The sequence below is a fragment of the Gammaproteobacteria bacterium genome, from assembly GCA_019748175.1.
Taxonomy (GTDB): domain Bacteria; phylum Pseudomonadota; class Gammaproteobacteria; order JAIEPX01; family JAIEPX01; genus JAIEPX01.
Genome location: JAIEPX010000003.1, coordinates 173,015 through 216,798, shown reverse-complemented (window position 1 = coordinate 216,798; position 43,784 = coordinate 173,015). Strand labels below are relative to the sequence as shown.

The window sequence follows — 43,784 nt, the reverse complement described above, 5'->3', positions numbered from 1 at the left end:
CTCTCCCCTAAAACCCCTCATCGTGAAAGGAAGCTCTTCTAAGGCCCTGAATGCAAATGATTTGCCTTGGCGGAACCGCTGATGTGAGCACAGCATCTCCCGTTTATATATTTTGGGTGTTTTGGTCACTTAATGCCTGTATTCATAACTGTTGATTATAAAACCGGGAGATGCTTCCTTTTTTATATTTAGGGGGGAGAATCACGATTCTCTCCCCTAAAACCCCTCATCGTGAAAGGAAGCTCTTCTAAGGCCCTGAATGCAAATGATTTGCCTTGGCGGAACCACTGATGTGAGCAATATCCTAGGAATAAAATACCCTGTCAATAAAATTTCATACACTCTATGCTGAATCCTTATTCAATAGGGAATGTATGAAATTATGCACCTTAAAGACCTGGACAAAAATATTTATTTCTACATTTTGAGCTTTCTTACCATTCAAGAGTTAGGTCGACTTGCGCAAACTGATAAATTTAATAGAACTCAAAGTCAACATGATAACGTGTGGCGCCCTCTATTTATTCGCGATTACCATACCATGACATTTTACGATGGAAATCGATTCACAAAAATATGTTCCCATTTCAAGAATGCTTATCATGATAAATTACCACTTTTACCACTAATACAAGCTCAACATCTTTCTGAATTGGCAAGACAAATGGTGCTGCTTTCACATTTATTTCCGAAGCCGCAACTTGAACATAAAAAACAGGTTAAACATGTTTGGTATGGTTCTTGCGATTTTGGAGAATCAATTACTCGGGCCAACGGAGTTAGACATACTTATTTGAGAATCAAATCAGACTGTAGAAGTGATCGAGAGTCCGATCAAAGAAAAGCAAAAAAAGCACGGGCGGTGCTCAATACTTCTAAAGAACATACTCCAACCCTCGAACATGAAGACAATGAACCATTTAGATTCATTTACAAAAAATAAGAAGCTATTCGAACCATCCGGTTTGACACAGATTTCGAATTTTGTCATAGTAAATGCTGTGTTTACAAGGATGTGTGTGCGATGAAAGAAGGTGTATACGAATTACACGAGCAAAATTTGCCTGATTTAGATTTGTGTATTAAGTTTGCAGGCTTATTAATTGATATGGTGAAGCGTGTAAAAGCTAATCGATTAGATCCAAGAAAAAAAGAACTACAACCAAGTCACGGACCTAGTGAATATTTCATACATACAAATGATCTGAAACAATTCTTTAAACATTGTCATGAACCCATTACCATTTATGTGCCTTTAAGCGTAGGACAACCGTACCATGAAGGTGCCTCTGCAGCTTCACAAGTCGCTTGCTTACAAAATTTACGGGATGGCTATGAATATTGGATTCAAGAACAATTATCTAAAGAAGCAATATCACCTAAAAAAATTACGTTGAAATGGGATGCTGTATTGATTGATGCTGAAGTTACTCAAGCATTAAATAAAATTGATTCGGTCGAAATTGATCTTAATATGTCCAACGGACAATGTAATTTACTTTTACAAGATGAAAGATTAACGACCCATGAGAGTGAATTCATCGAAAAAGGTCGTGAACTGGAAAGAACATATTATCAATTATTCAGCAAGAATGAAAAATTCGAACAAAAAGACGTTGATATCTTACTCCGAATGAGAAGGTCTGCTACCGTTCGTTGGGCCACTTTGAAACATCATTATAAAGACCCTACGGTGATGCAAATTGTTAACAAACTAGAGCAAGCTTTTAAATTAGGGGCCCGAGCTATTAACAATCGAAAACCTGGCGATAAAAAATTTCCGACTGAAATTGAAAAATTATACGAAAGTGGAACTTTTAAAAATTGGTCATTAGATGTTAAAGTCAATGACCTTGCCTACGTTCTTATTGAAGACGTAATGATCCATTGTAAAATATTACCCAAAACAGTCCCTGGCGAAACAAAAACCGTTGCTATGATGTATCCTGGTCCTCTCAGCATGCTATTAGACACAGGTAAAAACATACTCTCTTGTGTATGTAGAGAACTCGACATTAAAGATTCTGTATCTAACGTCTCATGCGTTTATTTACAAGCAGAAAAAGTTAATCCAAGAGAGGCACAACAAGATAAATCAGCTGCATTATTTTCCGGAAAATTAACCGGTGATAACTCTCGACTTCTACCGCTTCAGGATACATCAATTGCACGAATGAAATTTATTAACTCAGCGGTACCAAAAGATAGAGGTGATAAATTTGTCATTGAAGCTATGAAAGCCACTTTGAATGATGAAAAAAAGCGCGACGCAGAAAAGCAATCTACTTTTGAGTTAGGACCCTATGCCAATTTTTTAAATAATTTCATGGATGAATACAAACATTATGATGAACTGATATTACAATTATGTTTGGATGCAAAACTTTCATGGGATCCCATAAGTCCAATCTTTACAATTCATAGATTTTTTACTGGTTTTTTTAATAAACAATCATCTAATCGGTCTACATCTCAACAAACAATGTCTATAAGTGGTTCCTTTTTTGAGCATAATAGTCATCATGATGATTCATTAATTCTTAAATTAGAGACACTAGCACACAGATATCAAGACACCGCCACTAAAGAAAAACGAAAACTATATCTAATTAAAACAGCCTGTAGACTCATCTGTTCTGCCGTGGAATTTCAGAATGAAGAGGGCGAAGAAGAAGCGCAGTCTCAAACGAGAAAAAGGTCTAAATCAGTGTCTTTAAGTTTTTTTCCTATGAACAGTCCGGCCGTTGGTGACGAAGAAGAGGGGCAAGAATTTATGGTCCCCGTAGTACGGCCCGCTAGCCAGCAACTCCCTCTACTCGGATGTTTTTTTTATATTCAAAAAATTATTGAGCTACTCGATAATGACATCACTTTACTCAATAATTTCAGATATTATCCGCACCCAATACCTGTAGCTGATTATCACTCTACGGCAAGTTCTCAATATAGTGGTTCTGTTCCCCTATCTCAAAGTAAATAGGTATTTTTTACGGTATCTTTCCCTATTCGTTTTCCTATATAGTCATCTCATCCAATGGTGATCCTAACCATTGAGGGAGGGGTGAACGCGTTGTATGTTAGCTAGCAAGTGCACTTAAGTCTCGGCATGTGTGTGGTTAATGAGGATAAGGGGGCATTTATGCCCCCTGACCTCTGTATGACGGCGTAGCGTCTTGAGTTGTGAGAGGTTTCCTTCAATTCCTTCTTTTTCAAAATGAAAGCCGACCTTATAATATCCAAATTTCATTATTGTGCTTTATGGGTATTTTTAGAATTTTACAAAAACGACTAAGTGCTAGATCTGATTGAAATTCAACAACATTTGATTTAACTCAATTTCCAAAACTGCGTAACCTCTCTCAACTCAAGACGCGACGCCTATTTAGTGAAGTTGTAAAACCTGCCTGAGACCAGACAGGTTATACTTATTTATACATCTAAAACAATCACAACAAATTATACACCACCTTTTGCCATTGCAGCTTTGGAAGCGGCAAGTTCTTCAATAAATGGGGTGAATCTCTCAGCTGTTTTTGAGTTAGTGTTCTTAGTTTTAAATTTATCAATTAGACTTGCAACACTGTTATTATATTGAACTGCCTTTGTATCAGCCTCCCCACTTAATTGCGCTTTAAGCTGAGTAGCCAATTGTTTGTTCTGATCAGTCTTTTGATTTTGAGGAACATCAACTTTATAGTGTGCTATCAATGGTGTCACAATAGCGGCAATAACATCTACTGCAATTATAGCGATCGATGCTGGCGTAAAGTCCTTTTGAGTACCTAGTTGTACTGCAAGTGCTGAAATTCCAAGTCCTAGTGCAGATAAAAGAGCCGGTACTTTTTTATTACTGGAATTCTCTGCAGCTTTGTCCAACACATCTAAAAGTCCATCGATATTACCTTGTAAAGATTTCAATTGATCATTAGAGAAAACATCTTTACCATAATTTTTCAGTAACACATCTGATAGATCTTTAAGTGCAGAAAACATATCGGTACTCTTTGCTTTCTCAACATCTTTTGAATCAGCTGTTGATTTCACTGTTTGTAACAAATTGTTTAAATAATTTAACTTTTGATCATCCGTTGGGGTGACCGGTGCAGGAATTTGATTCACTGATGTGACCATTGCAGCAATCAGATTGGAAGCTGAAATATTTGGTAGGTCACCCAGTTTTACATTCATTTTGCCCACAGTGTTTAAAGCTATTTCAGCACGAGAACGTAATAACTTTAGATGATCATCATCCATTGAACCAGGTTTATTAATTGCTGCTGTAACTTTCGCTGCGAGCTCATTTGAGGCTAGCACTGCTGCATCTCTAGCTTGAACCCCTGTTGCCGCTGGTTGCTGTTCAAGTAGATTTTTTGCTGCATCTAATGCCAAATCTGGAATAATCTCTGTTGTATCAATGCTGATAGGACCAGCAATGGTTTTGATTTCTGCTTTGACAACATACCCTTGCAATGAATTTTTAATTACTTCTGATGCTGCCAAATTGACCATATTTAATTGATTGAATACAAATTCAGCAATTGCATCAGCAATTTCGTCTGCACGCGGGGAAAATACAGCATTTGCCGCATTCGCATTATCAGGTGGAACTGATAGAGCAGCATTCAAACTAGGAGCTCTGGTGTAGGTCCTTAGGATATTCTTTGAAGTAGCCAAAGTTCCAGCGGGTGTGTTAATCAATAAATCGATTACTGCTGGATCATCAAATGCCAGCAAATAATGATCTTTAGCTCGATCAGCAGCCAAAGCAAATACGCGAGCTTTCTCCAAATTAATAGAATCTTGAAAATTAACCCCCATTTTCGCACTTATAAATTCTTTAGCGGCAGGTAAGATTTTTTCAGCATAATTACTATTAAGTATCCCTTTGACTAAATTATGAATAATCGATCCTTGATCGTTTATTTTGACTCGATTACTGTTAGGACCATTACCTAATTCGATTTCTGCTTTTTTTGTTGTCGCAGCATAATTTTCTTGCGGACCGCCTGCGGCAGGAGGTACTGCTACATAACCCAAACCTTGTATTACTGGGTCAATTGGATTCACTCTTAAAACATTTATCACATTTCCTTGATTCATTCGCTTAGTTAATGCTTCGATTAACGCTATACGACTTGCCTGATAATTTTCATAACTCACATAAACCTTACCATCACTACCTTTAATACTACCGTCAACGTTCCTAGCAAATTCATCTGCTCCGGCAGGAGAACCATCAGCTTTTACAACATTTCCCGCTGCACTTAATTTATTTCCTAGTGTAATACTCTTCTTATTTTGTTCTGGATCAACAACAGCTTTCGTTACCAATTTACCAAAATAATGTGTCGCTTCAATTAAAGCTTTCTCTTGAGTAACGGACATTTCAGGATAATTTTTCATATTACAATTCCTCATAATTAGTTAATTTATGCACACATAGCAGTATGTATTTTATGTCTCGAACTTATAGACACATTTTTTGTCTTATATATTCGTGACACAACTAAAAATTAAAGGATGAAGCAAAATATGAAAATCCGTAAAATTACTCACGAACTGGATGACCGCACCATTTTTATTCTTTTTTTAAGAAACATTTCCCCATAATCTCTAATCGAGATATTATATGATCTCTATTTATTAATTTTATGATATTCTGCTTTAAAACTTCACAACATTATTCAGTTAATAAGCTTTGTAATCATTACAACTATAAAATCATGTATAAAAAAATTCCCAACCAAATGTTACTTTGGTGCATTTAGTTAGATTAAAAGACGGAAGACACAGTCCAACTCTACGTTAGCATACAGACTCTATTATCTACCACTCCGTTTCACTATTATTTGTTTCTTCTTTTCCTAGCAAACGCAAATCCAAATTAACAGCAAAAAGAATGCGAAATAAGGTTTCAATCCTAGTCCCTTCAGGATGAGTCTCAAAGTGTGAAATTGTTTGCTGCTTCAATCCCACTAGATCTGCAACTTCTGCTTGGCTTAATTTTAATTTTATACGGCGATCAATCACACAGATCGCTAATACTTTTGGCGATATAATAAGCTTCTTTCGTTTCTCCATCATTTTGACTTACCCGCCACAGGGGGTAAAATATAATTTACCCCCTGTGGCGGGTAAGTCTCAATAAAATAATAAACTGGATATTGTGGGAACATATACTATAATTAAATTAGGTGCCGCTTCTTTATATTAGCACTGAGCACAATCAATCACAGATGCATATTGCCACATGGCGTTTCTTAAGGAGGATGTAAATGAATTTCTGGACTAGTGCTAATGATAAATTGCCCAAGGAGGGTGAACGCGTTCTTGCATGCTCTGTTCCTGGAGATGTATTTTTTGCTCAATATGTTGATGCGAGTAAGTCATGGTACCGTGAGCCAAGAGATAGCACTCTGATAGCTCAATATGTATCATATTGGGCATCAATACCACCAATACCAGAAAAATCGATCTGACCACACTTATCTCTTGATCACTTCATCGTGTACACCCTATGGTGTTAGCCATCACAATTTATCAGACTATATGTCCTAAATATATTGTCTTTGAGAATAAATATGACTAATTAAGGACGCTCCATTCATTTTTATCACGTGCGTGACAATTTTGTCGAAAACCGACTCTTATATCTCTATTTTTTATCGTACGTGATAAAGATCGTGATTTTATGACAGCTCTATTTCTTAGCTTCGCCCTTATCAACCAACCATTTTTCCCAACCTAATTGTTCTATATGAATCATTCCACTAACACTATACTCATATGGCACATCGCAACCGTGATTTTTTTCAACTTCAATATCGACACTACGTACAACATTTTCAGGCGAAATCGAATATAGTCCCTTTATCTTCGGTGAATAGCACTCAAACAATCTTATAGGGCTTATTTTTCGAAAGTAAAGTTTATCTCCTAATTGATAAGATGATTTCTCTAGGCACCTATCCATTTTTGAAATTTTAAGCCATTCACCGGGACAAGGATACTTCCATTCTTTTAGTGATTCACGTTCCAATAGATCAGGGAAAAATCTTTCTGCTATCTTAAATGCTGTTGTCTTTACAGACTCAGCATCAAGAAACTCACCATTAATTTGATTAAACGGTTCTGGACAATCTGATGGATTAATTTCATTTCAAAATAGCGGAATAATTCTATTACGCACACCAGCAGAGGTCACTTTTTGAAGTACAAGTTTTAACTCACCTAGTTGACCATTAGAGGATACACTGTGATTTGAGATAATAAAAATCCAACAACTTATTTCTTGGATCTTATCTTCTATTTCGTTCCAAATTTCAGAGCCTATTGTTTTGTCTAAGGAATAGACCCAAGCATTGATTCCCCGTAATTTTAGTTCAGATCGAAAATTTTCTACAAGCTCTTGATCTGGACCTGCGTAACTAATAAAAATTTGGTGTTGCATCCATTAAATCCCTTTGTATAGAACTAACTTTGCTAATTGAACTCTGAATCAAAAGTATAGTGTAAATTTAGAATATTGGCTTAGCAGTTGAATTTCGTCATAATTTGATTTAACTAAACCACCAAAATAGTGAACCCTCTAACAACTCATGGCACAACCCCGCTTCCATTTTTGCCTAAGAGGTTAGAGCATGCCCAACCCCGAAAATCTATGCTGCAGGTTACTTGGAATTATTTTAGGGGGGGTCAATAGTAAAAGTAAGCCAATTTTCAACTATGCCAGACCCCGAAGATCTACTCTTCGGGGTACTTCGGGGTTATTTTCGAGGTTCAGATTAATATGGACTGATTGGAGACTTAATAAACAATTTTATCTTCTTTTGAAAACCACTCTGCTAAAACAGCTTTAGCTTCAGATTGCATTATTTGTTCTTCGGAGATCTTTCGATCGCCTAAAGGTTTATTCAATTGTTCATAAAAAAAGCGATCGTCGAAACCGATTTCTGCTGCATCATGTTGATTCGCCCCAAAAAATATTTTTTCAATTCGGGCCCAGTAAATAGCGGTCAAACACATCGGGCATGGTTCGCAGCTAGTATAAATTGTACAACCTTCCAAATTAAAGGTATCTAAGTGTCGGCACGCATCACGAATAGCGGTGACTTCAGCGTGAGCTGTAGGATCATTTGTGGAGGGTACGCAATTGTGGCCACGCCCAATTATTTCACCGTCTTTTACAACAACAGCTCCAAAGGGCCCCCCTTCGTTATTTTCAATTCCTAATTTAGCCTGGGCAATGGCTTCCTGCATAAAATTTTTTTCCACGGATTTTTCTCCAAAATAGTGTGTAAGGAAAATATTGAATGATGAAATTAGGCTTATTAAACGTCGAGGTTGACGACATCCAGCGCTTTGCTTTCAATAAACAGGCGTCGTGGCTCTACTTGATCACCCATCAATGTTGTGAAATATTCATCGGCCGCCACTGCATCTTCAATGCGTACTTGCAACATACGACGAGTTTCAGGATCCATTGTGGTTTCCCAAAGCTGATCAGGATTCATTTCACCAAGACCTTTATAACGTTGAACTGCAATGCCTTTACGCGCATCTTGCATCAACCAATCGATCGCATCAGCAAAGGTTTTGATGCCTTGACGTTTTTCACCACGTTGAATAAACGCACTTTCTTCCAGCAGATCTCGCGTTTTTTCAGCAAAGGAACTGAATAGTTGATAATCATGGGATGCAAAAAACTCTTGTCGTAAAGGAAATTGCTGATCAATTCCGTGCGCCGTTATTGTGATTGTTGGATAGTATTGCCCTAATTCGCCTGATTCCTGAACATGAATTTTGTATTGAGCAGTGTTATCGTTATTGTGTGACTTACTCTGCAATAATTCAGATAATTTCTCAGACCATATTTCAACACGATTTTTATCACTTAGCTCTTCAACGTTCAAAGGTAACATCGCAAGCAATTGTTGCAAAATAACTTCAGGATAACGACGATTTAAATATTTTATTTTTCGTTGAATCGAGCGATATTCATTTCCCAATGTTTCCAACGCAGTTCCCGAAATTGGTGGGGAAGTTGCATTGACATACAAACCAGCATCTTCCAATGCAATTTGTTGTAAATATTCAGCCAACGCATCATCGTCTTTTATGTACTGTTCTTGCTTGCCTTTTTTCACTTTATACAGAGGCGGTTGTGCAATATAAATATAACCACGTTGAATAACTTCTACCATTTGTCGATAGAAAAAAGTAAGTAATAACGTACGAATATGAGAACCATCAACATCCGCGTCAGTCATAATAATGATGCGATGATACCGTAATTTATCAGGATTATATTCTTCGCGTCCAATTCCACAACCTAGCGCAGTAATTAGTGTTCCTACTTCTACAGACGAAATCATTTTGTCAAATCGCGCCTTTTCAACATTCAGAATCTTTCCTTTAAGCGGTAAAATCGCTTGATTTTTACGATTTCGCGCCTGTTTTGCAGAGCCGCCAGCAGAATCACCCTCAACAATAAATATCTCTGATAATGCTGGATCTTTTTCTTGGCAATCAGCTAATTTTCCTGGAAGACCTGCGATATCAAGTGCACTTTTTCTACGCGTTAATTCACGTGCTTTTCGTGCAGCTTCGCGTGCACGTGCAGCATCAATAGTTTTATTGATTATATTTTTTGCTTCCATCGGATGTTCAAGCAAATAATGCGTTAAATATTCCGAAAGCAAAGATTCAATAATGGGTTTAATTTCAGATGAAACTAATTTATCTTTTGTTTGAGATGAAAATTTTGGATCGGGTACCTTTACTGAAATTACTGCGGTCAGTCCTTCACGAATATCCTCACCCGTTAAAGCAACTTTTGCACCCTTCATTGATTCAGTAATATAATTATTGATAGATCGTGTAAGACCTGATCTAAATCCCGCTAAATGAGTACCACCGTCTCTTTGTGGAATATTGTTTGTATAACAATAGACCGTTTCTTGATAACTATCGTTCCATTGCATTGCAACTTCGGCTGTAATTCCGTCTTGCTCTTTTTTAAAATAAAGAATGTCGTTATTAACTGCTGTTTTATTTTTGTTCAGCATCTTGATGAATTCTTTCAATCCACCATCATAAAGAAAAATATCACCTTTTCCAGTGCGTTCATCATATAATGAAATTCGTAATCCAGAATTTAATACGGCTAATTCGCGTAATCTTCGCGCAAGAATATCATAATTATATTCAAGAACATTGTTGAAAATTTTGTCACTGGGTTTAAAAGTAATTTCTGTTCCAGTTAAATCTGTATCACCTATAGCTTTTAAAGACTCTTCAGGAACCCCTAAGTGATAAGTCTGTACATGAACTTTTCCAAGTTGACGAATTTTGAGTTTTAAATATTCAGAAAGTGCATTAACAACAGAGACACCAACGCCATGCAAACCGCCCGACACTTTATACGAATCGCTATCGAATTTACCACCCGCATGGAGTATGGTCATAACAACTTCAGCTGATGATCGTTTCTCTTCCTCGTGAATACCTACAGGAATGCCTCGTCCATTATCTTTAACAGTGATTGAGTTATCGGAGTGAATAATAACATCGACTTCGGTGCAATACCCCGCAAGGGCCTCATCAACGGAGTTATCGACAACTTCGTACACCATATGATGTAAACCGGTACCATCATCCGTGTCACCGATGTACATTCCAGGACGCTTACGTACCGCATCTAAACCTTTCAAAACCTTGATTCTAGACTGATCGTAAGTCGCATCGATTTCGTTAATAGACATGCCCAATTTCTCTCAATCAAAAGGACGTATTGTATCAGATTTAGAAAAAAATGACATCCTAGATATTGCATCAGAGCTAGGTTTACACATAATTTTTGAAAATTTGTTTTCTATGATCTGGAGATCGAAGTGTAACGATCACGTCCTTTTTCAGAAGCCACAACATACAAAATAATAGCTATTAACGGCTTTTTTAAACTTAAAAGTAGCATTACTTTAATCAGGCCGCTCGCTATCTTGATCTGAATCTAAAATCCGAAAATATTGTGATTATCGGCATTATTATGTTGAACTAGTTCGTTTAGCGCTTCTAATTGCTCAGTAGTAAGCTTATCCAACAATATATTCAACTTAGTGGCAGATGGCAGTGGTTGTGTCGACCCATCTCTCAGCGGGGTATTTTCCTGCTCAACCATTAATCGTCTATACACTACTTTTGCAGCTTCTGGCAAGACGCCAAGAATTAGTTTAACTTGTTCACCTTCAGTTAACTTAAGCAGCGATACTATCAACTCATCCTTTAATGTTTCATCTATGCTGATATCAAATCTCTCTACAAACTGATTTTGAGCGCCACTATCGTCAATCAGAACCGTATCAGATATCGTCATTGAAGGGTCTGTATCTCCTTTTGCCACTAATTTATTCGACGTGAACCTCAATCTCCCAGCTTTAACATTACGTAAATGATATTCATCGACATCTCTTTCATCTGAGATCAATGAGCTCCCATTCTCTGGTTCCGTTCTCTTCATAACACGCTCCATATACTATTAAAACAATATCAGCAGTAATCACCGAATTTTCGATTCACTTCGACTATTATCCTAGATTCTGCAGTTGGAATCTACTAAGAAGCCCTAATGCACTGAATCTAAAAACTTTCTGAAGCATTTTTTAGTTCACCGTACGTGAGCATAAGCCATTAATCAAACACACCTCAAAAAGTCTTTATCTTGAGCACCTAAAGGACCTCTCGTTACGATTCCAACTGCAGAATCTAGGATTATAGCCATATTAATTAAGATGCTGCACGTGAACATCTAAAATCATTGCCATCATAACTCCTTGTAACAGTGTAATAATCGAATTATTTTTGATACTGGTATCCCAGTAAATATATCGAATTGCTTACAATACTAAACAGCTTCAAATGAGAAAAAAGCGTACACACCATATAATCACCCTAATTATTATACCGTGATTCGCTATACTACACCCAAACCTAGAAGAAGCTCTCTTAGGCGCTGGTCTAAAACAATATGTTCCACGTGAAACATCTAAATGATTGAAAGACAGGTTTCTACTCAATGATAGTTCCACGTTTCACGTGAAACATTTTGGGATTGTGTTGGCCTGATAATAATGATTCAAAAAGTCTAAAATCTGTACCCGTAATATAGACTTGCGCTGAGATGTTATTCAATAAATCACCGACTATCTTAAGCTTAGCTTGATCAAGCTCTGCAGGCAGGTCATCTATCAAATAGATTGCAGATTTTTGTGTTTGTTGATGTAGTAAACATCCTTGCGCTAAACGCAAAGCATAAATGAGAGATTTGTGTTGTCCTTGTGAAAGAGTGTCTTTGACCGGCATTTCATTTGAAGTTAAGAGTATCTCAGCCCGGTGAGGGCCTTGTTGCGTATAGCCTAGTTCAAGATCGCGATGAATGTTACGTTTCAGTACTTCTTCTAGTATAGAGTCGTGTGACCAACCCCTATAGTAATCCAATGTAACGGGTACCTCTGGTAACAATGAAGAAGCTAAGGAATTGAAAATGGGAGTTAATTGTTTAATGTACTGAGCTCGCGATAGATCAAGATGTTCAGCAACGACACAGAGTTCATTATTCCAAATTGCGACTTGATCTGAATGCAATCGCTGTCTTAACACCACATTACGTTGTTTAATTGCTCGTTGAGCACGTTGCCAATGACTAAAGAATAGATGTTCCACGTGAAACAATCCCCAGTCAATAAACTGTCGGCGTAATTTGGGGCCTTCGTTAATTAAGCTATGGCCATCAGGGTAGAGCAATTGTATTGGCAATAATTCAGCTATCTCTATAATGCTACTAACTGAATTACCCGCAATTTTAATTGTCGTTTGTCCATTGCGCTGCTTAGAAAGCCCAACGGGTGTTTCACCGGAAGACATTGAGATTTTAGCGTGAAGTTGAAACTGTGACTGTTCATGCTCTATTAAACGAGAGGTAAGACGCGTGCGAAAAGAGCGCCCGAGGGCCAATAAATGAATCGCTTCTAAAAAGCTGGTTTTGCCACTGCCATTAGGCCCACAGAAGAGATTGATCTTAGGCCCAGGGGCTATGTCTACTGACGCAAGATTACGCAGATTCTGTATAGTAATGTGCGACAGGCTGGTCATAATATTCAGGCTAACTAGAGACGAAGCGGCATGATCACAAACGCACTATACGCTCTGTCAGTTTGCTCCTGAACCAAGACACCCGTTTCATTGTCAGTAAAACTCAGAACTACGTTATCATTGCTGATGGTATTAAGCACATCGATAATATAATCCACATTAAAACCTAGCTCACAGGTCGGAGATTGGTAATCAATGGTCATCTCTTCTTCAGCTTCTTCTTGTTCAGGATTATTGGCCTGTATTTGAAGCACATCATTCTCTAAATGAAAACGAACACCGCGAAATTTTTCATTGGTCAAGACTGAAGCTCGTTGTAAGGTTTGTTTCAGGGAATGTCGATCTAAAATAACATGTTTATCGCTGTTCTTAGGAACCACGCGCTCATAGCTCGGGAAGCTTCCATCAATTAATTTCGAAATAAACGTAAAGTTAGGGCTTTCTACCCGGATATGATTTGCACTAACACCTACGGTAACATCGCCTGCATTACCTGAAATCAATCGTAAAAGTTCATGAACGCCTTTGTAGGGCAACAGCGCTTGCGCCGTTGCAGCCGAATCAGAATACGTTAAAGAATTTAACGCTAATCGATGTCCGTCGGTTGCAACCGTACGAATATTGCCACCTTTAACTTCCAACAACATTCCATTCAAGTAGTAGCGTACGTCCTGTTGTGCCATCGCAAAATGGGTACGTTGAATTAAATAATGTAAATCAGAATGCGGTAGTTTGATTTCAACCGTACTAGGATCTGCCTGAATAAACGGAAATTCTTCAGCCGGCAGAGTAGAAAGTGAAAAACGACTTCTTCCTGATTTAATCAATAATCGATCTTTTTCAAACTCTAGCGTTATCGTCGCTTCATCTGGCAAGGTTTTGCAGATATCTAAAAGTTTACGACCTGGAACTGTAATTTCTTTATTACCAGGTTGTTTGGATTGCAGGGTAGTGCGCCCAATCAGTTCGACCTCTAAATCAGTACCTGTAACGGACAGCTGATCATCACTGAAACGCAATAAGACGTTCGCCAAAATAGGTAATGTTTGACGACGCTCAACTACACCGATGGCGAGTTGAAGTGGAGTAAGCAGCTCTTCGCGTTGCAATGTAAATTTCATGATCCTTATCCTTCCATTAAGTTATGTTGACAAAATACGTAAAAGATTCAAATAGTCCTCTTTAATATCTACTTCAGTTGCAATTAATTCTTTGATCTTGCGTGTCGCGTGTAAAACGGTGGTATGATCACGCCCCCCAAAAGCATCACCAATCTCCGGTAAACTGTGGGTTGTTAATTCCTTTGCAAGCGTCATCGCAATTTGTCGGGCACGCGCCAAAAAGCGATTGCGGCGTTTAGACAGCAACTCATTGACTTTAATTTTATAATAAGTGGCTACTATTTTCTGAATATTTTCTATTGAAATTAATTTAGCCTGTACTGCCAATAGATCTTTCAACGCTTCTCTAGTAAAATCTAGCGTAATGGGTTGGCCAGTAAAATGGGCATTCGCGATCACGCGTTTCAAAGCACCTTCCAATTCACGCACATTTGACTGCACACGTTTGGCAATAAAAAATGCCACTTCATTCGGCAGCAGAACACGCGATTGCTCAGCTTTAGACATTAAAATGGCCACACGCGTTTCCAATTCTGGCGGTTCAATGGCAACAGTCAGCCCCCAACCAAAACGGGATTTAAGTCTTTCTTCTAACCCATTGATTTCTTTGGGATATTTGTCGCAGGTTAAAATAACTTGTTGTCTGCCTTCAACTAATGCATTGAAAGTATGGAAAAATTCTTCTTGAGAACGGTCTTTCCCGGCAAAAAATTGAATATCATCGATCAAAAGAGCATCAGCATTGCGATACCAACGTTTGAAATCGTTCATTAAATTACGTTGCAACGCTTTCACCATATCGGCAACAAAACGCTCAGAATGTAAATAAATTATTTTGGCATCTTTCTTCCGACTTCTAATAAGGTTTCCCACGCAGTGCATTAAGTGGGTTTTTCCAAGCCCTACATCTCCGTAAATTAAGAGCGGATTGTAGGCCGTACCAGGATTCTCCGCTATTTGTACGGCAGCAGCCCGAGCGAGTTGATTCGATTTTCCTTCAACGAAATTATCGAACGTAAAGGCCTCATTGAGCGTACTTTGTGTACTCGCAAACGGGTTGTTGGAATCATTATCTAATACACTAGCATGATGTTGCGGCATGCGCTGGGCTAATTGTGGACTCTCACTAGTCGGCGTACGTACTACTTTCCGGGTACCAATCCCCAAGCAAAGAGACGGCGTCTCTTCAGGACACAATTCTACAATAAGTTCTTTCAATCTATTGTAATAGTTGTCTTTCAGCCATCCTAATACAAATTGATTGGGCGCCAGCACAGACAGCTCGTTGGGCGTTTGTTCTACCTGTAAGGGCTGAATCCATCGTGTAAATTCGATGGGCTTAAGCTCGTTTTCTAATTGAGCCAAACATTGTTGCCACAATTGTGACGACACGGCGCTGTCCTTTTTTGTTGCTGTAAAAACAGCTATTTTATCCCGATTGAAAAAAGTTATCCACAGTTTACTTTGTCAACATCTCCCGGTTAAGTATTTTTGGATGTGTTAGTTACTCAGCGCCCTCTATACAGGGCTGTTGATTTTAACACCGGGAGATGCATCCCCTAAAACCCCTCATCGCGAAAGGAAAACCTTAGCTCTGTAGCTTCGCGTTGAAAACAGTGTCCTAAATGAAATTTGGTTCTAGAGCCCGGCAGCCAACGCATTTCCTTGTGCTTCACTCTCTTAAACTAGTATTATAGGGTATCCAATTTAACGCAGAGAGAATCCAAATATGAACGCAACCGAGATTTTTTCAGAACACGATTTAGCAGCCGTAGAATTACACAATCAAATTCACCCGCGCATTAAAGTACGGCCGGTGTATTACGAGTTAGGTTATAGTCCCAGCCCTAAAATTTACGGACGACAAATTGTTTTAACGCGCGTGCTTGAGATGCTCGAAGAGTTGCCATCACAATATGGGATCTTAATTTATGATGTGTATCGTCCACGTGCTGTTCAAGGTGTTTTATTTGAAGTAATACGCAATGAAGTTCGAAAATTAATGCCACATTTAACAGAAGACGAAAATTTTATTGAAACAAGAAAATATGTATCTTTACCATCTATTGTTGGTAATCCGTATTGCGCACCTCATTTATCGGGTGGTGCCATCGATTTAACTTTAATAAATAGTGCAACTTTTCAAGAATGTAATATGGGCGGTCCATTCGATGATCCCTCAGAAATATCGAATCGTAATTTCTATGAAAAAAAATCTTCTTTAACACAAGAAGAAAAAGAAATTAAAACGCGCCGTGATTTATTGCAAGAATTAATGGAATCCGTTGGATTTACTTCTCATGAGTTTGAATGGTGGCATTACGATTTAGGGGATATTCTCTGGAGTAAAGCAACAGGACAGCCTGAAGCATTTGGACCATTATTCGGTGATAGTGAGTGGCCTGAATAAGTGCAGCAAACTAAAGGTGTCGCGTCTTTAGTTGTGATAGGTTTTTCAATGTTGACCTTGTATTTTAATGATATTGAGCTGGGATTGAGAAGATAAAATTCTGTTGAAACCCCTAGTTTGTAATGCTACTTTGATATGATTTTTATCGATTACGCAAAGTCATTCTTTCAAGGAGCCAAAAAATGCCAATCCAACCCGCGACATTTTTCGATCCAGCCAAAACGTTTGATGATAATGTAGACAATGGTCCGTATTTATCTAATCAATCACAAAGTGCACCTGCAATCGAAAAGGGCCCCGGATATAAATTTCTAGGCCTACAAATTAATTCTCCTTTCGGAATTCCTTCCGGACCTTTGCCCACCAGCCGACATATCATAGGAGCCTTTAAAAGTGGCTTTGACGTGGTTTGCTACAAAACCCAGCGTAGCGTCGCCTTTCCCTGCAATCCCTTTCCTAATGTGGTCTACATTGACGTAGAGGGTGATCTTACACTAGAGAAGGCCACGCACCCTCAAACAGGGCATTTGCACTCAAGTGCTCCCCTCGAAAAACTAACGATAACCAATTCTTTTGGCAACCCCTGTCGCGGCCCTGATTTTTGGGTGGATGACCTTCGAAAAGCCGTCCAAGCTCAAGGCAAAGGGCAGCTGTGTATTGGCAGCGTCGTCGGAACAATTCAAGAAGGCTTTAACGATCATGATTATTTTAAAGATTTTGCAGCCACAGCTTTATTAGCCAAATGCGCAGGTGTTCAAGCTATTGAGCTTAATCTTTCGTGCCCTAATGTCGCGAGCGAAGGTGTCTTGTGTTACACCTACGAAGCAGTTTACCAGGTCTGTAAGCTCACTAAAGAGGCTGTGGGTGATGTACCTTTAATAGCCAAAATGGGCTATTTCACACCTGATCAACAGCCCTTACTAGAAAAAATAGTCCTTGGGACGAGCCCTTATCTTGGAGCGTATTCGGTCATCAACACCCTTCAGGCCGCCATAGTTGACGAGCAAGGCAATCAATTCCTGCCCGGCCCTGGCCGCCTAAAAGCCGGCTGCTGTGGCGCCAGTATCAAGTGGGCAGGCCTTGATATGGTTAAACGCCTCGCTGCGTTGCGTGAAAAACACCGCTTAAATTTTGATATCATGGGCGTCGGGGGTGTTATGACTCCGGAACATTTTCTCGAATACAGAAACGCCGGCGCTGATGTCGTCCAATCCGCCACTGCAGTAATGTGGAACGATAGGCTTGCACAGCAAATCAAAACCACTTTATAAATTACAAATTCTTTTTCGAAAAATGATGTTAGAAAAAACCGATATTTATTTCACAATAAAACATATTAATTTGATTTAGAATTAGAATGCATTTGATTTTCAAGCGTATCATCAGTACTGACTGGTGAATTCTCTTCAGCCTTCGCTCGCTTCGGAGAGCTTTCACCTGATGATGTAGCGCAGATAGGGTTATCACCCCTCGCCTTCTCTTTAATAGCAGCATTTGCAGCTGCTTTTTGATCCGCGAGATCGTAATATTTCTCATCAACATGCCAATTACTACGAATATTCAGAAAGGTTTGACGTGAGTTCGCGATTAGTATTTCAGCATCATTATTATTAAGAGAAGTCCACCCAATTGATAAACGCTCGATATCAGATAGCGCCAATGCCATTGCCATCTCTGGACTACCACCCACATTTGTGCTGTTCAACACGAGAGATTTGATGTGCTTTAAGCCTTTAGCTAACAGGATTGCACCTTGGTTTCCAATATTATTTCCCTCAAGATTCAACCGTGTAACGTAAGGGTTCGTATTTAATAATTCGATTAATACGGGTAAATCTGAATCAAGCAAACCGGAGTCCCCAATACTATTTTTATCAGGAGAGGCTTTCGCAATAAGCTCTGCGACATTATCTGATATTCGAGTTCCTCGATAACCAATTTTTTTCATCACTTCCCCCTTCTATAAATTTAATAGTATTCTATCAAATTTTTAATGTTTTTTGAAGCCCCCAGACCTCTCATCACCTGGGTTCATATTCTTAGGTTCATCACCTTTTGGTTCCTCCTTATGGCGTTTAGTCCAGCTAGGAGTCACCATAGGTTCTGATTTAGGACTTGGAGGAGATTTTTCGTCTGGCTGAGCACTCAATAATAAACTCAAAAAATCACTAGCATCCTGTTTATCGTCCTTAATTGCATTGTTCTGAAATTTTTCTAACAGTGCATCAATTATCTTAAAATCAAAGATCAAATTTTGTTCTTGAAATACTTCTTGAAAATTTTTAGCTATCATTTTTACATTGTTTAAAATATCTACACTTTCTGATGAAGAAAATCTTTCAAATCGATCCGGCTCCGATTGTAGTAAAGCAATAAAGTTTACTGCTGTCTGAAGAGCATGATGTATCATCTCCACTTCACCCGTACGATAATTTAATTGACTGATATTCTGCGGTGCGAGTATCTTCAATCGTTCAAGTAACGATTTAGATGTAGCCAATTCACACACTGTATTAAATCGAGCCTTATCAGATCCTTTAAGTACTTGCGTACAATTTAAAAGTTGATATTGTCTGTAAAAAGACTCTACTAAAGGATTAGTTGAAACCCACTGAGCTACATTAATATCTTTAAATGATAGCCCGGATTCAACTAATCTGCGACAAAATTGGTTCTGTAATTCAACTGGTTGTATACTGTTCGTCAAAGCTAATTTTTCTAGAAAATACAGGTGATCATCAAGTCTAAGTACGCCAAAAAATCGAATTTCTTGTTTTATTTGTTCTATTAATTTTAAGAATGATGTACTAATATCAGTTTTATCGAGCCTTATGCCCTTTAGCCATTCTTTAGTGTTTTTTAAAGGTTGCGCCAACATCAAACCATGATGTCGCAATGGAAACACCTGCACTGGAGTTTCATTACAACGCAATTGATAATAAGTCGATCTACCTTGAGGGTTTGAACTTTCCAGTGCTTTTCTAATGACCTCCGTTCCAGTGCGTTCAAGCGTGAGATCTTTCCAATAATGGCTGCTATATGCGGTCATGATCATATCGTCAATACGACCTAACTCTCTTAATCGATAGTTATCAGCCGTCATATCCATGATCTTCTTCATAAGTGGATTATATTTTGTACAAATAAATGAATCATTGCCAGGTATGGGCTGAACATGACCGGCTTCTCCTTGTATCACATCAAACATTTCAAAAATTTCAAACGCTTCTGGTATTGGATTAACTCTCTGTGTCATATGGTCCAAATACAATATGTGCTCTTTAGGTGGTTCATTAAAAAATGGGCAACGTCCAAGAGAATCTTTTCCAGGAGATACGTCTGCATCAAAATACCCACTCCCGTGATTATATAGAATTCGATATCGTAGTTGATCGCTTGATGCACCATAATTGGGTTGTACCATATCAATTTCAAAACGAATGGCCTCATTAACCATTCCATGTTGAGTTATATCTCGAATGAGAACTGGAGCAACTCCTTGAGGTTTATAATCAGGGGGCAATTCATTGAAAAATACAAATGGGGGATTGTGACCACCAAGTTCTTTAAAAAGCATTCTATATTGAGTAACAATATACTCTAACTTTGTCAGATCAACTTCTTTTCTTTCTTCATTCCACGCATCTACCCAGAGCAATATTTTGAAGTATGAATTATTACGAGCCCAATTAATAGTATTCTGCAACTTAAATGTAGGCATTAATTCATCACCACCCGCCCAAACGAAATGGACCACTTTTTCAATCTGCTCCGGTGGTTTAACCTCTTGTTCTTCAAGTCGTATTCGTTTCATAAATACCCTTTTCCAGATTTGCCTATTAGTGAAATTATAGCAGATTCCTGGGGACAATACCTCTTCCCTAAAAACAAGCTATACTTATAGCTGAATAGGTACTGAAGTCGAGGAAGGTATGTCACCCGAGGAAAGATCGGCAAAAATAACAGCATTAAATCAACTTTTGGAGTATCTTAAAAACCCGAAAAGTAAAGACCTGTTTGACATATTTTGTGAAGCTGTTCCTGAATTAAGAGATCTAAATTTACCGAAAATCAACGCTAAATTGCTCGCTAAAGTCCACGATGATGTATTACATTATATTCAGCGGATTAATCCAGAGCACGAAAGAAGCCAAAGCACTAAAGAAATAAATGGGGACACTTATGGCAAATTATGTGATATTGCAAAAAAAACAAAACATGCACTATCATCTCAAGATGTACTACCTTATCAACCTCGTAAAGATCAATTAGAAAAACTTAATTATTTTTTGAAGCGAATTCGAGAAGATACTTTTACGGTAGGTGACTATGAAGATTTATTCACTAATGAAAATCTATTAAAGGCACTGCTTTCACCTGAGGAAAGATCGGATTTCGTACAATATATTGATAATATTAATATTAAAAAATTATTACTAAGGGGTACACCAGCTCAACCCAATCCAGTTCAAACAAAAGACGAGCAAGGCGGGCGAGAAATTGACGACAAAGGCTCTTCAAGGCTGCTCACTCCAGTAGAACTTTCTGAAGTTCGCTCTAAATTCAAAGATGAGACGACTCCACACAAAACGATTCAACCTGATCAAGTAGTCAGAAAACAACGGATTGACTTAGAAAACACTATGGACCAAACTTTTACAACTATCAGTGGTCTTTTGATAAAGGTTCTCAGTAATCAGCCCACTACAAATTCAGCGCCATCATTAAAATCTGAGTATGATATTCTTTTGCATAAATTCAATGAGATTTTATCAGACAAAAATAAAGCAAGAATTATCACTGAATTAAAAACAAAACATTATTTTCAGCCTAAGGATTTACGACTAACAGTCATGGTAGAAAATCGCATTCGATTTTCATTGCAACATCTGAATATCGACCTTAAAGATCTAGAGCGCCGCATCAAGGAAACATCCTTAACCAAAGTCACTTCAGATAAGCCACAACGTGGCTAAGTTAAATACTTTGATGAAATATATTTTGACAATAACTCCGGAGTAAATTATGAGTATGGATCAATGTCCAAGGTGTGGAGAACTAGAAATTATTGATGTTGGGGGAGGGTATCAATGCAATAGTTGTGCTTCAGCATTTTATACTTTTAACTGCCAACAGTGCCAAAAAGAATTTATTATTTATGAGCGTCCGATTGATGGAAAGTTACGCTGTGAAGACTGCCGTATTATCAACGCTGAAAATTTAAGAAATCGTATTCAAAAAAATGGGCCTGACTATAATATATGTAAAAATTCAAGCTATTTTACTAATGGGATAACAGATGAATATCCTATTTCATACCGTCTCGTATTGCTAAATATCATATTTATTTTCTTCCAGAAATCAGATATATCAGAATTCAATACTCTTAAACAAGATATGAGTGATTTACTTGAGGCCATTGAAAACAAAACAGAATTTCAAATCAATTATCCTAGTTATTTTCAAATTTACACATTTAAAAATATTCGTTCTGAAGACCCTAAGGACATATATGCGTTATTAATCGACAAAACAAGAGGCACAACCCCTTTATTTTTCTATTGTAATAGTAGTACTACGGAGAAAAAAAGATACCGAGTAGAAGCCTTTCATTCATCTTTAAAAGAAATAATTAGTAAATTTGACACATTAATAGAAATTTTCACAAACAATGAAATATTTTTTAGAGAAAACACCACAAATAACCTACTAGATAATCCTAATTTTAAAAATCATCTTTGCTTTATATTAGAGCAACTCGCGAACGAAGAAGATTAAGCTAACATTATTAGCAAAATTACTTTGTTCTTCTTAATCGATATCACCAAATAATTCTTTAATGCCTTGTTGCCATGGTAGCACCAATACATGATCGAATTTTTTAGCATATTTATCTTGACTTAATACAACTGCTTCACAATTAGGTATTTCCAAAGTAATCTGTTTGAAGCTCGAAATATCCTCTGGAAAAACATTCGTACTACTCTTTATTTCGATACAAAGTAATGCTTTTCCTGGGCGTTCTACAATCAGGTCAACCTCAACATCACTCGGCGTCCGCAAATAACTAAAGCGAAAATCTTTACGGTGGTAGTCACTAAGCTTTATGCACTCCAATATTATGAAGTGTTCAAAAGCGTTACCATATGCATTTGTCTGTGGGATGATATCTACACTGGTTTGTCTCGATAATGCTCGCACTACACCAGGGTCAAAATAATAAAATTTTGGTTTCTGACTGAGTCTTTTTCTAAACGACCCAGTATATGAATCTAACATAAAACCAATCAAGGTATCTTCTAGAATACCATAATAGGCTTTTATGGTTTTATCATCTGCACCGACATCTCGGGCAATATTACTATAGTTAATAATTTTACCGTTGCATTGTGCCGCAACTTCAAGAAATTTGCGAAAAGGATCTAGATTACGTACAGCTTGTTCATTGATAATTTCTTCTTTGAGATAGGTATGAGCGTATGCATTTAAAAATTCCTGACGTTCCAAATCAGTATCACACTGACTAATTTCAGGTAATGTACCCCATTTCAGTGCATGATTAAGATTAAAGTCATCACCAAGTTCGAACGCACTTAAAGGATAGAGATGATAAACAAAAGCCCTTCCTGCTAGCAGGTTTGCCCCACCATGTTTTAGTTTTCGAGCACTTGATCCAGTCATAACAAAAGTTTTGCTTGTTTTACCCATCAACATTTGAACGATATCAAGTAACTTAGGATTTTTTTGGATTTCGTCAATAATCACATGTTGAATATTGCTTGGTAAAGCTTCTACTTCAGAAGATAAAATGTTTGGATTCTGACGATATCGATCTTCATCCTCACTATTGAGTAAATCGATATAACGGCTAGACTGATGGTCATATAGCTTCTTGATAAGTGTGCTTTTGCCTGTGTTGCGAGCGCCAAATAAGAAAAAATGCTTTTTCTTTGGCAATTGTAGTATCCGTTGATACATGGCTAACTCCGAAAATATCAGACATTTTCGGAGTATAGTCCGAAATTTCCAGACGGTCAAGCAATGACCTGATAATTTCGGAACATGGTCCGAAATTGTCTGATATTTTCGGAGTACGTTCTCTTTGAATTTCAGGCTTTCAATGCTAGCCTAATGTTTACTGAACGACTGTAGGATTGGATCTGACCATGAAATTTGAATTATTGACCCCGACTAAGTCGACCTGGACCGAAGCGGTGATGGCTGATTTTGATACATTTTTACTGGATCATGCGGCGTGCGAACGCAAAGCGTCAAGTATGGCCATGTCGATGTTGCTGCATTATCCTGATCAACCGAACCTCGTAAAAGAAATGACAAAGTTGGCGATAGAAGAATTACTGCATTTTAAAGCGGTGATGGCACATATTCATGAGAGAGGTCTTGTTTTAACGGGTGATGAAAAAGATCCTTACGTGAATGAATTACGCCAAGCTCAACGGCGTGGCTCTCAAGAATATTTGATGGATCGTCTTATAACCGCCAGTATTATTGAAAAACGCGGGGCAGAACGATTCGGGCTCATTGCAGAAGCATTGATGGATGAAAAATTAAAAAACTTTTACACAAAAATTACAGAATCAGAACAAAGACATTATTTGCTTTTTTTAAACTTAGCAAAAGAATACTTTAACACTGAAATTATAGAGCCAAGATTAAATGAATTGTTAATTATCGAAGCGAAAATCGTAGATAACCTTCCCATAAAATCGGCACTGCATTGATGTTGAAAAACAACAGCGGGTTTTATTTTTTGAAAATATACCCATGAGAATATCTCAGAACATAAAGAAATATCTAGAAAAATACGCCGAAAAAGAGGTTTCGTCATTTGACAATTTCGATTATAGATTTTCAAATGTCGTTACAATTCCTGCATTTGACGAAAATTTTGAGAATATAAAAGTAACCTTGGATTCGATTCATGAAAAAAACGCTCTCATTATTTTGATCGTTAATTCGCAAGAAAACTCTTCAAATAAAGCCAAAAATGCAAACATTGCATTAATCGGTAATGTAAAAAATAACCTCAAAGAAATTTGGAAAGCAAAAGATTTTAAAAATATTTCTCTGCACGAAAACGAATCACACACTGTTCTTCTTATAGACAGAACCACAAATAACCTGCAGTTACCGAACAAAACAGGCGTTGGGTTAGCAAGAAAAATCGGCGCCGATATTGCTACAAAATTAATTTATGACAGAAAAATTACTTCGAACTGGATTCATTGTACGGATGCCGATGTTATTTTGCCAAAAGATTATTTTAACGCGACCAAGGATTTACAGGGCTGTTCAGCAACAATTTATCCGTACATTCATAGCATAAAAACAAACGACGGTCTCCACAAAAAAGCCATGGCGCTTTACGAATTATCTCTGAGGCACTATGTGATTGGATTAAAATTCGCAAATTCTAATTTTGCTTTTCACACTATCGGGAGCACAATAGCAATTGATTGTGAAGCGTACGCAAAAGTACGCGGATTTCCAATTAGAGAATCCGGGGAGGATTTTTATATATTAAATAAGCTTGTAAAAATAGGAAAAATTCATCGCGCAAATACAGACCCAATCATTCTTGACGGGAGATTTTCTGATAGAGTTCCGTATGGAACTGGAAAATCAGTTGAAAAAATTACCGCGCTTAAACATATCGAGGACGAATTTCTTTTTTACAATTCAACAATTTTCGAGAAGCTAAAATTGTTTCTTCAAAATATAAATGACATTGAAATTATTTCAAAAATAAAAAATTCAAGCCTTGATTTTAAAAAAACAATTGATGATGACAGGGTGTTAATAACACTCGATAAAATTGGTGCGTTTGCTGCGATAGATACCGCATTAAAAAGCTCAAAAACCCCAGCTATATGCCAAGGACACCTGCATACCTGGTTTGATAACTTCAGAACCCTCAAATTCATACATCATATGAGGGATGAATATTATCCGTCACTTCCGATAAAAGAAATTATCCAACAGCCGCTCTACGCCTCTTATAATTTTTCAGCTTATCACTCTCTGGAAGAGCTCATTCAGGAATTCAAAAAAATAAGTAGGTAAGTCTACTTACCCACAATTCTCTTAACAAACAAATATAATTATTGTAAACTACCTCAATTAAATCGGCACCCAGGATTAGCGCAATGAACAATATATTCAAAATTCTTACCATCAGTACCACATTAATCGTCAGCACTGGTGCATGGGCTCAATTCACAATGCCAACTCCAAAAGTTAGCACTGTAACAACTCAATATTCCACATGGGAGCCGCATGTGGTAGCGAATGGCACGCTACAAGCAGTCCACGGGATTGTCGTAAAAACAGAAATTCCAGGAAGAGTACGTAAAATCCTTTTTAATTCGGGTGATTCCGTTAAAGCGGGAACACCATTACTTGAACTCAACAACGACATGATGAAAGCGGATCTCGATCTAAACACTGCAAACCTCACTCTCAGCCAAGTCGACTATGAACGTAAAAAAGCGCTATATCCAAAACATGCTATTGCAAAATCCGAGCTTGACGCAGCACTCGCTAACTTAAAAGTTAACCAAGCCCGCGTTGCAGCAAGTAAGGCGCAATTCGCTCAATCGGTTATTGTAGCTCCTTTTTCGGGCAAATTGGGGTTGCGGCAGGTCAGCATCGGTGACCAAGTAACGCCAGCGACACCTATTGTAAATCTCCAAGCCATCGATCCCATCAATATCGATTTTACGATCCCAGAATCCGACATTCTGAAAGTTGCGGTGGGTCGTCAAGTCATCGTCGAAGACGACGCCTACCCCGATACTAAGTTTGTAGGGACAGTTAAAGCGATTGAATCTGTTATTAACACTAATGCACAAAGTCTAACGGTCCGCGCTGAAATTCCAAACAGCAAAGGTATTTTATTACCAGGTACTTTTATGCGAGTCACTTTGTCAACAGGACAACCCGAACAAGTCATTAGTATCCCGCAAACAGCAGTTATGCACTCAGTTGATGGAAACTATGTTTATCGTGTTTTGAATAAAAAAGTTTCAAAAACAAAAGTGAAAACAGGTTTGCAGCATGGCCAACAAATTAATATAACTGAGGGTCTTAAACCTGGCGAACAAGTTGTTACCGCTGGGCAAATGAAATTAAATGATGGGGCTGCCGTGGAAATCTTAAATAAATAAAAAATAAATTTTTTTATTGATATCTTTTGGGAAGATAGCCTCTTAAATTACCACGTAGATTTCTATCAAAGAACGAACTACTCACTGCAGTGTAAAGGAAGGAATACATGAAAAGTTTCACCGATATTTTTATCGAACGCCCCGTTTTTTCTTGGGTATTAAGTTTACTCCTCTTATTATTTGGATTGATGTCCTATAATCAACTGACGTTGCGCCAATTTCCGGAGATTAGCACGACGACCATCAGCGTCACAACGGCGTATCCAGGAGCAAGCGCTGAATTAATGGAAGGTTTCGTGACGGGACCCTTAGAAAGCGCTATTGCGGGCGTCAATGGAATCGAATACATCACTGCGAATAATTCCACTGGCGCCTCTGTAATCACAATTAATTTTAAAATCGGCACCAATATCGATATCGCAGCAAGCGAAGTCAGTGATCGAGTTAGTTCAGTCCGCTATCGTTTACCTAAAGAAGTCTTCAACTCTATCATTGAAAAACAAAATCCTAATACTACTCCAACAATGTATTTATCCTTCGCAAGCAATTCTTTATCGCCCGCAGAAATCACTGATTATTTAAAGCGTGTCGTGAAACCCCGCCTCGAGGGACTTCCTGGTGTAGGCGAAGCGAAAATTTTCGGGCCCCGCGATTATGCAATGCGTATATGGTTAAATCCCGAATTAATGGCTTCTCACAACGTCACTGCAACCGACGTGATCAATGCGTTGCGTGCAAACAATTTCCAATCACCCTCTGGTCAAATTTCCAGTGAATTTCAACAATACGATGTCACAGCGAATACCGATTTAAATTCAGCTCATCAATTTAATCGAATGATTGTGGGCAACGATACTGGCCATTTAACGCGTATAGAAGATATTGGAAAAGCAGAGCTTGGTACTTACAACCCTAAAGCGTCTGTGACGATGAACGGTGTCCAATCTATCGTGATCGGCATTATCACTCGTGGCGATGCAAATCCACTTGAGGTATCTGAACAAGTTAAACATTCACTCCCGAAAATGGAAAAAAATATGCCGGGGGATCTTAAACCCGAGGTTATTTGGGATAGCTCAAAATTTATTGCTGCTTCAATTTGGGAAGTGAAAAAAACCATCATTGAGGCGACACTTTTTGTTGTTCTTGTCATGTTTTTATTTTTAGGTTCTGTTCGCACACTGACCATTCCTCTCGTGACAATTCCACTGTCATTGATTGGAATTTGCTCTTTGATGCTCCTAATGGGATACAGTTTGAACACCATCACCTTTCTGGCAATGGTACTGGCGATTGGTCTGGTTGTTGATGACGCCATTGTGGTTGCAGAAAATATTCATCGTCATGTTGAGAATGGGGAAACGCCTTATAAAGCCGCGGTTGTTGGGACGCGCGAAATTAAATTTGCCATTATAGCGATGACGATTACATTGGCGGCTGTTTTTGCACCCATAGGATTTCGTGGTGGATTAACAGGCTCTTTATTCAAAGAATTTGCTTTTACTTTAGCCGGAACTGTGATTGTTTCGGGCTTTATCGCGTTAACGCTTTCTCCTATGATGTGCTCTAAAATCATGACACCAAAATCCCAAGAAAGCGATTTTGCAAAACGCATTAATAATTATTTTTCTCGCCTTGAAGAACGCTATCGAAAACGCTTGACCAAAACCATCGCAAATCGTCGAATTTTTTTGATGATCGTGTTGCCGATAACATTAACTATAAGCACTTTATTGGGTGCTCAATTATTTTCAAATCAAATATTAGCTCCACAGGAAGATAGTGGCGCAATACTCACTATTGTTCAAGGCCCCACAGGTGCCACACTTCCGTTTATGGAAAAACAAACACAAGAGCTTGCTAAAATACTTAATGCCGTCCCTGAAAAAGATGCTATAGGCATTATCAATGGATTTATGGGTGTTAATAGTGCTATTTCTTTCTTGATTTTAAAACCTTGGAATGTGCGCTCCCGATCTCTGGGCGAGATTATAGGCAGTCTATTCCCTCAATTTACGAACATTACGGGCGCGAATGCATTCCCTATCAACCCCTATAGTCTTCCGGGTGCACAAAGTTTACAACCGGTTGGTTTTGTGTTGCAAACAACGGGGAGCTACAACGAACTCTACACAACTAGTCTAAAATTAATGGAAGCAATTTCAAAATACCCTGGACTTGTTAACGTCAGCTGCGATCTTAAAATTGATAAACCTGAAATTCACATCGATGTTAATCGTGATTTAGCAGGAAATTTAGGCATTCCTATGCTTCAGGTCGCTGACGCAATTAATTTTGCCTTCAATGAAACCGCGGTTAGTCAATTCAGTATGAATGGATTAAGTTATGATGTTGTGCCACAAGTTTTGCCACAATATCGCCAAAATTCTCAAAATATCTACGGGTTATATGTTCGTACTGCTGAACAAAATTTAGTTCCTCTTGCAAATATTGTGAATATTACTGAGCGTACAACACCTCAAAATCTCAACCATTTTCAACAAATGCGTGCTGCAACAATTAGTGCTTCAATCGCACCGGGGTACACACAATCACAAGTGATTAAATATCTCGAAAAAGAAGCCAATCATATTCTCAAAGAAAATATGCGCTATGATTTCTCTGGAGAAAGTCGCCAATTTATTAATGAAAGCCACGGCTTTATCGTTATTTTATGCTTCGCCATATTATTTATTTTATTAATATTAGCTGCGCAATTTGAAAGCTTTATTGATCCATTAATTGTAATGGTTGCAGTTCCACTCTCAATTATGGGCGCATTTTTATTATTAATTCCTTTTGGCGGCGAAGTAAGTTTTATCGGGAAGTGTTTCATGGCATTCTTCACCATGAAAACCAGTGGATTCAGCGCAGGAATCGGCATCTTCAAACAATTTAGTGGTACGCTGAATATTTATACTTGGATCGGAATATTAACGTTGATCGGTTTAGTATCCAAACACGGAATTTTAATCGTCGAATTCGCCAACAAACTTCGTGCGCAAGGAAAAGGCATAACAGAAGCCGTCATAGAAGCCGCCTGCATTCGTTTACGCCCCATTCTCATGACCACTGCTGCCATCGTCCTCGGGGCCACTCCGCTCGTTTTTGCCGGCGGCGCAGGTGCCATCAGCCGTAAAGAAATCGGCCTCGTCATTATAGGCGGAATGCTATTCGGAACATTGATGTCGCTTTTCATTGTGCCTATTTTTTATACACTATTGGCGCCCTTTAAAAAGGCGCCACGTCTTGATTAGTCTTCTTTCAATCGGACAGCTAATACGTCGCAAGCAGCTCCGTGAAGCACAGCATTGGCAGTAGAACCTAAGAGCAATCGAATCCCATGGCGACCATGACTACCGACTACAACTAAATCAGCACCAATACGGTCAGCTTCTTCAAGAATGATTGTTCGCGCGGGACCTACTTTGATCACTTGACGATCATCTGCTAATGCCAACTCACTAGCCAGTTTCTTCATAGAGTCAGACGCATTTTCAAGGAGCATTTCTTCGATATCAGCACCAGCAGCAACTCCGTACGCAGCGCCGTAACTACTCATATGCTCAATAGCGTGAACTAAATATAACTCTGCACCAAATTCATCAGCCAAAGCCTTGGCTTTTTTTGTGGTGAGCGTGTCGCAGCTAGGATCAAGCTCAACTGCTAATAAAATTTTCTGATATACCTTCATGATTCAATCTCCTAGTAAGTTACTGGCAACGAACAGCTAAAATATCGCAGGGCGCATCACTGATTAATGTTGCTTGTTGATGATCATTATTCACAACAATTAAATCAACATTTTTAGAAAGCGCAGCCTCTAAAATAATATCATGGCTATTGCCGAATAGAACAGATTCGTCTGCATCACCGAGTTCATGCTCATTTGCCGCTGCCGACAATCGACTTTTTGCAGTTTCGATAATGCGAGATTCAATTTCATTAAGTGAAGGTAATAAATAGTCCATTCCCTTTGCCTCCAAATGCGGTAGTGTGTAAAGCAAACTCACTCTAGCACCTTCGCTGGTTGCAAATTCTCTGGTAACGTCCATGGTCTCTTCTGAATGGGTGATCGTATCGATCGCCATTAAAATATGCTTGTACAGGTTCATAAACTCTTCCTTGAGTTAAGGTAACCTTTCGATTACAATTAATTAATAAGCACGACAGGGAAAATGTAAGCGGGAATGATTGACTGGAAAAAGCGCCAGCCAACTAAACCAACGCCCACGATCATCTTCCCTGTTCGTGCCATAAAAATCCCCATCCTTGGGGAACTACTTGTAAGTTGCGTCACTGCATCAAACAAGTAGACGATCAAATTGTACAAAATTTCTTGGTCAAAAAGATACCAGCCAACGCCCTTAAGTCTTGTGAGACATTAGCCCTATTTACCAAATCCAAATAAATATATAATTCATCAAACGCGTATTTTTAAGCCTTTTTTCAAAGGGATCCCGTAGATTCTCATTGCTAAGTAGTAAATATTCCTGTGGAGGGAGTATCATGACTTAGCGAAGCGAAAGGGTCTTTATCAGAACCTAGGTTTAACTTAGTTCCAAGAATATAAACTGTCACTTACCTGTGGATAACTGAGGTATAAGATCGTGACTTCAATTAATCCCCAACTTATCCACATACACATAACAGATCTGTACACTTAAAAATAACATCCATCAAATTGATTAATAAGAGTTTTTAGACTTACCATCCTTATCCACAGGACTAACTATAACTATAATCTTAATTAATAATATTATTAGTCTAATAGTTCTTAGGTTAAGAAGAATGAAAAAGTTCAAGTTTTGTAACAAGGAAAAGATGGTACATCGACATTTCTACCCGTACTGTCAACAATGAGTTAATCTTGACGGAAACGCTAAGGCATGATTAGAATAAAGGCCTTTCCTGATGTCTCAGACAGTAGTACAGGCAACTACTAATCACAAGGCCTTAAATTCGAATCTAAGCCGCTGAATGACTCAGATTAGTTATTTGGGGCTATTTTCGACATGTTGGACATAACCAGGATTGATGTTCTCAACAAACCACCATATAAAAATCACTTACGCTCCCTAGGAGATCTAAATGGAATCAGAAGAAGAAATCGGTAATAAGGAATTTGCTCACCTCATTGAGGAATACAGAGGTAAATTATCAAACTTACGGATTGTAGTAGAAGATATTGAACAGATGAAGGGCTTAACTTCAGATCAGAAGGTTTTGTTAAAAGATTTATTAGACCTGACCTCAACACGAGATCTTCCACAAACAAGGCTGACTGAACTCGTACAACAGAGACCCAGAGTCATCGAGGAAACAAGTACAGTACTCGAGTTGGTTATTGAAAAAAGGAATGCGGAACGGCCCATCCAAATAAATCCATTGAATATCTGGCTGTCGAGTAATACACCGAAAGCAGAAAAACCCACGAATGAAGAAATTGATATCTTTTCACGATATCGATCTCAGCTTGGAGACCTCGTATTACAGGACCTTGAGTATTATATTCCTTTAGATGCGGCTCATCATGAGTCGACTAGTTCTAATTATGATCCTGACGATGACAAAAACCGGTTTCCTTTATTTGAAAAGGGAATAGTTCCCTTTTTAGAAGGAAAATCAAAAATACTATTATTATTAGGAGATGCTGGCAGCGGAAAAACAACCTCCGTCCATTGGTTGATGCATCATGCACAAGGCCAAATAAAAAGAATTCCAATTTATGTAGATTTAAAAGAATATGATACTTTTCAAAACTGCCTAAAAGATGGTTATGGGTTAGATGATGATTCCATTAATGATTTAAAAAAACAACCGATATTGATATTGTTTGATGGCTTTGATGAAAAAGCTATCGATAATTATAATATATTTAAACAGCACGCGCTGAGAGAGTGGCCTGAAGCAAAATGTCTTGTGGCTTGCCGAACACGATTTCTTCCGCCTTCACATTCACAATTATTTAATTATGAAGGGTTTTCACAATTCCAAACTCTTTACGTCGCGCCCTTTTCATTTGCGCAAATTGCACGCTATATAGATCGCATTGTTCTCGTAGATGGTTGGACTTCACAGAAATATCTAAGTGTATTAGATGAAAATCCTGACCTCAAAGCATTAGTGGATAATCCGCTCATTCTGAAAATGGTTATTAACGCTCTACCTCGGATTATGCTTAACAAGAGTATGGCTAATACTGCTACAAAGCATCCTAGAATAGATTATCTTCCCGATTTTACAGTCTCTGACATCTACGGCGCATTCATCGCTGACTGGTTTGTGCGTGAAAAAGAGAAAATAGGAAAAGATACATTACAATTGTGGTCTGAAGAATATTATACTGAGGAAGCCTTTAGTTTATTTTGTGAAACCTTAGCTTTTTCGATGTTTCTCGAGGGTAAGTTAGCCATACATTATCAACCTCTTGGTAGATTCAAAAGCGAAGCACTTGAAAAATGGCATAAATTTTTTAATTCTAAAGATGAAAATATCGTTCAGATCCTTCGAGGTAGTCCACTAAGCTGCATAAATCTGAATTACAAATTTTATCATAAATCTTTTATGGAATACTTTGCCGCGCTTCATATCTTCAACGAAATATTTCAAAATCCGCAATTTAAACTCAATAAATTAGCAGAAAGTGTCATCAATCAAAAATTGTTCATTAAAGAACCTGCAATCCTAAACTATTTAGCACAAATGATATCTCGTCAGCCAAAATACTGTGACTTATTGCTCAGGATCGTTTTAGAGTCTAGGCCAAATGCACAAGGTCTATCAGTATCAATCGCTGCGGATAACGCAATATCCATACTTAACTATGCATCTTTTAATTTTAATAGTTTAGACTTATCAGATATTCAAGCACCAAATGCTGATCTACGAGGCGCTTATCTTGATTCAGCCAATTTGCAACGCGCTAATTTGAGATATGCACTTTTTTCACGAGCTTGGTTATTAGGCGCTGATTTAAGACAGGCGGATCTACTGTATGCCACCTTTGGTGAAATGCCGTATCTCAAGCATCACTCCGAAATTATAGGCGTTAAATTAAGGCCTGATTTGAACTTACTGGTATCAGCTACTAAAAATATCATTTATCTATGGGATACAGAAAATAGTCTATTACAGAGACAGATTTTTAAGCATGGGCTAGGAGAAGATCGATTTTCGAACTTTTCATGCTTCGATATGAGCCAAGATGCAAATTTGATTGTTACTGGTGATAATAAAGGCCAGGTTCAGGTTTGGTCACGCGAGACAGGCTTAGTCAAAACAATTTGTGAGCATGCAAATTTCGTTAGATCTATATCAATGAGTGCGAATGCTGAATGGATTGCTTCATGCGATGGTGAGATTATTCTCCATTCTCCAAAAACAGAAACGAAGAAGGTCCCGATTAAAGACTATTATGGTTCAGATGTCTACACTGCAATAATCAGCTCTGATGGCAAAATAATTGTGGCTTTTGAAACAGAAGAGGGGTTATATAGTATGTATAATTCATCTAAATTCTTTACGCCATTATACGATAATAGAAATGATGAAGGTACGCATCGTACTAGCTATCATGATAATTATAAGAATAATAACAGCTTAGCAATCAGTAGTGATGAAAATTTGAACCTGGTTGTTTTCGGTCAATCAAGTGATGTAGTTATAGTTAACTCACCCACTAAGGATTTTAGCCTGCATCATGAAAGTTGGGTCAATTGTGTTGCTATAAGTCAAGATACCGGGTTGATTGTTTCTGGCTGCAATGATGCCACAATTTGGATTTGGTCAAGGGAAACTGAAAGGGTGTTGCAGAAGCTTTATGGCCATAAAGATGATATTACATGTCTGTCTCTATATGATCAGAAGAATTTTATTGCTTCAGGTAGCAAAGATAAGACGGTTAGGCTATGGTTACTTGACATTGATAGGCCTAACACGCGAAAAAGTAAACTCAGTAGCGCAATTGCAATCAGTCAAAATACAAAATGGATTATTACAGGTTTCAATAATGGAACTGCGGATCTTTATTCATACAAGAAGAGTAAAATAGTCCATACGTTAGAAGGGCATATAGCAGCCATTAAATGCGTATCAATAAATTATGACGGCTCTTGGATTGTAACGTTATGTAGAGATGGCAATGTCCTCATTTGGTTACGAGACAGAGGCAAATTTTCCCACAAAACACTTGTAACTGATCCAAGCATTAGACAAGCAGCTATAAGTTCTGATGGTTTATGGATAGTAACGAACTATGAAGAAAAGGCAAAGCTTTGGAGTAGAGAATCTGGTTCTGTATTATACGAAGCGGAAACCTCTGGCTATGGTGATATTGCTTCTGTCAGCCCAAAAGGTAAATGGTTTGTTTATACATTATTAGAAGATGAGCTTAGAATCTTGTGTTGTAAAACTCAAGAAGTGATGAAGATCGAAGTGGGTGGGTATACTCATACTACTGCTCTCTTCAGTGATGATGAAAAATGGATTATTAGGCTTGCGGAAGAAGAAATTATACTTGTATCCATCGAAACTAAATCAATCATAGAGTCTTATCAAAAAGAACCGAATTCATATTTTTTAAGCGCAGCGATGAGCAAGGATGAGCGTTGGATGGTTACATCACAAGGCAAGAAAAATGATGGAATATTTAAAATTAATATATATGATCGATTAAATAAAGACCCAAATGTTAATTCAGGCTGCTCAAAGAAATATGAACGTTATAGTTTTTCTTTATACTATAAACCAAAATGCTTAAGATTTAATGAAGATTCAAGCGAATTAATGATAGGTTTCGAATTTGGATTTCAAAGATGGGGCTTTTCTTCAATTAATAAATCATGGAGGCTATTGGATTGTAATTTTGATAATCCATCATTGTTATTATTAGGTTGCAACGCGGAAGGCGCTTTGTTGTCACATCAAAACTACACATTATTTGAGCAACGGGGCGCGTTAGTTGATCATAAATATATAGAAACTAGTTCAACACAACTACCATCCAACTCTTATAATATGACCGAAGATGATGATGGTGAACTGAAAAATGATGCGATGAAAGCTATATTAACATTACTCGGAGAGGACAATCCATATTACGAAAATTGTATATTCGGTATATATGGTTATGTTGAGGAAGAGTCCGCAGCGTTCCAAGAACTAATGGCAACCCACCGCAGTTTTATTAACTATTTAAAAGATACAGTTCAACCTATTTTAATTAATAGAGGCAAATGGAAATTAAAGCGAGAAGAGGCTTTGAAGAAAAGTATTGTTATTATTAGAGATTTTTCCGGGTTCGATGCGGACAAAAGAAAAGCTTCTATTGAACTATGGGAAGAGTCCCTAGCGAAAGATAAATACAATTACTTATTATATAAAATTGATGATGGGTGGTTTGTTTATGGAGTTGATATTTTAGGAAGAATTGTTGAGCGGTCAATTAATGATTTTGTTGATCATGAGAAACACTACAAGGAAAAACTTAAGAGTATCATTGCTGGATGTGTCGTCGATAACATCACCGATACACAAAACGAAGCGTTTAGAGAAATTCTTGCAGAATTTTTTGGCTATAGCCGCGTTACAATGATATTCAGTTATGTCTGTGATAGCACTAATGGCGTCCAACGTATGGCCCTGATACAACGAATGGCCTCGGACTTGGAGATGGTAGGGATTCGCGTTGTGTTAGATAATTGGTATTCTAGATCACACAGGCCTATTCACGCAAATATAGAAAGAATCGAACAAGTAGACGCTGTCGCAGTTTTTCTATCACCCGTTTATTATACATCATATCTACATGTTCTCCGCTATGGCCGGCCTTTAGTCAACGGAGATCGTGAGCTAGAGTTGGAGACTAGTCTAATTCAGTATTATGAAAATCTGAACGGAATAAAAAGTGAACACATTAGAACGATTTTACTCGACGTAGAGGCATTAGAGCGTATACCTCCTTTATTGTTAGGTGGTAATAAAATTTATTTAAAGATGGGAGCAGATAATTATTTTGAGATAACACTCCGCCTTATACGTGATATATTTGCCATTGATCCCAGTGATACGGATTATGATGTACTCAATGACAAATTTAGATCATCACTTCCAAAACAAGCTTCACAAGTAGCTGGATGTAAGCCATCTTTATCAGGTCCTAAGAAAGACGAGGATTATGATGATCAGTCTCCTCGCAGATTTAAAGATACAAACTTCTTTCCAGCAATCAATAATAATAATTTATCCGTCACCTCACCTTCTCACCCTACTTCGTCATCAAACAATGAGGGGAGCTCTTCAAAAAAAGAGGGAAATAAAGAATGCGATTTCAAATATGGGGCATTTTTTAAAGCACGACAATCACGAGAAATGAATCAAATTTCATCTCGAAATGAATATTCATTTCATACGTTAATTACTCCAACCAGAAGAAGTTCTGCTATTAGAACCGATTTTTAATGAATGAAAGGGATTTTTAGGCTTTTATTGGACCATTTCTAATATCATGGCCGCTTAATTATGAACAATCGTAGTAAGATAGCAAGCAAACATGTGTAGATGAGTCTATAGAGATGAACGTAGGTTACCCTTCTTGCACATATTGGGGTGGAGAAGCTTGTGATCTTGGAGATATTGATGAGAACGCTCAATGAATTAGAAGGAATACTTTATAATCCAAAACAGGGACTCGACATTACGGCTTCTGAACTTCATCTCCTGATTCAAAATAATGAATGGTTAATCCTGTGGAATGCTTTAGTTTTTGCAGAGTTTCGTGATGGTGATTTCGGCGTATTAATCCAACTGCAGAAATCTATTCGTTTCCCAGAACTTGATCCAGCGATAACTTTACATACGCCTCAAGTTCCGAATATTTCAGATAATCAACCCGTGAAAGATGTTTGGAAAAATATCATCATTCCGTATCTCTCCCTGAGAGATCAGATTAATTTGAGCCAAGTAAATCAATTTTTCTTTAAGCTCTCTTCAGATTTAAATGAATTAAAACAGGAATTTCCATCATATTTTAAGGATAGGTTGCGAAATGGAGAAGTTATTAATCCGCAAACTCGACTTGCCGTACTCAGAGCGCTAGCTTATCCTGAACCCTTAATGCATCTTAGATATATTTTCTGCGGAATTGTGAAAAATTTGTCAGCATCTGGATTTCTACAGATAGCATCAGCCAAATCGCTGCGACAATGGATTGTGGAGGAACGTCACGGTGACGACACTTTACTTATAGAACAATTCAGCCCGCTTACTATGAGTGTTAAACTAGATAGATTGACGACGATGCTGTTTTTTCTAAGTTGTACAGAAAATAACACCCCTCAAAATATAGACCACATCCTCACAATTTGTTGTCAATACGGTGCCACAACCATACTACAATTTTTTTTATGGGCGTTTCCGAATAACGATTTTTTTGAATTTGATTCATATTTTCCTGTGGCATGTGAGTTTTACCAGCTTCCCATTGTAAAGCTCTTAGCATCAAGAGCGCATTCTGTTACTTTGAAGATATGTCTTGCGCGACTAGAAAAGGATGCTAAGGCTACAAGTATTGTTGATTATCTCATGTCGTTTGGAACTACTCTCCCAGAAAATAAGACATATTATACACCTAAGTTAGCATATTATTCAGATTTGATGAAGGAAATCATACGCAACGATTTAGGCAAGAACCTATCATTGTTTTTAAAAATATGGCCAGTCGAAAGATTCTCTACACTATTTTATCACATCTGTAACAGATGGTATAAGCAAGAAAATATACCGATTGATGTGATCGCATTTTTACTCTCTCGTAGCAAGGGCATACAAACACATCACGATGCAGATAAATCATTTTCAAGATTCATAGTAGAAATTTCAAACAGTAATAAGCTCAAATCGTTTTTAACAGTGTATCTCCCAAAATGGAATGTCAAGTTCTTGCCTGCATCTCGATCGAAAATGATCACTGCGGTTTGTCGAGCAGGACATATTGAAAACTTTAAAGTACTCTTAGATGACGGCGTTGATATTAACACTCGTTTTTCTTCAAAAAAACATGTGCTAAGCTCTCCCTTGAGTCGAGTTGCATTTTGTTACTCAAGGTTACAAAATATTTTTAATTATCTTATTCAAAATGGTGCGATATTCACCCAAATCGCAGCTTGTCATGCAATTGAAGGAGGGCAATTGGCAGGATTACAAGCGTTAATGCGATTACCCGATGCAAATATCTCAGATGACTCACTTGAATATCACCCTTTGTTTGTAGCGGCTCAGTTTGGGCGACTTGATTGTTTTGATTATTTAATGTCACAAGGAATTACGTTTGAATTCCTCACAATAGAACAATTATGGGATTTTGTGATTCAAGGAGCTATGGCAGGTTTACTGACATTAACTAATACTCACGGAAATGGCGCCTGGTGGGGCCACCTTTACAAAATGCGACAAAGACTATTAACAAAAATGATACGGGCAGAGATCGGAAATAAATACGGGTTCCCTGAAGCTAATCCATTTGAATTTCCTAGATTTATTAAAGAAAAATCAGATGTTTATTTAAAAATTATCAGTATGATCTTACCTTATGTAGAAGATAAAATTTTAGATAATGAATTCATATTATCCATTGCAGTAGGTACAGGAAATCTCACCCTCGTACTTCTTATTTTGGCTTATTCTCCGGCGATAAATGCATTAGATGAAAAAGGTAATAGTTGTTTATTAGTAGCAATAAATGGAAGATATCGAGATATAGTCGCTGCTTTACTCGAATATGGAGCGAACTTTGAGATAGGAAACCATGCTCAATTTCCAATAAATGCAGCTTCTGATAACCCCGAAATTTTGGCACTTCTCCTCAACTCGACGCAGTATGCCACATTAAATTTTCCTTATTTACCTAATAAAAGTCGTTGCCAATCTTGTCTTCCTTATCTTACTGAAAAATCAAATAATTTGATTAATCCTCAACTTGCTGAATGCCTTTATGAGCGTCACCGACTTCACCCAGATATATGTCTTCTCGTAAAAATTATCCTGAAAATCGAAGAAATTACTTTAGGAAATGCATGGGAAGAGCATGGGTTTGGTCGCATAATCATTAATAATACATTTTACACTGTTCCAGGTATCATCGCTGACATTTATCATCATGCTCAAAATCTTTATAAGCTCCCTTACTCGGAGGCAATGACCACCCTGCCCGCTGTTTATCAATCAATTCAGGATTTAGCAACAAGGATAAAAGGCTTTCGATTGCGTTTCTATTCCACCACAACTGTTCAAGTTTGTAACCAGATAGAAAATTGGATATACGAGAAAATTGATGATTTTTCAAAGAAATATGGTTGTAAATGATTATTGAAAAATAGACATAAAATATGTCTATAGAGGTATGATTAAATTTCATATTAATTTTATTAACGTGTTTAAGGAAACAAAATGCGATATAAGCACTTGCAAAGATATGTTCCGCTTGTTTTAGGACCTACTTTTTTTGCTGGTTATTTATATGGGAAGAAGAGAAATGAAAGTGACATGCTTAGCAAAAATTTTAATTCCACAACTATTATTAAACAACAAATCGTTTCTCCGAATAAAAAAAATGAGTTCATGAAAACAGATCATATAGTTCTGATTGATTGGGATAATTGTCTTTGTAATACATTCCCGACTATTCAAAAAAGATTGTCACTTGTTGCAAGTAAAATCGAACAAAGACATCCTGAATGCAATATTGATAGATGTTTACTGCGTAAACCCTGGACACAAGAGTTTTCTGAGCACTTAAAGAGTATTTTTGGTGATGACTATTGCCATGAAGCTCAGGTACTGTATTTTGAATATATGGACCACAAAGATGTACCCCCCAAAAAACCATTTCCTGGCGCTGAAGATTTACTGCGAGCACTATTAAAGGAGCGCATCCCATTTGTGATTGTGTCGAATAGTTCAACTAAGCTTGTAAAGCATGGTATAGAATTATTTGGTTGGAATGACATTTTTGAGGACTGCCCAATTATTGCATCAGATTCAGTGTCACCGCGTACAAAGCCAGATCCCTATCATTTTATGACAGCTATTAAATCCCTGTATCCAGAAATTCAGAACTCAGGCATCACAGAAGTTGTTATCATTGGAGATGGTGCTGATTCAGACATGCTAGGTGCCCTTAATTTGGCAAATGTATTATCCGAGCATAATATCGCAGTTTCGGCGATTTGGATGACGCATAGTGATTCAATTAAATGTCGGTTGAGATCGTTTAGTAGTTTCATTGATTTACAGAAGGAGCTAATCCCATCTAGAGAATATCAAGATTTGGACTCTAGAACGTCGCTACGGCGCCATAAGTAAGTTCGATTTGTAAACAAAGAATCTATTTACATCATGAAGTTATTCAAGTTATACTGCCCATCCAATTTTGAAAACAGTTATGAGATAGGTCATGAAACGTACATTTCAACCCAGTGTTCTAAAACGCAAGCGTACACACGGCTTTCGAGCTCGTATGGCAACCAAAAACGGTCGAATCGTGTTAGCACGTCGACGCGCTAAGGGTCGTAAGCGTCTATCCGTGTGAGCTCACAGCGCTTTACGCGTCATATGCGGCTTCGTAGTGAAGCTGAGTTTATGGCGGTTTTTCAACGACCACGTCGCTTTTCAGATCAAAACTTAGTCGCATTATGCCGACATAACGACATTCATCATGCCCGCTTAGGCGTTAGTGTTCCAAAACGTGCTTTTAAATTAGCCTCCGATCGTAATGCTGTGAAGCGCGTCATTCGTGATTCTTTCCGCCGACGGCAAGTACAATTAGATAGTCTTGATATTGTAATTGTGGTAAAAATACCCAGCTCAACGTTCAGCAAGAGAGAGCTTAGAGAATGTATAGAACGTTTATGGCAAAAAGTCGAAACGCAGTTGGCTGGTGCCTAATAAGCATACTTCGAGTATATCAACTAGCAATTAGTCCGTTCTTAGGGCATCATTGTCGCTTTGAGCCGACGTGCTCTAGTTATAGTCAGCATGCACTTCGTTCGCACGGGGTGATGAAAGGCTTAAGGCTGACAGTGCGTCGATTGCTAAGATGTCACCCATTCCATCCCGGTGGATATGATCCAGTACCTAACCAGAAAGACGAGTTATGATAGATAGACGAACATTACTGTATATTTTGTTGGCCGTAATAGGCTTTTTAATGTGGAATCAATGGCAAATGGAGCATGTACCTGCTCCTGCACCAGTAGAAGTTGCCGCACCAGGTACCCCTGGCGCAACGAATGCTGCGAATACCAATTTGCCTCCGGCTTCAGCATTAGCCGCTTCCCAGAAAAGTATCGAATCCGCAGGAAGTAGTTCAGCTAAGGCCGGGCAAGCGACGGGCGACGCTCAAGGTGATTTGATTGCTGTAAATACCGATACCTTAAGACTCATCATAGACACTAAAGGCGGGAACATTATCAAATCTGGTTTGCCTGGGTATCCTGAAGCTGTAGCCAAGCCCGATGTACCGGTACAACTATTTAGTGATTCACCAGATACCCTCTACATTGCTCAAAGTGGTCTGATGGGGGCAAATGGGCCCGATACAGCTAATGGGCAAGCGCTTTATCACGTAGACAAAAAAGTGTTCGACCTTCCTGTTGGACAAAATACCTTAAACGTCGATCTCAAATGGAACGATGGGGCTGGCTTATCTGTGACTAAGCGATTTATTTTGACTCGCGGTCAGTATGATCTTACGGTTGAATACTTAATCAATAATCAAGACGGCAAAGATTGGCACGGTAGTCTGTATGCTCAAATTCAGCGCGCAAAAACTGAAGAAGGCGGGATGTTTGGTCTACGGACATACACGGGTGCTGCGATTTCTAGCGATCAAGTTCCGTACGAAAAAATATCGTATAAATCAATGACAAAAAATAATCTCAGTCGCAATATCACAGGTGGCTGGGTAGCGATGCAGGAACAATATTTTCTTAGCGCGTGGATTCCTTACAGCAAAGCGCAAAATCATTATTTTAGTCGAGTTCATGACAAAAATATTTACACTATAGGATTTGTAGGGCCTGAATTAGATGTGCCCGCAGGAACTCAATTTTCAACCAATGCGAAATTATATGTAGGACCAGAATTACACGAAGATCTCGAAAAATTAGCGCCTAATTTATCAAAGACAATTGACTTTGGTTGGTTATTTTTTATTTCTGAGCCTATTTACTGGTTGCTAGCACAAATAAATAAGTTTGTCGGAAACTGGGGTTGGTCAATTGTTTTAATTACGCTCATTATCAAATTACTTTTCTATAAATTATCAGCAACGAGTTATCGATCGATGGCAAAGATGCGAGATTTACAGCCACGAATGAATACGCTTAAAGAACGCTTTGGAGAAGATCGACAAAAAATGAGCCAAGCGATGATGGAACTTTATCGAAAAGAAAAAGTGAATCCTCTAGGTGGTTGTTTGCCGATGTTAATTCAAATGCCCTTTTTCATCGCACTCTATTATGTGTTGATAGAAAGCGTTCATTTACGTCATGCTCCTTGGATTTTGTGGGTAAAAGATTTATCAGCGCCAGACCCTTTATATATTTTACCGGGGCTAATGATGCTTTCGATGTTATTACAAACTCGATTGAGTCCTACTCCACCTGATCGTACACAAGCGATGATGATGTACATTATGCCGATTGCATTTTCAGTATTTTTTGCAACGTTTCCAGCAGGATTGGTGTTGTACTGGTTTGTGAATATCCTTTTCTCTATTGCACAGCAAGCGTATTGTATGAATAAATTTTCAGGCTCTAAATTGAAAAAGTTAGGTAAAAAGTAGTGTGTTCTGGTGAATATAAATAATGAAACAATTGCCGCAATTGCTACAGCAAGTGGACCGGCAGGAATAGGTGT

The 43,784-nt window shown here is 38.1% G+C and carries 34 protein-coding genes (1 of these 34 cut by a window edge); 19 read left to right on the top strand and 15 right to left on the bottom strand.

Translation table 11 applies throughout. The annotated features are described in order from the left end of the window. The first annotated feature begins 382 nt into the window (after positions 1 to 382). Both K2X50_02030 and K2X50_02025 read left to right on the top strand, forming a co-directional pair. Positions 383 to 943: a hypothetical protein gene (locus K2X50_02030; protein MBX9586013.1), complete on the top strand. Its 561-nt coding sequence runs from the start codon at positions 383 to 385 to the stop codon at positions 941 to 943. Between the two features lie 81 nt (positions 944 to 1,024). After that, complete coding sequence (locus tag K2X50_02025; GenBank protein MBX9586012.1) at positions 1,025 to 2,980, top strand: hypothetical protein; 1,956 nt, start codon at positions 1,025 to 1,027, stop codon at positions 2,978 to 2,980. A gap of 476 nt (positions 2,981 to 3,456) precedes the next feature. Here K2X50_02025 and K2X50_02020 read toward each other — a convergent pair whose 3' ends face one another. Next, entirely contained in the window at positions 3,457 to 5,403 is a 1,947-nt protein-coding gene (locus K2X50_02020; GenBank protein MBX9586011.1) for a hypothetical protein, read from the bottom strand. 423 nt (positions 5,404 to 5,826) lie between these two features. Continuing rightward, the gene (locus tag K2X50_02015) at positions 5,827 to 6,081 is read right to left on the bottom strand and encodes a helix-turn-helix domain-containing protein (GenBank protein MBX9586010.1); all 255 of its coding nucleotides are present in this window, start codon (positions 6,079 to 6,081) and stop codon (positions 5,827 to 5,829) included. A 194-nt stretch (positions 6,082 to 6,275) separates the two neighbouring features. Here K2X50_02015 and K2X50_02010 point away from each other — a divergent pair, with 194 nt between their 5' ends. Next, positions 6,276 to 6,479 (top strand): hypothetical protein, encoded by a 204-nt coding sequence (locus K2X50_02010; protein ID MBX9586009.1) that lies wholly within the window; start codon positions 6,276 to 6,278, stop codon positions 6,477 to 6,479. A gap of 221 nt (positions 6,480 to 6,700) precedes the next feature. Here the strand turns inward: K2X50_02010 and K2X50_02005 are convergent, their stop codons facing one another. The 8 genes from K2X50_02005 to dnaA all read right to left on the bottom strand — a co-directional run bounded on the left by K2X50_02005 (position 6,701) and on the right by dnaA (position 15,662). Beyond that, a complete protein-coding gene (locus K2X50_02005; GenBank protein MBX9586008.1) occupies positions 6,701 to 7,039 on the bottom strand; it encodes a hypothetical protein in 339 nt (112 codons plus the stop codon). Positions 7,040 to 7,159: 120 nt separating this feature from the next. After that, the gene (locus K2X50_02000; GenBank protein MBX9586007.1) at positions 7,160 to 7,450 is read right to left on the bottom strand and encodes a toll/interleukin-1 receptor domain-containing protein; all 291 of its coding nucleotides are present in this window, start codon (positions 7,448 to 7,450) and stop codon (positions 7,160 to 7,162) included. Positions 7,451 to 7,806: 356 nt separating this feature from the next. Further along, positions 7,807 to 8,259: a nucleoside deaminase gene (locus tag K2X50_01995; protein ID MBX9586006.1), complete on the bottom strand. Its 453-nt coding sequence runs from the start codon at positions 8,257 to 8,259 to the stop codon at positions 7,807 to 7,809. A gap of 71 nt (positions 8,260 to 8,330) precedes the next feature. Beyond that, a complete protein-coding gene (gyrB, locus tag K2X50_01990; GenBank protein MBX9586005.1) occupies positions 8,331 to 10,748 on the bottom strand; it encodes a DNA topoisomerase (ATP-hydrolyzing) subunit B in 2,418 nt (805 codons plus the stop codon). Positions 10,749 to 11,011: 263 nt separating this feature from the next. Next, positions 11,012 to 11,518 (bottom strand): hypothetical protein, encoded by a 507-nt coding sequence (locus K2X50_01985; protein MBX9586004.1) that lies wholly within the window; start codon positions 11,516 to 11,518, stop codon positions 11,012 to 11,014. Positions 11,519 to 12,066: 548 nt separating this feature from the next. Beyond that, on the bottom strand, positions 12,067 to 13,149 hold the full coding sequence (gene recF / locus K2X50_01980) for a DNA replication/repair protein RecF (protein MBX9586003.1): 1,083 nt from the start codon (positions 13,147 to 13,149) through the stop codon (positions 12,067 to 12,069). 14 nt (positions 13,150 to 13,163) lie between these two features. Continuing rightward, positions 13,164 to 14,270, bottom strand: a complete 1,107-nt coding sequence (dnaN, locus tag K2X50_01975) for a DNA polymerase III subunit beta (GenBank protein MBX9586002.1) — start codon at positions 14,268 to 14,270, stop codon at positions 13,164 to 13,166. A gap of 21 nt (positions 14,271 to 14,291) precedes the next feature. Beyond that, complete coding sequence (gene dnaA / locus K2X50_01970; GenBank protein ID MBX9586001.1) at positions 14,292 to 15,662, bottom strand: chromosomal replication initiator protein DnaA; 1,371 nt, start codon at positions 15,660 to 15,662, stop codon at positions 14,292 to 14,294. Positions 15,663 to 15,999: 337 nt separating this feature from the next. Between dnaA and K2X50_01965 the strand changes: the two genes are divergently transcribed. After that, positions 16,000 to 16,680, top strand: coding sequence for a hypothetical protein (locus K2X50_01965; GenBank protein ID MBX9586000.1), 681 nt, complete (start codon positions 16,000 to 16,002; stop codon positions 16,678 to 16,680). Between the two features lie 182 nt (positions 16,681 to 16,862). Next, complete coding sequence (locus K2X50_01960; protein ID MBX9585999.1) at positions 16,863 to 17,951, top strand: diguanylate cyclase; 1,089 nt, start codon at positions 16,863 to 16,865, stop codon at positions 17,949 to 17,951. 65 nt (positions 17,952 to 18,016) lie between these two features. Here the strand turns inward: K2X50_01960 and K2X50_01955 are convergent, their stop codons facing one another. After that, positions 18,017 to 18,628: a hypothetical protein gene (locus K2X50_01955; GenBank protein ID MBX9585998.1), complete on the bottom strand. Its 612-nt coding sequence runs from the start codon at positions 18,626 to 18,628 to the stop codon at positions 18,017 to 18,019. A gap of 42 nt (positions 18,629 to 18,670) precedes the next feature. Next, entirely contained in the window at positions 18,671 to 20,494 is a 1,824-nt protein-coding gene (locus K2X50_01950) for a hypothetical protein (GenBank protein MBX9585997.1), read from the bottom strand. A 118-nt stretch (positions 20,495 to 20,612) separates the two neighbouring features. Here K2X50_01950 and K2X50_01945 point away from each other — a divergent pair, with 118 nt between their 5' ends. Further along, on the top strand, positions 20,613 to 21,656 hold the full coding sequence (locus tag K2X50_01945) for a hypothetical protein (GenBank protein MBX9585996.1): 1,044 nt from the start codon (positions 20,613 to 20,615) through the stop codon (positions 21,654 to 21,656). Positions 21,657 to 21,705: 49 nt separating this feature from the next. Next, positions 21,706 to 22,458, top strand: coding sequence for a hypothetical protein (locus K2X50_01940; GenBank protein MBX9585995.1), 753 nt, complete (start codon positions 21,706 to 21,708; stop codon positions 22,456 to 22,458). Between the two features lie 33 nt (positions 22,459 to 22,491). Here the strand turns inward: K2X50_01940 and K2X50_01935 are convergent, their stop codons facing one another. Next, positions 22,492 to 23,658, bottom strand: a complete 1,167-nt coding sequence (locus tag K2X50_01935; protein ID MBX9585994.1) for an AAA family ATPase — start codon at positions 23,656 to 23,658, stop codon at positions 22,492 to 22,494. A 188-nt stretch (positions 23,659 to 23,846) separates the two neighbouring features. Here K2X50_01935 and K2X50_01930 point away from each other — a divergent pair, with 188 nt between their 5' ends. From K2X50_01930 to K2X50_01915, 4 genes are all read left to right on the top strand, one after another. Beyond that, entirely contained in the window at positions 23,847 to 24,422 is a 576-nt protein-coding gene (locus K2X50_01930; GenBank protein MBX9585993.1) for a tRNA-(ms[2]io[6]A)-hydroxylase, read from the top strand. 43 nt (positions 24,423 to 24,465) lie between these two features. Further along, on the top strand, positions 24,466 to 25,764 hold the full coding sequence (locus tag K2X50_01925; protein MBX9585992.1) for a hypothetical protein: 1,299 nt from the start codon (positions 24,466 to 24,468) through the stop codon (positions 25,762 to 25,764). Between the two features lie 83 nt (positions 25,765 to 25,847). Then, complete coding sequence (locus K2X50_01920; GenBank protein MBX9585991.1) at positions 25,848 to 26,867, top strand: efflux RND transporter periplasmic adaptor subunit; 1,020 nt, start codon at positions 25,848 to 25,850, stop codon at positions 26,865 to 26,867. A gap of 107 nt (positions 26,868 to 26,974) precedes the next feature. Beyond that, complete coding sequence (locus K2X50_01915) at positions 26,975 to 30,124, top strand: efflux RND transporter permease subunit (protein MBX9585990.1); 3,150 nt, start codon at positions 26,975 to 26,977, stop codon at positions 30,122 to 30,124. On the opposite strand, the gene K2X50_01910 is transcribed toward K2X50_01915, so the two are convergent. Next, positions 30,121 to 30,561 carry a universal stress protein gene (locus tag K2X50_01910; protein ID MBX9585989.1) on the bottom strand — a complete coding sequence of 147 codons (441 nt, stop codon included), beginning with the start codon at positions 30,559 to 30,561 and terminating at the stop codon, positions 30,121 to 30,123. The two genes, K2X50_01915 and K2X50_01910, sit on opposite strands and share 4 nt — an antisense overlap. A 19-nt stretch (positions 30,562 to 30,580) precedes the next feature. Next, positions 30,581 to 30,982, bottom strand: a complete 402-nt coding sequence (locus K2X50_01905) for a universal stress protein (GenBank protein ID MBX9585988.1) — start codon at positions 30,980 to 30,982, stop codon at positions 30,581 to 30,583. 976 nt (positions 30,983 to 31,958) lie between these two features. On the opposite strand from K2X50_01905, the gene K2X50_01900 reads away from it, so the two are divergent. The 8 genes from K2X50_01900 to mnmE form a co-directional block, all read left to right on the top strand. Beyond that, positions 31,959 to 37,328, top strand: coding sequence for a pentapeptide repeat-containing protein (locus tag K2X50_01900; protein MBX9585987.1), 5,370 nt, complete (start codon positions 31,959 to 31,961; stop codon positions 37,326 to 37,328). 177 nt (positions 37,329 to 37,505) lie between these two features. Further along, positions 37,506 to 40,229, top strand: a complete 2,724-nt coding sequence (locus tag K2X50_01895) for an ankyrin repeat domain-containing protein (GenBank protein MBX9585986.1) — start codon at positions 37,506 to 37,508, stop codon at positions 40,227 to 40,229. Between the two features lie 84 nt (positions 40,230 to 40,313). Beyond that, a complete protein-coding gene (locus tag K2X50_01890; GenBank protein ID MBX9585985.1) occupies positions 40,314 to 41,228 on the top strand; it encodes an HAD hydrolase-like protein in 915 nt (304 codons plus the stop codon). Positions 41,229 to 41,319: 91 nt separating this feature from the next. Next, positions 41,320 to 41,454, top strand: coding sequence for a 50S ribosomal protein L34 (gene rpmH, locus K2X50_01885; protein MBX9585984.1), 135 nt, complete (start codon positions 41,320 to 41,322; stop codon positions 41,452 to 41,454). Next, positions 41,451 to 41,810: a ribonuclease P protein component gene (rnpA, locus tag K2X50_01880; GenBank protein MBX9585983.1), complete on the top strand. Its 360-nt coding sequence runs from the start codon at positions 41,451 to 41,453 to the stop codon at positions 41,808 to 41,810. Before rpmH ends, rnpA begins: the two co-directional genes overlap by 4 nt. Beyond that, complete coding sequence (gene yidD / locus K2X50_01875) at positions 41,774 to 42,022, top strand: membrane protein insertion efficiency factor YidD (protein MBX9585982.1); 249 nt, start codon at positions 41,774 to 41,776, stop codon at positions 42,020 to 42,022. Before rnpA ends, yidD begins: the two co-directional genes overlap by 37 nt. Further along, positions 42,019 to 43,710: a membrane protein insertase YidC gene (gene yidC, locus K2X50_01870; protein ID MBX9585981.1), complete on the top strand. Its 1,692-nt coding sequence runs from the start codon at positions 42,019 to 42,021 to the stop codon at positions 43,708 to 43,710. Before yidD ends, yidC begins: the two co-directional genes overlap by 4 nt. Positions 43,711 to 43,725: 15 nt before the next feature. After that, positions 43,726 to 43,784, top strand: partial view of a tRNA uridine-5-carboxymethylaminomethyl(34) synthesis GTPase MnmE gene (gene mnmE, locus K2X50_01865; protein ID MBX9585980.1) — the 5' end (the start) only. 1,294 nt of this gene lie beyond the right edge of the window; 59 of the gene's 1,353 nt are visible here — the first part of the coding sequence; the start codon lies at positions 43,726 to 43,728; the stop codon falls past the right edge of the window.

Bases quoted from the DNA above. Each gene is read 5' to 3' on its own strand.
- K2X50_02030 (MBX9586013.1), top strand. From the start codon at position 383: ATGCACCTTAAAGACCTGGACAAAAATATTTATTTCTACATTTTGAGC.
- K2X50_02025 (MBX9586012.1), top strand. From the start codon at position 1,025: ATGAAAGAAGGTGTATACGAATTACACGAGCAAAATTTGCCTGATTTA.
- K2X50_02020 (MBX9586011.1), bottom strand. From the start codon at position 5,403: ATGAAAAATTATCCTGAAATGTCCGTTACTCAAGAGAAAGCTTTAATT.
- K2X50_02015 (MBX9586010.1), bottom strand. From the start codon at position 6,081: ATGGAGAAACGAAAGAAGCTTATTATATCGCCAAAAGTATTAGCGATC.
- K2X50_02010 (MBX9586009.1), top strand. From the start codon at position 6,276: ATGAATTTCTGGACTAGTGCTAATGATAAATTGCCCAAGGAGGGTGAA.
- K2X50_02000 (MBX9586007.1), bottom strand. From the start codon at position 7,450: ATGCAACACCAAATTTTTATTAGTTACGCAGGTCCAGATCAAGAGCTT.
- K2X50_01995 (MBX9586006.1), bottom strand. From the start codon at position 8,259: ATGCAGGAAGCCATTGCCCAGGCTAAATTAGGAATTGAAAATAACGAA.
- K2X50_01985 (MBX9586004.1), bottom strand. From the start codon at position 11,518: ATGAAGAGAACGGAACCAGAGAATGGGAGCTCATTGATCTCAGATGAA.
- recF (MBX9586003.1), bottom strand. From the start codon at position 13,149: ATGACCAGCCTGTCGCACATTACTATACAGAATCTGCGTAATCTTGCG.
- dnaN (MBX9586002.1), bottom strand. From the start codon at position 14,270: ATGAAATTTACATTGCAACGCGAAGAGCTGCTTACTCCACTTCAACTC.
- K2X50_01965 (MBX9586000.1), top strand. From the start codon at position 16,000: ATGAACGCAACCGAGATTTTTTCAGAACACGATTTAGCAGCCGTAGAA.
- K2X50_01960 (MBX9585999.1), top strand. From the start codon at position 16,863: ATGCCAATCCAACCCGCGACATTTTTCGATCCAGCCAAAACGTTTGAT.
- K2X50_01955 (MBX9585998.1), bottom strand. From the start codon at position 18,628: ATGAAAAAAATTGGTTATCGAGGAACTCGAATATCAGATAATGTCGCA.
- K2X50_01950 (MBX9585997.1), bottom strand. From the start codon at position 20,494: ATGAAACGAATACGACTTGAAGAACAAGAGGTTAAACCACCGGAGCAG.
- K2X50_01945 (MBX9585996.1), top strand. From the start codon at position 20,613: ATGTCACCCGAGGAAAGATCGGCAAAAATAACAGCATTAAATCAACTT.
- K2X50_01940 (MBX9585995.1), top strand. From the start codon at position 21,706: ATGAGTATGGATCAATGTCCAAGGTGTGGAGAACTAGAAATTATTGAT.
- K2X50_01935 (MBX9585994.1), bottom strand. From the start codon at position 23,658: ATGTATCAACGGATACTACAATTGCCAAAGAAAAAGCATTTTTTCTTA.
- K2X50_01930 (MBX9585993.1), top strand. From the start codon at position 23,847: ATGAAATTTGAATTATTGACCCCGACTAAGTCGACCTGGACCGAAGCG.
- K2X50_01925 (MBX9585992.1), top strand. From the start codon at position 24,466: ATGAGAATATCTCAGAACATAAAGAAATATCTAGAAAAATACGCCGAA.
- K2X50_01920 (MBX9585991.1), top strand. From the start codon at position 25,848: ATGAACAATATATTCAAAATTCTTACCATCAGTACCACATTAATCGTC.
- K2X50_01915 (MBX9585990.1), top strand. From the start codon at position 26,975: ATGAAAAGTTTCACCGATATTTTTATCGAACGCCCCGTTTTTTCTTGG.
- K2X50_01910 (MBX9585989.1), bottom strand. From the start codon at position 30,561: ATGAAGGTATATCAGAAAATTTTATTAGCAGTTGAGCTTGATCCTAGC.
- K2X50_01905 (MBX9585988.1), bottom strand. From the start codon at position 30,982: ATGAACCTGTACAAGCATATTTTAATGGCGATCGATACGATCACCCAT.
- K2X50_01900 (MBX9585987.1), top strand. From the start codon at position 31,959: ATGGAATCAGAAGAAGAAATCGGTAATAAGGAATTTGCTCACCTCATT.
- K2X50_01895 (MBX9585986.1), top strand. From the start codon at position 37,506: ATGAGAACGCTCAATGAATTAGAAGGAATACTTTATAATCCAAAACAG.
- K2X50_01890 (MBX9585985.1), top strand. From the start codon at position 40,314: ATGCGATATAAGCACTTGCAAAGATATGTTCCGCTTGTTTTAGGACCT.
- rpmH (MBX9585984.1), top strand. From the start codon at position 41,320: ATGAAACGTACATTTCAACCCAGTGTTCTAAAACGCAAGCGTACACAC.
- yidD (MBX9585982.1), top strand. From the start codon at position 41,774: ATGGCAAAAAGTCGAAACGCAGTTGGCTGGTGCCTAATAAGCATACTT.
- yidC (MBX9585981.1), top strand. From the start codon at position 42,019: ATGATAGATAGACGAACATTACTGTATATTTTGTTGGCCGTAATAGGC.